Annotated in this window: 50 protein-coding genes and 1 rRNA gene (1 of these 51 only partly in view); 14 read left to right on the top strand and 37 right to left on the bottom strand. The window is 73.7% G+C overall.

What is annotated here, in order from left to right; all coding sequences use genetic code 11:
• The 3 genes from AB0K17_RS21880 to AB0K17_RS21870 form a co-directional block, all read right to left on the bottom strand.
• Nucleotides 1–211, bottom strand: the beginning of a protein-coding gene (locus tag AB0K17_RS21880) for an LLM class flavin-dependent oxidoreductase (protein WP_365983935.1). It extends 830 nt beyond the left edge of the window; the window shows 211 of its 1,041 coding nt (coding positions 1–211); its start codon is at nt 209–211; its stop codon lies beyond the left edge, outside the window.
• A gap of 43 nt (nt 212–254) precedes the next feature.
• Nucleotides 255–2,210 (bottom strand): FAD/NAD(P)-binding protein, encoded by a 1,956-nt coding sequence (locus AB0K17_RS21875; protein ID WP_365983934.1) that lies wholly within the window; start codon nt 2,208–2,210, stop codon nt 255–257.
• A gap of 356 nt (nt 2,211–2,566) precedes the next feature.
• Nucleotides 2,567–3,790: a DUF5685 family protein gene (locus tag AB0K17_RS21870; RefSeq protein WP_365983933.1), complete on the bottom strand. Its 1,224-nt coding sequence runs from the start codon at nt 3,788–3,790 to the stop codon at nt 2,567–2,569.
• A gap of 274 nt (nt 3,791–4,064) precedes the next feature.
• Here AB0K17_RS21870 and AB0K17_RS21865 point away from each other — a divergent pair, with 274 nt between their 5' ends.
• Complete coding sequence (locus AB0K17_RS21865) at nt 4,065–4,505, top strand: cell division protein SepF (protein ID WP_344438067.1); 441 nt, start codon at nt 4,065–4,067, stop codon at nt 4,503–4,505.
• A 111-nt stretch (nt 4,506–4,616) separates the two neighbouring features.
• On the opposite strand, the gene AB0K17_RS21860 is transcribed toward AB0K17_RS21865, so the two are convergent.
• Nucleotides 4,617–5,783 (bottom strand): acyl-CoA dehydrogenase family protein, encoded by a 1,167-nt coding sequence (locus AB0K17_RS21860; RefSeq protein WP_365983932.1) that lies wholly within the window; start codon nt 5,781–5,783, stop codon nt 4,617–4,619.
• Nucleotides 5,784–6,159: 376 nt separating this feature from the next.
• Nucleotides 6,160–7,773 (bottom strand): MFS transporter, encoded by a 1,614-nt coding sequence (locus AB0K17_RS21855; RefSeq protein ID WP_365968991.1) that lies wholly within the window; start codon nt 7,771–7,773, stop codon nt 6,160–6,162.
• A gap of 232 nt (nt 7,774–8,005) precedes the next feature.
• On the opposite strand from AB0K17_RS21855, the gene AB0K17_RS21850 reads away from it, so the two are divergent.
• Both AB0K17_RS21850 and AB0K17_RS21845 read left to right on the top strand, forming a co-directional pair.
• A complete protein-coding gene (locus tag AB0K17_RS21850; RefSeq protein WP_365983962.1) occupies nt 8,006–9,142 on the top strand; it encodes a glycosyltransferase family 39 protein in 1,137 nt (378 codons plus the stop codon).
• Nucleotides 9,143–9,405: 263 nt separating this feature from the next.
• Nucleotides 9,406–10,422, top strand: coding sequence for a phosphatase PAP2 family protein (locus tag AB0K17_RS21845; RefSeq protein WP_365983931.1), 1,017 nt, complete (start codon nt 9,406–9,408; stop codon nt 10,420–10,422).
• Nucleotides 10,423–10,502: 80 nt separating this feature from the next.
• Here the strand turns inward: AB0K17_RS21845 and AB0K17_RS21840 are convergent, their stop codons facing one another.
• A complete protein-coding gene (locus AB0K17_RS21840) occupies nt 10,503–10,718 on the bottom strand; it encodes an I78 family peptidase inhibitor (RefSeq protein WP_365968989.1) in 216 nt (71 codons plus the stop codon).
• Nucleotides 10,719–11,151: 433 nt separating this feature from the next.
• Here AB0K17_RS21840 and ctaD point away from each other — a divergent pair, with 433 nt between their 5' ends.
• Entirely contained in the window at nt 11,152–12,828 is a 1,677-nt protein-coding gene (ctaD, locus tag AB0K17_RS21835; protein WP_365983930.1) for a cytochrome c oxidase subunit I, read from the top strand.
• 13 nt (nt 12,829–12,841) lie between these two features.
• On the opposite strand, the gene AB0K17_RS21830 is transcribed toward ctaD, so the two are convergent.
• Together AB0K17_RS21830 and AB0K17_RS21825 are read right to left on the bottom strand one after the other, a co-directional pair.
• Entirely contained in the window at nt 12,842–13,753 is a 912-nt protein-coding gene (locus tag AB0K17_RS21830; RefSeq protein WP_365983929.1) for a hypothetical protein, read from the bottom strand.
• Nucleotides 13,750–15,000, bottom strand: coding sequence for a glycosyltransferase family 4 protein (locus tag AB0K17_RS21825; RefSeq protein WP_365968986.1), 1,251 nt, complete (start codon nt 14,998–15,000; stop codon nt 13,750–13,752). Before AB0K17_RS21825 ends, AB0K17_RS21830 begins: the two co-directional genes overlap by 4 nt.
• Before the next feature lie 265 nt (nt 15,001–15,265).
• On the opposite strand from AB0K17_RS21825, the gene AB0K17_RS21820 reads away from it, so the two are divergent.
• The gene (locus tag AB0K17_RS21820; protein WP_365968985.1) at nt 15,266–16,048 is read left to right on the top strand and encodes a hypothetical protein; all 783 of its coding nucleotides are present in this window, start codon (nt 15,266–15,268) and stop codon (nt 16,046–16,048) included.
• A gap of 161 nt (nt 16,049–16,209) precedes the next feature.
• Nucleotides 16,210–16,536: a hypothetical protein gene (locus AB0K17_RS21815; protein WP_365968984.1), complete on the top strand. Its 327-nt coding sequence runs from the start codon at nt 16,210–16,212 to the stop codon at nt 16,534–16,536.
• Between the two features lie 154 nt (nt 16,537–16,690).
• Here AB0K17_RS21815 and der read toward each other — a convergent pair whose 3' ends face one another.
• The 4 genes from der to AB0K17_RS21795 all read right to left on the bottom strand — a co-directional run bounded on the left by der (nt 16,691) and on the right by AB0K17_RS21795 (nt 20,738).
• Nucleotides 16,691–18,151, bottom strand: coding sequence for a ribosome biogenesis GTPase Der (der, locus tag AB0K17_RS21810; RefSeq protein WP_365968983.1), 1,461 nt, complete (start codon nt 18,149–18,151; stop codon nt 16,691–16,693).
• A 61-nt stretch (nt 18,152–18,212) separates the two neighbouring features.
• Nucleotides 18,213–18,800 (bottom strand): lysophospholipid acyltransferase family protein, encoded by a 588-nt coding sequence (locus tag AB0K17_RS21805; protein ID WP_365968999.1) that lies wholly within the window; start codon nt 18,798–18,800, stop codon nt 18,213–18,215.
• 44 nt (nt 18,801–18,844) lie between these two features.
• Nucleotides 18,845–19,558: a (d)CMP kinase gene (gene cmk / locus AB0K17_RS21800; RefSeq protein WP_365968982.1), complete on the bottom strand. Its 714-nt coding sequence runs from the start codon at nt 19,556–19,558 to the stop codon at nt 18,845–18,847.
• A gap of 94 nt (nt 19,559–19,652) precedes the next feature.
• Nucleotides 19,653–20,738, bottom strand: a complete 1,086-nt coding sequence (locus AB0K17_RS21795) for a prephenate dehydrogenase (RefSeq protein ID WP_365968981.1) — start codon at nt 20,736–20,738, stop codon at nt 19,653–19,655.
• A gap of 31 nt (nt 20,739–20,769) precedes the next feature.
• Between AB0K17_RS21795 and AB0K17_RS21790 the strand changes: the two genes are divergently transcribed.
• Both AB0K17_RS21790 and AB0K17_RS21785 read left to right on the top strand, forming a co-directional pair.
• A complete protein-coding gene (locus AB0K17_RS21790; RefSeq protein ID WP_365968980.1) occupies nt 20,770–21,132 on the top strand; it encodes a DUF952 domain-containing protein in 363 nt (120 codons plus the stop codon).
• A gap of 47 nt (nt 21,133–21,179) precedes the next feature.
• Entirely contained in the window at nt 21,180–21,797 is a 618-nt protein-coding gene (locus tag AB0K17_RS21785) for a nucleotidyltransferase domain-containing protein (RefSeq protein ID WP_365968998.1), read from the top strand.
• Between the two features lie 2 nt (nt 21,798–21,799).
• On the opposite strand, the gene AB0K17_RS21780 is transcribed toward AB0K17_RS21785, so the two are convergent.
• The 10 genes from AB0K17_RS21780 to AB0K17_RS21735 all read right to left on the bottom strand — a co-directional run bounded on the left by AB0K17_RS21780 (nt 21,800) and on the right by AB0K17_RS21735 (nt 33,731).
• Nucleotides 21,800–22,606, bottom strand: a complete 807-nt coding sequence (locus tag AB0K17_RS21780; RefSeq protein WP_365968979.1) for a nucleotidyltransferase domain-containing protein — start codon at nt 22,604–22,606, stop codon at nt 21,800–21,802.
• 74 nt (nt 22,607–22,680) lie between these two features.
• Complete coding sequence (locus AB0K17_RS21775; protein WP_365983928.1) at nt 22,681–23,994, bottom strand: pseudouridine synthase; 1,314 nt, start codon at nt 23,992–23,994, stop codon at nt 22,681–22,683.
• Nucleotides 23,994–24,623 carry an SMC-Scp complex subunit ScpB gene (scpB, locus tag AB0K17_RS21770; RefSeq protein ID WP_365983927.1) on the bottom strand — a complete coding sequence of 210 codons (630 nt, stop codon included), beginning with the start codon at nt 24,621–24,623 and terminating at the stop codon, nt 23,994–23,996. The genes AB0K17_RS21775 and scpB overlap by 1 nt, the downstream gene beginning before the upstream one ends.
• Nucleotides 24,620–25,792, bottom strand: coding sequence for a segregation/condensation protein A (locus AB0K17_RS21765; RefSeq protein ID WP_365983926.1), 1,173 nt, complete (start codon nt 25,790–25,792; stop codon nt 24,620–24,622). The genes scpB and AB0K17_RS21765 overlap by 4 nt, the downstream gene beginning before the upstream one ends.
• A gap of 60 nt (nt 25,793–25,852) precedes the next feature.
• Nucleotides 25,853–26,365, bottom strand: coding sequence for a hypothetical protein (locus AB0K17_RS21760; protein WP_365968975.1), 513 nt, complete (start codon nt 26,363–26,365; stop codon nt 25,853–25,855).
• Complete coding sequence (locus AB0K17_RS21755) at nt 26,350–27,519, bottom strand: ParA family protein (RefSeq protein WP_365968974.1); 1,170 nt, start codon at nt 27,517–27,519, stop codon at nt 26,350–26,352. The genes AB0K17_RS21760 and AB0K17_RS21755 overlap by 16 nt, the downstream gene beginning before the upstream one ends.
• Before the next feature lie 279 nt (nt 27,520–27,798).
• Nucleotides 27,799–28,914: an alanine dehydrogenase gene (gene ald / locus AB0K17_RS21750; protein WP_365968997.1), complete on the bottom strand. Its 1,116-nt coding sequence runs from the start codon at nt 28,912–28,914 to the stop codon at nt 27,799–27,801.
• Nucleotides 28,915–29,124: 210 nt separating this feature from the next.
• Nucleotides 29,125–31,188: a tetratricopeptide repeat protein gene (locus AB0K17_RS21745; protein ID WP_365983925.1), complete on the bottom strand. Its 2,064-nt coding sequence runs from the start codon at nt 31,186–31,188 to the stop codon at nt 29,125–29,127.
• Nucleotides 31,189–31,365: 177 nt separating this feature from the next.
• Entirely contained in the window at nt 31,366–31,992 is a 627-nt protein-coding gene (locus AB0K17_RS21740; protein WP_365983924.1) for an NUDIX hydrolase, read from the bottom strand.
• Between the two features lie 92 nt (nt 31,993–32,084).
• The gene (locus tag AB0K17_RS21735; RefSeq protein WP_365968996.1) at nt 32,085–33,731 is read right to left on the bottom strand and encodes a CTP synthase; all 1,647 of its coding nucleotides are present in this window, start codon (nt 33,729–33,731) and stop codon (nt 32,085–32,087) included.
• A gap of 455 nt (nt 33,732–34,186) precedes the next feature.
• On the opposite strand from AB0K17_RS21735, the gene AB0K17_RS21730 reads away from it, so the two are divergent.
• Nucleotides 34,187–35,989 (top strand): glycoside hydrolase family 15 protein, encoded by a 1,803-nt coding sequence (locus AB0K17_RS21730; RefSeq protein WP_365968971.1) that lies wholly within the window; start codon nt 34,187–34,189, stop codon nt 35,987–35,989.
• Between the two features lie 243 nt (nt 35,990–36,232).
• Here the strand turns inward: AB0K17_RS21730 and AB0K17_RS21725 are convergent, their stop codons facing one another.
• On the bottom strand, nt 36,233–37,510 hold the full coding sequence (locus AB0K17_RS21725; protein WP_365983923.1) for an MFS transporter: 1,278 nt from the start codon (nt 37,508–37,510) through the stop codon (nt 36,233–36,235).
• A gap of 44 nt (nt 37,511–37,554) precedes the next feature.
• On the opposite strand from AB0K17_RS21725, the gene AB0K17_RS21720 reads away from it, so the two are divergent.
• Nucleotides 37,555–39,132, top strand: coding sequence for a PucR family transcriptional regulator (locus AB0K17_RS21720; RefSeq protein ID WP_365983921.1), 1,578 nt, complete (start codon nt 37,555–37,557; stop codon nt 39,130–39,132).
• A 173-nt stretch (nt 39,133–39,305) separates the two neighbouring features.
• Here AB0K17_RS21720 and AB0K17_RS21715 read toward each other — a convergent pair whose 3' ends face one another.
• Together AB0K17_RS21715 and AB0K17_RS21710 are read right to left on the bottom strand one after the other, a co-directional pair.
• Nucleotides 39,306–40,421: a glycosyltransferase family 4 protein gene (locus AB0K17_RS21715; protein WP_365983920.1), complete on the bottom strand. Its 1,116-nt coding sequence runs from the start codon at nt 40,419–40,421 to the stop codon at nt 39,306–39,308.
• Between the two features lie 137 nt (nt 40,422–40,558).
• Nucleotides 40,559–41,146, bottom strand: a complete 588-nt coding sequence (locus AB0K17_RS21710; RefSeq protein ID WP_365983919.1) for a PadR family transcriptional regulator — start codon at nt 41,144–41,146, stop codon at nt 40,559–40,561.
• Nucleotides 41,147–41,240: 94 nt separating this feature from the next.
• Between AB0K17_RS21710 and AB0K17_RS21705 the strand changes: the two genes are divergently transcribed.
• A complete protein-coding gene (locus tag AB0K17_RS21705; RefSeq protein ID WP_365983918.1) occupies nt 41,241–41,669 on the top strand; it encodes a nuclear transport factor 2 family protein in 429 nt (142 codons plus the stop codon).
• 13 nt (nt 41,670–41,682) lie between these two features.
• Here AB0K17_RS21705 and AB0K17_RS21700 read toward each other — a convergent pair whose 3' ends face one another.
• The 6 genes from AB0K17_RS21700 to AB0K17_RS21675 all read right to left on the bottom strand — a co-directional run bounded on the left by AB0K17_RS21700 (nt 41,683) and on the right by AB0K17_RS21675 (nt 47,394).
• On the bottom strand, nt 41,683–42,390 hold the full coding sequence (locus AB0K17_RS21700) for a hypothetical protein (protein WP_365983917.1): 708 nt from the start codon (nt 42,388–42,390) through the stop codon (nt 41,683–41,685).
• On the bottom strand, nt 42,387–43,211 hold the full coding sequence (locus tag AB0K17_RS21695) for a hypothetical protein (protein WP_365983916.1): 825 nt from the start codon (nt 43,209–43,211) through the stop codon (nt 42,387–42,389). The genes AB0K17_RS21700 and AB0K17_RS21695 overlap by 4 nt, the downstream gene beginning before the upstream one ends.
• Nucleotides 43,212–43,253: 42 nt before the next feature.
• Nucleotides 43,254–45,005: a DNA repair protein RecN gene (gene recN, locus AB0K17_RS21690; protein ID WP_365983915.1), complete on the bottom strand. Its 1,752-nt coding sequence runs from the start codon at nt 45,003–45,005 to the stop codon at nt 43,254–43,256.
• A gap of 376 nt (nt 45,006–45,381) precedes the next feature.
• Nucleotides 45,382–46,332 (bottom strand): NAD kinase, encoded by a 951-nt coding sequence (locus AB0K17_RS21685; protein ID WP_365983914.1) that lies wholly within the window; start codon nt 46,330–46,332, stop codon nt 45,382–45,384.
• Entirely contained in the window at nt 46,329–47,135 is an 807-nt protein-coding gene (locus AB0K17_RS21680; protein ID WP_365968994.1) for a TlyA family RNA methyltransferase, read from the bottom strand. Before AB0K17_RS21680 ends, AB0K17_RS21685 begins: the two co-directional genes overlap by 4 nt.
• A gap of 13 nt (nt 47,136–47,148) precedes the next feature.
• Nucleotides 47,149–47,394 carry a hypothetical protein gene (locus AB0K17_RS21675; RefSeq protein WP_365968960.1) on the bottom strand — a complete coding sequence of 82 codons (246 nt, stop codon included), beginning with the start codon at nt 47,392–47,394 and terminating at the stop codon, nt 47,149–47,151.
• 69 nt (nt 47,395–47,463) lie between these two features.
• Here AB0K17_RS21675 and AB0K17_RS21670 point away from each other — a divergent pair, with 69 nt between their 5' ends.
• Entirely contained in the window at nt 47,464–47,811 is a 348-nt protein-coding gene (locus tag AB0K17_RS21670; RefSeq protein ID WP_365968959.1) for an alkyl sulfatase C-terminal domain-containing protein, read from the top strand.
• Here the strand turns inward: AB0K17_RS21670 and AB0K17_RS21665 are convergent.
• Genes AB0K17_RS21665 through AB0K17_RS21655 form a run of 3 tightly spaced genes read right to left on the bottom strand, consistent with a single transcriptional unit; the run spans nt 47,759 to nt 50,687 of the window.
• Nucleotides 47,759–48,640, bottom strand: a complete 882-nt coding sequence (locus AB0K17_RS21665) for an ABC transporter ATP-binding protein (RefSeq protein WP_365983913.1) — start codon at nt 48,638–48,640, stop codon at nt 47,759–47,761. The genes AB0K17_RS21670 and AB0K17_RS21665 overlap by 53 nt on opposite strands.
• Entirely contained in the window at nt 48,637–49,692 is a 1,056-nt protein-coding gene (locus tag AB0K17_RS21660; RefSeq protein ID WP_365983912.1) for an iron chelate uptake ABC transporter family permease subunit, read from the bottom strand. The genes AB0K17_RS21665 and AB0K17_RS21660 overlap by 4 nt, the downstream gene beginning before the upstream one ends.
• Entirely contained in the window at nt 49,689–50,687 is a 999-nt protein-coding gene (locus AB0K17_RS21655) for an iron chelate uptake ABC transporter family permease subunit (protein WP_365968993.1), read from the bottom strand. Before AB0K17_RS21655 ends, AB0K17_RS21660 begins: the two co-directional genes overlap by 4 nt.
• A gap of 135 nt (nt 50,688–50,822) precedes the next feature.
• Here AB0K17_RS21655 and AB0K17_RS21650 point away from each other — a divergent pair, with 135 nt between their 5' ends.
• Nucleotides 50,823–51,842, top strand: coding sequence for an ABC transporter substrate-binding protein (locus AB0K17_RS21650; protein WP_365983910.1), 1,020 nt, complete (start codon nt 50,823–50,825; stop codon nt 51,840–51,842).
• Nucleotides 51,843–51,887: 45 nt separating this feature from the next.
• Here AB0K17_RS21650 and AB0K17_RS21645 read toward each other — a convergent pair whose 3' ends face one another.
• Entirely contained in the window at nt 51,888–52,904 is a 1,017-nt protein-coding gene (locus AB0K17_RS21645; protein WP_365968955.1) for an HAD-IIA family hydrolase, read from the bottom strand.
• A 77-nt stretch (nt 52,905–52,981) separates the two neighbouring features.
• Here AB0K17_RS21645 and AB0K17_RS21640 point away from each other — a divergent pair, with 77 nt between their 5' ends.
• Nucleotides 52,982–54,283, top strand: a complete 1,302-nt coding sequence (locus AB0K17_RS21640) for a DUF1015 domain-containing protein (RefSeq protein ID WP_365968954.1) — start codon at nt 52,982–52,984, stop codon at nt 54,281–54,283.
• A 94-nt stretch (nt 54,284–54,377) separates the two neighbouring features.
• Here the strand turns inward: AB0K17_RS21640 and AB0K17_RS21635 are convergent, their stop codons facing one another.
• Together AB0K17_RS21635 and rrf are read right to left on the bottom strand one after the other, a co-directional pair.
• On the bottom strand, nt 54,378–55,175 hold the full coding sequence (locus tag AB0K17_RS21635; RefSeq protein ID WP_365983960.1) for a hypothetical protein: 798 nt from the start codon (nt 55,173–55,175) through the stop codon (nt 54,378–54,380).
• Nucleotides 55,176–56,478: 1,303 nt separating this feature from the next.
• Nucleotides 56,479–56,583 (bottom strand): 5S ribosomal RNA (gene rrf, locus AB0K17_RS21630); the annotation flags it as partial.

The following is a 56,583-nucleotide window of genomic DNA, read 5'->3' as shown; positions in this document are numbered from 1 at the left end:
GCTCGGTGGCGGGTGCGACGCGCGCCAGCACGGCGAGCGCATCGAGCCGGCCGCGGCCTCGGCCGGGGGCTGCGAAGGAGTCGTCGAGCGTGACGAAGTCGAACCGACCCCGCTCGGCGAGACGGGCGGCGCAGACGTACGGCTCCGCCGTGGGGGCGGTGATGTTGTCGAGGGCGACGGCGAGATGGAGGGGGCGGGTGGGCACTGACATGGGAGCTCCTCGGGGTGTACGGGGAAACCGGCGGGTGCCGGATTCAGCCCGTCCGGCGTTTGAGGACACCGGGCGAAGCCCGGTCCGGGGTCCGGGGCGCAGCCCCGGGGCGGGGGTGCGAGGAGGCGGCAGACTCCTCGGAAACGGGGAAAGGGCGGGGACGGGGAACAACTCCCCCGCCCACCAGCCGCAGCACCGCCCTCGCCGTCGCGTCGTTCTGACGGAACGCCACCGCGTTCGTCCGCGGCCGGGCGAACGCCGCACCCGTGCCGCCCGCGTCAGTGAAGGGGCCCAGCGCGTAGAGCCCCGCCCGCACCCGCCCGTCGGCGGGGTCGACGGCGAGCAGTCCGCGCCCGGTGGCCTTCGCCGCGAGCCCGCGCAGGAGCGGGTCCCGGGACCGTTCCACGGTCGGCTCCGGCAGTCGTGCCTCGACCAGTGCCCGCGCCCGCACCACGTGCCCGGGCACGCTCGCGGCGTGCGCGCGGAAGGTGCCGGCTTCCCGGTCCGTCGTGAAGACGGCGTCCGCCCCCAGGAAGCGGACGATCCCGGCGCGCGAGAGTGCCACGAGTTGCCGCAGCCGCGGCGCCGGCGGCCCGGAGGCCAGGTAGCTGAAGAAGCCGTGCCACGCGGGCCCGCCGGCGTTGCCGAGCTGTGCGTAGACGGACAGCAGGGCGAGGAAGACGGCGAAGTCGGCGCTGTGCCGCGGGTCGTCGCGGCGGGCGATGTCGGCCTCGATGTGGGTGCGCACCGCCTCCTGCAGGGCGGCGGTGCCGGGGAAGGTCCGCAGCCGGAGCGGCCGGTCGAGCGCGGCGAGGTCGAGGCGGTCGGCGGGGTCGGGCACCGACGCCGCCACCAGGGCGTCGAGTTCGGCGCTGCCGGGCGGGCTCGCGGCGTACGTCTCGGCGAAGTCGGTCCAGGCGGTGCGGGTGCGTTCGGGGTGGGCGGTGAACAGGCGGTGGTAGTGGGCGTACCCCAGGTCCTTGGCGACGAGCGGCAGCAGGTCGTGGTGGAGGTCGGGGTCCCGGGGCAGCCGGCGCAGTTGCTCGGCCTGGGCGGGGCCGAGGAAGCGGGGCGGTGTGAGCGGTTCGCCGTCCCAGGGGTAGCCGATCTTCGCCCGGTACGGCACGCCGCGCCGCGACCCGGCGTACAGGACGGGTTCGCGGCCGGAGGGATGGTAGGCGAGGCGGCCGGGGCCGTCGGGGGTGAAGCGGCCGCCGCGGCCCTCGGACAGCAGGACCATCAGGTCGGTGAAGGCGAGGCCGATGCCGCGCACGAGGACGGGTTCGCCGGGGCGCAGCGCGCGCAGGTCGCTGTCGGCGGTGAACTGCGGGGGGAGGTAGGTCAGGTCGTGGGCGGCGGCGAAGCGGGCGAGGTCCTGCTGGGCGGGGTCGGGTGCGGCGTCGAGGTGGCCGAGGCACAGGACGACGGCGTCGGCGAGCAGGGGTGCATCGGCGCCGTCCAGCCACAGGCGCTGCCGGCCGTCGGGCGCCCGGTCGAGGCGGACGGCGCGGCGGTGGTGCCGGTGGACGGTGACGCCGGGCGGCAGGGCGGCGACGGCGCGCTCGTACACCCAGGACAGGTAGGCGTTCTGCAGCCGGCGGCCGGCGAAGTCACGGGGGTGCAGGGCCCGTACGGCGGCGGCCGTGTCCGGATCGAGGCGGATCGTTTCCGCACCCGGCCCGCCGTCCCGGACCAGCGCCGCCCATTCGGCGAGCGAGGGGCCGGGCCGCACGGGTCCGGCGCAGGCAACGCTCTCGTCGGTGTACAGGGTGACGTCCTCGGCGTGGGAGTTCATCCACAGCAGCGGGGACTGCTCGCGCCGCCAGACCCGCCCGCCGCCGGGCGGGTAGGGGTCGACGAGGTGCAGGTCGAGCGGCGAACCACGCAGGAGGCCGGGTGCGTTGGCGGCGATGCGTTCGAGGAGGCCGGTGCCGCGGGGGCCCATGCCGACGAGGGCGAGGCGGGGGGCTGCGGCCGGGCGTAAGGGGTGCGCGGGCATGCGAAGGCTCCGTGGGTGCGGGACCGGACGGGTGGTCGGTCGCCTTCGCGCGGGCCGCGCCCCTCAGCACGGCCGGGTGCCGAGGCTACGGCGGGGCGCGGGTGGGCTGTCAACCGTGTCCCGCACTGTGAACGGTGCGTCTCACAGCGGCGGGACGGCGGTTGACGGCACAAGCGGATGCCTGCTCCACTTGCGCCATGCGCCCTCGGCTGCGGCTGGTCACCCGGGACCACATCGACTTCTGTCGGGTGTGGTCCGCCTCCTGTACGGGCTGACGCCGCCCCGCGCGGCGCCCCTTGCCGCCTTCGCGCCCGCGGCCCCTGGCCGCACCCCTCCCCTCGCTCTCCGCTGCACGGTCAGCAACCGTCGCAGCAACAGCCGTCGCAGCAATCGCACCCATCACAGCAGTTGCAGCAATCGCAGCAGCCGTCACAGCCGTTGCAGTCGCCTCCGTCGCAGTTGTCACAGCACTTGGCGCACCAGCCCTCGCGCGGCCGCCCCGTCCAGGGGTCCTCGTAGGGGTCCTTGCAGCACACCTGGCACGAGCAGAACATGAGCGTCCACACCGCGCAGCCGGCGATCAGCCCGCGCCTGCGGCGCGGCGGCCGCGGCGGCGCGGGCGGCGGCGGCATCACCGGCGGCGGCCCGAACGCGGCCTCGGGGGTCGCCCCCTCGTGCCGTACGGCACAGGCGCCGCCGGACGTCGTCCCGAACGCCCGGTCCACGGCACGGTCCAGCTCGTGCGCCAGCAGCAGGTGCGCGAGCCGGCCCTGGCTCCTGCTCGCGAACTCCACGTCGCGCAGCGCGAGCCGCACGCCGTGCACCGCGTCGTCGCACAACCGCCGCACGTCCTCAAGTGCGCTGCCGGTGGCGGCGATGGGGTTCCACGCCCCGGTGCGGGCGTCCTCGGACAGGTCCTCCACCGCGTCCAGCAGGTGCGCGAGCCGGCCGAAGAGCCGGCCCGCCTCCTCCAGCGGCGCCCGGTTGCCCGGCCTGCCGGCCAGTACGGCGGTGTGGCCGAACGCGGCGGCGGTGGCGGTCTCCGTGGGCTCGGTGACGGCCAGCAGCGAGGTGCCCGGTCCGGCCAGCGCCTCCAGGCCGGACTGCCGCTCCACCGCGCCCACCAGGACGGCGGTGTCGAAGCCGAGTTCCGCCCCCGTACGGGCGCCGGCCCGGTCCCAGCCGGCGGCGACGCGGCGCGCCGCCGCGGCGACGGGACGGCGCGCCAACACGCCGTCGCCGTCGGCGACATGGTCGCGCATCTTGGCCGAGGCCAGGACGAGCGAGACCGCGGCGGCCAGCCTGGCCCCCTCGCCCTGGGCGACCGGCGCCGAGCGCATGCCGCGCAGCGGGCAGGGTCCGGCCGTACGCCGCCAGGCCGCGGCGCCGCCGGGCGCGGGTGCCGCGGACTGGGCCTCGACGAGTACCGATATGACCAGACCGTCGTAGTTGGTTGCTATTCGAGCAAACTGACCGTGGTCGCCCCTGAGTGCCAGACACAACCCGCAAAGATGCGCCATCCACTCCGTCCGCATGCTCTCGGAGAGCCGGTGACGGCATGGCCTGATGATCCCGAACAAAACGTGCCCCCGTGTGTGGTGTCGATGCGCCCGGGCATCCTAGTCACCGGGGACAATCGTTCCGGGGCGGAGCCCGCTCGCCCGCACGATGCCGCATATGCCCAGGTCCAGCGCCTGCGGTCCACTCATAGGAGTTTCTGACGCACCGCCACCCGCTTTGCACCAGATGCGTCACGAAATCCCCGCATGGCCGCCATCCACTTGGCACATCATCCGCATCATGGACGACCATAGAGGAGCGGGCGGAACACACCGCGTGTGAGAGGAGGCGTCCATGGGATCGGTGCGCAAGGCGAGTGCCTGGCTTGGCCTCGTCGACGACAGCGATGACGAGGGCTACTACGGCGGCTACGAAGAGGATTCCGACGAGGGGCCCGGCGACTCCTGGGTGACCAACCCCAAGGTCCGGGTGGCCGACGAGGTGGCCCAGGAGCAGGGCACCCGCATCGCCACGGTCACCCCCGACGGATTCCGGGACGCCCGGGGCATCGGCGAGCTGTTCCGGGCCGGCGTACCGGTCATCGTCAACCTCACGAGCATGGAGCCCAGCGACGCCAAGCGGGTGGTGGACTTCGCCGCCGGATTGACCTTCGGCCTGCGCGGCTCGATCGAACGCGTGGCCAACCGGGTGTTCCTCCTCACCCCGGCCGACTACCAGGTCGTCAGCGGCGAGCCCGTGGGCCGCTCGAACGGCGGCTTCTTCAACCAGAGCTGAGGCGGGGGTGGAAAAGGCCGGGGGTCCGGGGGTGGCCCCCCGGGAAAGCACAGCGGCCACAGCCGAGGCGGCGGTGGAGCGGCACGGCGGAACCGACGACGGGCGAGGGTCTCACCGGAAGGCGTCCAGGCCGGTGAGCGCCTTGCCCAGCACCAGCTGGTGCATCTCCACGGTGCCCTCGTAGGTCAGCACCGACTCCAGGTTCGTCGCATGGCGCATGACGGGGTATTCGAGCGAGATCCCGTTGGCGCCGAGGATCGTCCGGGCGGTACGGCAGATCTCGATCGCCTCCCGCACGTTGTTGAGCTTGCCGAAGCTCACCTGCTCCGGCCGCAGCCGCCCCGCGTCCATCCGCCGTCCCAGGTGGTGGGCCAGCAGGATCCCCTTGTGCAGTTCCACCGCCATGTCGGCCAGCTTGGCCTGCGTCAGCTGGAAGCCGCCGATGGGCCGGCCGAACTGCTCGCGCGTGCGCGCGTACTCCAGCGCCGTCTCGAAACAGGTGCGCGCGGCGCCCATGGCGCCCCACACGATCCCGTACCGGGCGTGGTTCAGGCAGCCCAGCGGGGCGCGCAGGCCGGTGGCCTCCGGCAGCACCGCATCGGCCGGCAGCCGCACCTCGTCCAGCACCAGCTCGCTGGTGACGGAGGCACGCAGCGACCACTTGTGCCGGATCTCCGGCGCCGAGAGGCCGGGGGTGCCGGCGGGGACGAGGAAGCCGCGGACGCCCTCGTCCGTACGCGCCCAGACGACGGCCACGCCGGCCACCGAGCCGTTGGTGATCCACATCTTGCGGCCCGTCAGCACCCAGTCGCCGCCGGGGTCGCGCTTGGCGTACGTCCGCATGCCGCCCGGGTCCGAGCCGTGGTCCGGCTCGGTGAGCCCGAAGCAGCCGATCACCTCGCCGGTGGCCATGGCCGGCAGCCACTGCTGCTTGTGCTCCTCCGAGCCGAAGCGGTGGATCGCATACATCGCCAGGGAGCCCTGGACCGACAGCAGGGAGCGGATGCCGGAGTCGGCGGCCTCCACCTCCAGGCAGGCCAGGCCGTACTGCACCGCGCTCGCCCCCGCACAGCCGTAGCCGGTGAGCTGCATGCCGAGGGCGCCGAGGGCGCCGAGCTCACGGGCCAGTTCGCGGGCGGGGACCTCACCGCGCTCGTACCACTCGGCGACATGCGGCAGCACGCGCTCGCGGGCCCACTGCCGTACCGCGTCGCGGATGGCGCGGTCCTCGTCGCCGAGCAGGTCGTCGATCCCGAGGGGGTCGTGGGCGTCGAACACGAGGGCCTCCGGCGGATGCGGGCGTGATCTTCGGGTGCGCCGACGACGTTACGGCGCAGTAACCCACCCCGTCCAGTGGCCGAGGACGCCTGCGGCGGGCTGATCCCCCACCCCGCCCTTTCACCGTTTCCCGGGGCTCCGCTCCCGGACCCCCGGTCCGGGGGTGCTAGGCCGTGTCCGGCGGATCGTCGTCGCGGGCCACCACGGCGCCCCGTAGGGGCGCGGGGAACTGCGCGATCAGCCCGCGACGGCCCGCAGCCGACACGCCACCCCGGGGCCCGGACAATCTGCGGGCACGTCGTGGCTTGTCACGCAGTTCCCCGCGCCCCTGACGGGGCGCCGTGGTGGCGCGTGACGAAGATCCGCCGGACAGGCGCTAGCCCTCGCGGGCTGCCGGGACGGCCGCGGTAGCGGTGCCGCAGTCCATCGCCCGCGGCAGCCGCAGCGCCGCCAGCGCGCCGAGCAGCAGCAACCCCGCACTGACCGCCAGCGTCACATGCAGCCCGAAGACGAACGCATCGCGCGCCGCCGCGCGCAACGCGGGCCCCGCCGGTCCGCCCAGGCGGTCCGCGACGTCGTACGCCTCGCCGAGCGAGTGCCGTGCCGCCAGTCCGGCCGCCGACGGCACTCCCGGCACGGTGACGACGCCCGGCGCGTAGGCGGCGTTCATGACGCTGCCGAGCAGGGCGATGCCGATGCCGGCTCCGAGCTGGTAGGACGTCTCGCCGATGGCCGCCGCGCCGCCGGCGGATTCCGCGGGTGCCTCGCTGAGCATCGACTCGTACGCACCGAACAGCGTCGTCTCCAGCCCGAAGCCGAGGACGACGAAGGCGGCGACGAGGGTGAGGGGCCGGTCGGTGCGGCCCATGGCGGTCAGCGAGAGCACGGCCATGGCCGTGAGCACGAAGCCGGCGCAGACCATGGTGCGCGGTCCGAAGCGCTGCAGGACGCGGGAGCCGGCGAGGCCGGCGGCCATGGCGGCGAGGGTCAGGGGCAGCAGGCGCAGCCCGGTCTGCAGGGGTGTCAGGCCGAGGACGAGCTGCAGGTACTGGGCGGCGATGAGTTCGAGGCCGACGAGGGCCAGCATGGCGAGGACGATGCAGCCGACCGACGTGCCGAACGCGGGCCGGGCGAACATCGTGAGATCGACCAGGGGGTGGGTGCGCCGCCGCTGCCGCCGGACGAAGAGGACGAGGAGGGCGGCGCCGACGCCGGCCGGGACGACGGTGTCGAGCGAGAGGGCCTCGGGGCCGCCCACGTGCTTGACGCCGTAGACGACGCCGAAGAGGCCGAAGGCGGCCATGAGGGCGCCGAGGACGTCCCAGGGTCCGTCGCGTTCGCCGGTGGACTCCGGCAGGAGCCAGCGGCCGACGGGCAGGCTGACGATCATCAGCGGGACGTTGATGAGGAAGACCGAGCCCCACCAGAAGTGTTCGAGCAGGAAGCCGCCGAGCAGCGGTCCGACCGCGGCGCCGACGGCGGCGACGGCGCTCCACACGCCGATGGCCAGGGCGCGCTCGCGCCGGTCGGGGAAGATCTGGCGGAGGATCGACAGCGTCGCCGGCATGATCATGGCTCCGCCGGCGCCGAGGAGGGCGCGGGCGGCGATGAGCACTTCGGGCGCGGTGGCGAGGGCGGCGAGTGCGGAGGCGATGCCGAAGAGGGCGTAGCCGAGGAGCAGCACGCGCCGGCGTCCGACCCGGTCGCCGAGGGTGCCGAAGAGGATCAGCAGCGAGGCGCACACGAGCGGGTAGACGTCGACGATCCACAGCAGCTGGATCGCGCCGGGCCGCAGGTCCTCGGTGACGGCCGGCACCGCGACGTGCAGGACGGTGGCGTCGACGGCGACCAGGAGCAGGCTGACGCAGAGGACGACGAGCACGGTCCAGCGGCCGGCGAGGGCGCCGCCGTGTTCGTCCGCGCGGCGGGAGCGCCGCTGCCGGGGAACGCCGACCGGCCGTCGGGGGCCGGCGGTGGTCGTCCCGGACATCCACACACCTCCGTGTCCTGCGCTCGCGGCCGCCGTGGGCCTGGGGTCGGGAAGAGCCCCGGCGGATGAGAGGGGCGAGTGAGTCGACAGAGTACGCGAGGTCCTGCCGGATCCCACGTGGCGCCTCTCACGTCGTGGGGCACATCGCGCCGCCTGGGACAATCGATCGGTGAGTGATCTGCGTTTCCCGGTCGGACCGGCGGCCGGGCCGGCCGGGCCGGCTGTCCCTTCCCTGTCGCGCTCCGGCGCCGCGGCCGCCCTGCGCCGGGCGGCCGCGGCGCTGTGGCTGTACGCGGGGATCCGGGCGGTGGGCCTGGTGGCGCTGGCGCTGTGGGGGCTCGCGGACGACAAGGGTGCCCGCCATCTGCTCTCCGGGCGCTGGGACTCGATCTGGTACGCCCGAATAGCGGAGCAGGGATACGGCTTCACGCTGCAGCTGGCGGGCGGCAAGGTCCACTCCGACCTGGCGTTCTTCCCGCTGCTGCCGTGGTTGGAGCGGTTGGTCGCGCACCTTTCGCCGCTGTCGGTCGCGGACGCGGGCCTGGTGGTCTCGGCCGTGGCCGGTCTGCTGGCCGCCTGGGGGATCTTCGCGGTCGGCGAGCTGCGGTACGGGCGCCGGGCGGGCCTGGCGCTGGTGGGCCTGTGGGCCGCGCTGCCGGTGGGCGTGGTGCAGTCGATGGCGTACTCGGAGTCGCTGTTCACGGCGCTGGCGGCGTGGAGCCTGTACTGCGTGCTGACCGGCCGGTGGGCGGGTGCGGGCGCCTTGGCGGCGCTGGCCGGGCTGACCCGGCCGGTGGGCGCCGCGGTGGTCGCGGCCGTGTGGCTGGGGGCGGCGCTGGAGCTGGTGCGGGCCCGCCGCGGGGAGCGTCGTACGCCTGCGGCCCGCGTCCTGGCCGGGGCGGCCCTGGCCCCGTTGGGCTGGCTGGGATACGTCGCCTGGGTGGGGGCGCGCACCGGCAGCGTCACCGGCTACCTGGAGGTGCAGGGCGGTTGGGGCAACGGCTTCGACGGCGGCCTGGCCTTCGCCTCCTTCATCGGGAAGCGGCTGGCGGGGCCCGCCTTCCCCGCGGGGCTGGCGCTGCTGGCGGGGGTCGTGCTGGTGGTGCTGTTGTATCTGAAGGGGGTGCGGCAGGGGCAGCCGCTGCCGCTGCTGGCGTACACCGGCACGGTGGTGCTGCTGGCGCTCACCGCGAAGGGCTACTTCGGTTCCAAGCCACGCCTGATGCTGCCCGCCTTTCCGCTGCTGCTGCCACTGGCGGTGGCGCTGGCCCGGCTACGGACGGTGCGCGCGGTGGCGGTGGTGTCGGCCGTGACGCTGGTGTCGGCCGTCTACGGAGCGTTCTGGCTGCACGGTTCCGGCCCGCCATGATCGTAATTCGACGGGCGGCGCGGAGCGGTTCGGCAAACGTCGGGGAACCCCTCGGCCAATCACCGATAAACACCCCGCCAGGGAAAGCAATTCAAGATTTCCCGGCCTTTGCCGGGCACCGTCCGGCGTTTCTTTAACTTTTTCTTATGCGGCTGTTCCAAACATGCCGGGCCGCACGATTGAGACGCATTCCACATCACATCGTCATCACAAAGCGGCTCGATCGGCCGGACCCTCCTGTCACGCAATGTAACGTCCATTGAGTGCGTACCAACGACGAGCTCGTCCCAGCGGAGGAGCGCCCTACCGACGCCGTGCGGCCACGGATGACCCGGACCCGTCTGGGGATCTTCGTGGCGACCTCCGTGGTGTACGCGGCGATCGTGGTCGGTGTGCTCACCACGTCCTGGCCGGTGCGGTTCGACTGGCAGGTCATGCTCTTCCGGCCGTACAAGCAGTGGCCGGAGATCCACACCTTCCTGGACTACTTCGTGGTCCTGGGCCAGCGCGGACCGACCGCCGTGGCCGTGGCCGCCTGGCTGGGCTGGCGCACCTACAAGCTGCGCACGATGCGCCCGCTGCTGGTGCTGGGCACCTCGCTGCTGCTGCTGAACGCGACGGTGGGCGCGGCGAAGCTGGGCATGGGCCGGCTCGGCCCGCACTACGCCACCGCGGTCGGCTCGAACGAGATGTTCGCCGGCGGCGACATATTCCCCTCGGGCCACACCGCGAACGCCGTGGTCACCTGGGGTGTCCTGGCCTACCTGGCCACCACTCCCCGCGCGCGCCGCATCGCCTCGGTGAGCGCCGCGCTGCTCGCCCTCGGCGTGGGGATGACGACGGTCTACCTCGGTACGCACTGGATGAGCGACGTCACCCTGGGCTGGACGGCCGGCCTGCTGGTGCTGCTGGCCCTGCCCTGGTTCGAGCCGGCGATGGCGCGTGCGGACGTCTGGCTGCAGGAGGCCTGGCGCCGGCTGCGGTCCCGCCGCGTCGTGCCCGCGCTGCCGGTGGCACTGCCGGCGGCCGCCGGCGTGTCGCTGGGCGGTCCGCGCAACCCGGCCGACGACCTGCCGGTCCGCGAACCGGTGGGCGCCGGCAGCCGCACCGCGTCCCGGGGCGTCGACGGCCGGCCGCACCTGCTGCCCCGGCCGCACACGGCCCGCTCCGAGCGCACGCCGGTCACCCCGACCGGCAGCCGCCGGCCGCCGCACGCCGACCGCCTGCCGCGCACCGCGCCGCTGGGCCCGGCCGCCGGCCGGGGCCGCGCCGGCACCTGACGGCTCACCGGGCCGCACTCGTACGCACATACGCCGAAGGCGGCCCCGGACAGACGTTCCGGGGCCGCCTTCCGGCGTCCTCAGCCCTTCCAGGAGCGCAGGACGACGCCGTCCTCGACCTCGAAGTTCAGCCGGCCGGCCCGGTACTCCATGGTGATGATCGCGCCCGGTGGCAGCGTGCGCACGTCCGTCCAGCCGCGCTCGCGGGCCCGCTCGGCGGCCGGGCCGGCGGGCAGCCCGGTGTAGCCCTCGGGGTCGTCGTCGGGGTCCTTCGGAAGATTCGTCAGCGGTGCCATGACAGCCACCGTAGGTGGCGGCGGACGGGCGCGGTAGGCGGGGTCCGGCCCCGCCGGGCGCGCCACTGGTCACACTTCTGTCACAGACAACCCAGGGGAGTTTGCCCGGCCCGCATCACCCGTACGGGCCTTCCCTTTTCCTTCCCAGAGCCTCCACATAAACCCGCCGGGGAATTCACCGGGCCCTTCCGGAAGGGCGGTTGCCGACCGTCGGCGGGGCCCGCCCGAATTCCCGTTCCGGGGCCCGCTGCGGGTAATGATCGAATCGAATTCTGGGCTCCGGTCCGCCGAGGGCTCCACGACATTCGGAATTTGACGTTCCGACAGCCGTGCGGGGCGTCCCGCCATCGAGGCACTCTCGCGCCGCGCCCGCGACGCGAGCATCATGGCGGGTGCCGAGAGCCCAGTGGGAACGAGACAGCAGGGGGCACGGATGGGGACCGACACCGCGCAGGCCGCGGCCGGCCCGGCCCGGCCGGCCAGGCAGCGCACTCCCGGACGCATGGTGGTCGACTGGCTGACCACCACCGACCACAAGAAGATCGGCAATCTCTACCTGATCACGTCGTTCGGCTTCTTCCTCGTCGCGGGGCTGCTGGCGATGCTGATGCGCGCCGAGCTGGCCCGGCCGGGGCTGCAGCTGGTGACCAACGAGCAGTTCAACGAGGCCTTCACCGCGCACGGCACGATCATGCTGCTGCTGTTCGCCACCCCGGCCTTCGCGGGCTTCGCCAACGCGATCATGCCGCTGCAGATCGGCTCCCCGGACGTGGCCTTCCCCCGCCTGAACATGTTCGCCTACTGGCTCTACCTCTTCGGCGGGCTGATCGTGGTGGCCAGCCTGCTGATGCCCGAGGGCGGCGCCGCGTTCGGCTGGACCGCGTACGCGCCGCTGAGCAGCGACGCCCGCTCGCCGGGGCTGGGCAGCGACATGTGGATCATGGGCCTGGCGCTGTCCGGCTTCGGCACGATCCTCGGCGCGGTGAACTTCCTGACCACCATCATCGGCATGCGGGCGCCGGGCATGACGATGTTCCGGATGCCGATCTTCACCTGGAACGTGCTGTTCACCTCGGTGCTGATCCTGGTGGCCTTCCCCGTGCTGGCCGCGGCCCTGCTCGTGCTGGAGGCCGACCGGCGCTTCGGCGCGCAGGTCTTCGAGGCCCAGAACGGCGGGGCCCTGCTGTGGCAGCACCTCTTCTGGTTCTTCGGCCATCCCGAGGTCTACATCATCGCCCTGCCGTTCTTCGGCATCATCTCGGAGATCATCCCCGTCTTCAGCCGCAAACCGATCTTCGGCTACGGGTCGCTGATCGCGGCGACCATCTGCATCACGGGGCTGTCGCTGGTCGTCTGGGCCCACCACATGTTCGCCACCGGGGCGGTGCTGCTGCCCTTCTTCTCCTTCATGTCCTTCCTCATCGCCGTGCCGACAGGGGTGAAGTTCTTCAACTGGATCGGCACCATGTGGCACGGCTCCGTGTCCTTCGAGGGACCGATGCTGTGGGCCGTGGGCTTCCTCGTCAGCTTCCTCTTCGGCGGGCTGACGGGCGTGATCCTCGCCTCGCCTCCCCTGGACTTCCACGTCACCGACACCTACTTCGTCGTCGCCCACTTCCACTACGTGGTCTTCGGCACGGTGGTCTTCGCGACGTTCGCGGGCTTCTACTTCTGGTGGCCCAAGCTGACGGGGAAGATGCTCGACGACCGGCTGGCGAAGATGCACTTCTGGACGCTCTTCACGGGCTTCCACCTCACCTTCCTCGTGCAGCACTGGCTGGGCGCCGAGGGCATGCCGCGCCGCTACGCGGACTACCTGGCGGCCGACGGCTTCACGGCGCTGAACACCATCTCCTCCATCGGCGCCTTCCTGCTGGGGCTCTCGACGCTGCCGTTTTTGTACAACGTCTGGAAGACGGCGAAGTACGGCAGGAAGGTGGAGATCGACGACCCCTGGGGCTTCGGCCGTTCCCTGGAGTGGGCCACGTCCTGCCCACCGCCGCGGCACAACTTCGTGACCCTGCCGCGCATCCGGTCGGAGTCCCCGGCGTTCGACCTCCACCACCCCGAGACGGTACGCGCCACGGAGGCGCCGGCGCCGACGCCGTGAGGAGGGCGGCTGCTCACCCCACCGGGGGGCGTTCCTCCACCTTCACCGAAAGGTCGTTGTCACACGTGTAGTACGGGCTCGCCTGGGCAGGGGCACCAGTGGTGGAGAGGCTCCGCGCCGGATAGACGAAAACGTGGCGCTTGTCGGCGACGTCGTCCAGCAGCCGGGCTATGCGTACCTCCTCGCCCCCCTCCTGACACAGCCACAGATCCCACACCTCCGTCCCGCCCCGCCAGTGCTCCCCCAGGGCCGCCCACGGCAGCACCGCCGAGAAGTCCGCGCGATCCTGGGCCTCGCCCACGGTGACGGGGGCCCCGACGCGGACGGCGGGGTCGCGTCGCAGGCGGGCCTCGACGGCCGCGCCGGCGAGCCAGGCCGCCGCGTCCTCCACCCGGTACAACGTGCCGCACACCGTCAGCGCGCCCTCCCCCACGTGCACGTCGCCCGCCTCGGCATGCGGCCCCCGCAGCCAGCTGCGCAGCGAGAGGTTGCCGTGCTTGGTGGCGTACGGGATGCGCACCGCGAGCGGGGAGGTGCTGGGGCCGGGGCGGCGGTCGACGAGGGAGCGCAGGTCGGCAAGGCCCGGCAGCAGCCGGCGCGGTGGCTCCTCGCCGCTGGCCACGTGCACGTCCCAGCGGCCCTCGGGCAGGGCGACCGTGCTGGGCAGGACGGCCCGCAGCCGGCCGTCACCGGTGGGGGCGAGCGGCAGCAGGACGTCCGCCGACTCGTCCTCGGCGCCGCGTGGGCGCAGGACGAGCGCTCCCGACCAGTGTTCCGCGGCGTCGGTGCCGTGCGGCGCGTCGAGGTCGAAGGTCAGTCCGCCCGCGGAGTCCGCGATGCAGTCGGCGCTGGGGTTCCCCGCGTCGAAGGCCGGGGCAGGGGCAGACACGATGGTGAACTCCTCGGTCGTGGAGGTCGGTTTCATGCGGCACGCGCCTTCCGCAGGGCGGAGCGGCCCCGGTCCTTGGCCCGGAAGGCACCGCTGAGCAGGGCACCGCGGGTGCGGTGCAGGGAGCCGCGCAGGCCGCCGCGCGTGAGCAGGCCGGTGAAGAGGGCCTCGTAGCGCTCGGCGATGCGGCAGGGGTCGAAGCGGGCGGAGGCGGCGAGCGCCGCGGCGCCCATGGTGCGGCGCAGTTCGTCGTCGTCGATGAGCCGCAGCAGTCCGGCCGCGACGGCGTCGGGGCCGCCGACGGGCACGAGCAGGCCGTCGGTCCCGTCGTCGATGATCTCGCCGGGGCCGTGCGGGCAGTCGGTGGCCACGACCGGCAGCCCGCAGCGCATGGCCTCGACGATGGTCAGGCCGAAGGACTCCAGGCTGGAGGTGACGACGCCGATGGAGCCCTTGACCCACTCGGTCTCCAGCGGGGTGACCGCGCCCATGAGGTAGACGTGGTTGTACAGGCCGAGGTCCTCGATCAGGGCGCGCAGCCGGGCGCGTTCGGCGCCGGCGCCGTAGATGCGCAGCCGCCAGTCGGGGCGCCGGGCGACGACCTGGGCGAAGGCGCGGATCAGGACGTCGTAGCGCTTGGCGGGGGCGAGCCGGCCGGCGGCGACGACCCACTTGCCGCTGCCGTCGGCGGGGGCGAGCGCGGGGGCGGGCACGCCGTTGGGCACGGCCTCGACATGCACGCCGGGCAGCCGCATCAGCCGGCGGTAGGTGCGGGCGTCGGCCTCGGTGACGGTGGTGACGGCGTCCAGGCGCGGGTAGTGGGCGCGCAGGACGCGCTTGAGCGCCGCGGAGTGGGTGCCGAGCGTGAGGTGCTCCTGGCCGACGCGGACGGGCCCGCGGCGGGCCTGCCGGGCGATGTGCACGTTGAGGCCGGGCCGGGTGCCGACCACCACGTCGCAGTCCAGGTCCCGCAGGTGCTCGGCGATGCGCCGGTCGGTCAGCGTGCTGTACTGCCGGTAGCGGCCCTCGGCGCGGGGGAAGACCTCGGCGGGGCGCCCGTGTTCGGGGTGGTCGCCCTCGTAGGCGGGCCCGCCGCGGCGCAGGTCCACCAGGTGGCGCAGCCGTACCGCGGCGGCGGGGGCGAACAGGGGCTGCTCGCGGTGGCGGAAGACGGAGACGATCTCCACGTCGTGCTGCTCGGCGAGGACGCCCGCCAGCGTGTACGTGGTGCGGACCGTGCCGCCGATCGCGTACGCGTTGTGAATCAGGAAGGAGATGCGCATTCGTCCTCACGCAGCCGTGTGCGCGGACCGTCCCGTCCCGGTCCGCCTCTGCTGAGAGGTTAGACCGCGGGCCGCCGCCCGGGGTTGGCATTGATCGCCAAGTCGTGCCCCAAGCGATGACGAATCGGTAGGTGCAACGGGAACTTTTCCGGGGCGTGACCCAGGCCATGGATCTCCCGTTGTCTCCTTACGAGCCGGGATGCGCCCGGTTCGCCTGACGCGTTCGTTACATCGGATTTTCGATACCCAAGTTCGAGGAGCACCTGTGCCGCGCATGCTCGAAGTCAGCGACGAGGTACGCGCCGAGATCGGCGACGAGGAAGCGGAGCGACTGCTCGGCGGCAACAATGCCCCGGACGTCTACGACTGCACCTCCTGCCGCACCCCCGGCAATTCGGAGCACATGCCCACCAGCACCGTGCTCTTCGTGGGCGAGGAGACGGCGGTGCTGGCCTTCGCGCACGCCAGTTGCATCCCCTCGCAGGTGGTGCCCGTCTCCGAGGAGCAGTTGCAGGGCGCGGTCGCCTCCATCCAGGCCGGCAACGGCCCCGGCGGCGTCGAGGCCGATGCGCCCCTGCAGGCCGAACTCGGCGTGACCAGCGGCCTGGTGCTGATCGGCGGCGAGGTGCACCCGGCCCTGGTCGTCGAGCCCCTGACCCCCATCGCCCGCCCCGGCACCACCGGGCCCGTCGACGTCTTCCTGGACCTGCTCACCGAGCAGGGATTCCGGACCGTCACCGACGTCGAGCAGGTGCCGGCGCCGCTGCCGGGCTGGTCGGTGCTGCTGGCCATGGGCCGGCTGCACGCGGTGCTGCAGCCGCCGGCGGCCGGGTCCGCGCCGCAGGCGTGGTGGCAGGCGCACCAGGCGATGCAGGTGGCCGACGAGTGGCGGGCCGCGGTCAACAAGACCGGCCGGGTGGTGGTCTTCGCCGCCCCCGTGGGCTCGATCGGCGCGCAGCCGCGGGAGGACCTGCTGCGCGAGGCCCTGGACCGGGCGGCGGCGGCCGGGCGCCTGGTGGGTGCGACGATGCCGCTCGCGGGCACATGAGCGGCGACCACCGGCCCGTGCCGTACGTGCCGTACCCCGCCGGTATGGTCCCGGCCGCCCATTCGCGTCCCGGACCGCATCCGTCGGCCCTCGGGGTCGTTGGCAGGGATGTGTACTCATACGAACCAGCCCGGTCCTCGTACCCGCACCCCATCCCCGGCATGCGGCCACCCCGCGACGCCTACGGGGAGAGCCACACGGCATCGGTGACCCCGATCTACGACGCCCTCTGCGCCGAGTACCGCCGTTCGTTCCGGGCCCTGCCCGGGGACCGTTCGGGCGAGGAGGAGCTGGCGTTCAAGGCCTTCGGCCCGCACCGGGGCGGGTACGGCCCCGCCGGCCAGCTCACCGGCCCGGCCCCGTACCACGGACCGTCCGGCTACAACCCGGCCTGGGACTCGTACCACCACGGCCGGCCGCGGGCGGCCCTGCCGGCGCTGCCGCCGGGCGGCGGCCAGCGCGACGGCCGCCCCGGCGGCGGCTACTAGCGCCCCGGGCGCACAACGGCCCCGGACCCGCGGGCGGGGTCCAGGGCCGTCGGGAGATCCTCGCAGACGTTCACTTCTTGCGCCCGCGCTTCTCGCGGCAGTGCCACCCGGGGGACGCCCCCCGGACCCCCGGCCGCCCCGCGGTGCCCACCGCCTACTTCTTGCGCCCGCGCTTCTCGCGCACGCGCACCGAGATGTGGATCGGCGTGCCCTCGAAGCCGAACTCCTCGCGCAGGCGGCGCTCGACGAAGCGGCGGTAGCCCGCCTCCAGGAAGCCGGAGGCGAAGAGCACGAAGCGCGGGGGCTTGGTGCCCGCCTGGGTGCCGAAGAGGATGCGGGGCTGCTTGCCGCCGCGGATCGGGTGCGGGTGGGCCGCGACGAGCTCGCCGAGGAAGGCGTTCAGGCGCCCGGTCGGCACCCGCGTCTCCCAGCCCGCCAGCGCCGTCTCGATCGCCGGGACCAGCTTCTCCATGTGCCGGCCCGTCTGCGCCGAGACGTTCACCCGCGGGGCCCAGGAGATCTGCTGCAGCTCGGTCTCGATCTCGCGCTCGAGGTAGTAGCGGCGCTCCTCGTCGAGGGTGTCCCACTTGTTGTAGGCGATGACCATGGCGCGGCCGGCCTCGACGGCCATGGTGATGATGCGCTGGTCCTGGACGGAGATGCTCTCGCTGGCGTCGATGAGGACGACGGCGACCTCCGCCTTCTCCACCGCGGCCGCGGTGCGCAGGGAGGCGTAGTAGTCGGCGCCCTCCTGCAGGTGGACGCGCTTGCGGATGCCGGCGGTGTCGACGAACTTCCAGGTCTTGCCGCCGAGGTCGATCAGCTCGTCGACCGGGTCGCGGGTGGTGCCGGCGAGCTCGTTGACGACGACGCGCTCCTCGCCGGCGACCTTGTTCAGCAGGGAGGACTTGCCGACGTTGGGGCGGCCGATCAGCGCGACGCGGCGGGGGCCGCCGACGACGTTGCCGAAGGTCTGGGCGGGGGCCTCGGGCAGGGCCTTGAGGACCTCGTCGAGCATGTCACCGGTGCCGCGGCCGTGCAGCGCGGAGACCGGCATGGGCTCGCCCAGGCCCAGCGACCACAGCATGGCAGCGTCCGCCTCGGCGGAGGGGCCGTCGACCTTGTTGGCGCACAGCACGACGGGCTTGCCGGCCCGGCGCAGCAGCTTGACCACGGCCTCGTCGGTGTCGGTGGCGCCGACGGTGGCGTCCACGACGAAGACCACCGCGTCGGCGGCCTCGATGGCGTACTCGGCCTGGGCGGCGACGGAGGCGTCGATGCCGAGGACGTCCTGCTCCCAGCCGCCGGTGTCGACGACCTTGAAGCGGCGGCCGGCCCACTCGGCCTCGTAGGTGACGCGGTCGCGGGTGACGCCGGGGCGGTCCTCGACGACGGCCTCGCGGCGGCCGATGATGCGGTTCACCAGGGTCGACTTGCCCACGTTGGGGCGGCCGACGACGGCGAGCACCGGCAGCGGGCCGTGGCCGGCCTCGCCGAGCGCGCCCTCGACCTCCTCGGCGTCGAAGCCCTCCTGCGCCGCGAGCTCCATGAACTCCGCGTACTCGGCGTCGCCAAGCTCACCGTGCTCGTCGCCGGTGTGGATCTGGTCGTCCATGAAGTCCGTTCCTCGTTCTTCTTCATCGGCGGACCCTTACGGCCCGCTACTCAAGTCTCGTTCAGCGGCCGGTGAGCCGCTTGGCGTCCGCCAGGTGGGCGGCGAGGCGCTGCTGGATGCGGACAGTCGCCTCGTCCAGCGCCTTGCGGGTGCGGCGGCCGGTGCCGTCGCCGGCCTCGAAGGGGTCACCGAAGACCACGTCGACGCCGCTGCGCAGCGGCGGCAGCGCCGCTATGGCCCGGCCCCTGCGCTCGGTGCTGCCGAGGACCGCCACGGGCACGATCGGCGCCCCCGAGCGCAGCGCGAAGTACGCCAGGCCCCCGCGCAGGGCGGCGAAGTCGCCCTCGCCCCGGGTGCCCTCGGGGAAGATGCCCAGCACGCCGTCCTGCTCCAGGACCTCCAGGGCGCGGGTGACCGCGGTGCGGTCGGCGACCGAGCGGTCCACCTCCAGCTGACCGATGGCGCGCAGGAAGGCGCCCAGGGGGCCGACGAAGGCCTCCTTCTTGATCAGGAAGTGCACCGGCCGGGGCGCGGTGCCCATCAGCATCGGCCCGTCGATGTTGTGGGAGTGGTTGACGGCCAGGATGCAGGGGCCCGCGGCGGGCACCCGCCAGGCGCCCAGCACGCGCGGCTTCCACAGCCCGTACATCAGGCCGATGCCGATCCGCCGCCCGACGGCGGCACCGGTGCCGCTCACGCGGACCGCTTCTCCTCTACGAGCGTGACCACGCACTCGATGACCTGCTCGAGCGTGAGGTCGGTGGTGTCCACCTCGACGGCGTCGGCGGCCTTGGCCAGCGGGGAGGTCTTGCGGCCGGAGTCGGCGGCGTCCCGCTTGATCAGGGCGGCCTGCGTGGCGGCCAGGTCGGTGGCCTCCTTGCCCTTGAGCTCGCCGCTGCGGCGAGCCGCGCGGGCCTCGGGCGAGGCGGTGAGGAAGACCTTGAGGTCGGCGTCGGGCAGGACGGTGGTGCCGATGTCCCGGCCCTCGACGACGATGCCGTGCGGGGCCTCGGCGGCGATGGCGCGCTGCAGCTCGGTCAGCCGGGTGCGCACCTCCGGCACCGCGCTGACCGCGCTGACGGCGGCGGTGACGCGCTGGGTGCGGATGGGGCCGGCGGCGTCCTCGCCGTCGACGGTGATCGTCGGGGCGGACGGGTCCGTACCGGAGACGATCACGGGCTTGCCCGCGGCCTGGGCCACGGCGGCGGCGTCGTCGACGTCGATGCCGTTGGCCAGCATCCACCAGGTGATCGCCCGGTACTGGGCGCCGGTGTCCAGGTAGCGCAGGCCCAGCTTGGCGGCCACGGCCCTGGAAGTGCTGGACTTGCCCGTGCCGGAGGGGCCGTCGATGCCGACGACGACAGCGGCCGGGGCGGTCCGGGCGGCGGTTTCCACGGTGTCGGACACCTTCCTCGTGCACGGGGTGGTCGATGGTGAGCCCTTCGGTGGGCTCACACAAGGTTACTGGCTCGCCGGACCACCCCGCGCAGCCGCTGCCGCGCTACTGCCGCACCGACCAGCCGCGGTCCCGCAGGGTGGCCGACAGCGGGGCCACCGCGCCGGGCTCGACCATCAGCTGGATCAGACCCGACTGCTGGCCGGTGGCGTGCTCGATGCGGACGTCCTCGATGTTGATGCCCGCCCGGCCGGCGTCGGCGAAGATCCGTGCCAGCTCGCCCGGCTGGTCGCCGATGAGCACCGTGACGGTCTCGTACGTGGCCGGGGCCGCGCCGTGCTTGCCCGGCACCCGGGACCGCCCGTTGTTGCCGCGCCGCAGCACGCCCTCGATGCCGACGGCGCCGTCCAGGCGCTTGTCCTCGTCGGCGGAGTCCAGGGCGCGCAGGGCCCGTACGGCCTCGTCCAGGTCGCCGGCGACGGCGGCCAGCACATCGGCGACGGGGCCGGGGTTGGCGGAGAGGATGTCGACCCACATGCGCGGGTCGGAGGCGGCGATGCGGGTGACGTCCCGGATGCCCTGGCCGCACAGCCGCACCGCCGTCTCGTCGGCGTCCTCCAGCCGGGCCGCGACCAGGCTGGAGACCAGCTGCGGGGTGTGCGAGACCAGCGCGACGGCCCGGTCGTGGGCGTCGGCGTCCATCACCACGGGCACCGCGCGGCAGAAGGACACGAGCTCCAGGGCGACGTTGAGGACCTCGGTGTCGGTGTCGTGGGTGGGCGTGAGCACCCACGGCCGGCCCTCGAAGAGGTCGGCGCTCGCGGCCATCGGCCCCGAGCGCTCCCGGCCCGCCATCGGGTGGGTGCCCAGGTAGCGGCTCAGGTCGCAGCCCAGGTCCGTCAGCTCGCGGCGCGGGCCGCCCTTGACGCTCGCGACGTCGAGGTAGGCGCGGGCCGCCCCGTCGCGGATCGCCTCGGCCAGGGTCGCGGCGACGTGCGCCGGCGGCACGGCGACGATCGCGAGGTCCACCGGCCCCTCGGGCGCCTGGTCCGTGCCGGCGCCGCGCGCGGCCGCCGTTCGGGCCTGGGCGGGGTCGTGGTCCCTCAGATGCACCTGGACGCCCCGGGCGGCCAGGGCGAGGGCGGCGGAGGTGCCGATCAGTCCGGTTCCGATGACAAGCGCGGTTCTCACACCGCCCAGCCTAGTCGGGTAGAAACGAGCCATGATCTTTCACGTGGTCCCGCTGGACGACTGGCTGGCCGTGCCCGACCGCCCCTACTCCCCCGCCTCCCTGGCCGACGAGGGCTTCGTCCACTGCTCGCCGGACGAGGCGACCACACTGGCCGTGGCGACGGCGTTCTACCGCGAGGTGCCGGGCCCGCTGATGGTCCTGCTCATCGACGAGCACAAGCTCGGCGTCCTCGTCCGCTGGGAGGCCGCCGACCCCGCCCCACCCCCCGGCGTCGCCCCTGGCACCCTCTTCCCCCACGTCTACGGCCGCATCGCACGCGATGCGGTGGACGGCATGATGGAGATCCAGCGCGACGCGGAGGGCCGGGCGACGGGGCTGGCGGTGTGGTCGTGAACGCCGCGCACGCCCTGGTCACCGAGCACACGATCTACTCCTGCGTGATGGGCTCGCGCGCCTTCGGCCTGGCCACGGAGGCCAGCGACACCGACCGGCGCGGGGTGTTCGTACCCCCCACCCCGATGTTCTGGGGCCTGACCAAGCCGCCCCCGCACGTGGAGGGCCCGGAGGAGGAGCGCTTCTCCTGGGAGCTGGAACGCTTCTGCGAACTGGCCCTGAGGTCGAACCCCAACGCCCTGGAGACCCTCCACTCGCCTCTGGTCGAACACGCCGACGCGAGGGGCCACGAGCTGCTGGACCTGCGCGGGGCGTTCCTCAGCCGCAAGGCCCACCGGAGCTTCACGGGCTACGCACAGGCCCAGCACCGCAAACTCCGCACGGCGGCACCCCGCTGGAAGCCGGCCATGCACATGCTGCGCCTGCTCACCTCGTGCCGCGACCTGCTGCGCACCGGAACGCTGACGCTGGACGTGGGGGCGGAGCGGGAGCGCCTTTTGTCCGTACGCCGCGGCGAGGTCCCCTGGCCCCGCGTCGACGCGTGGGCGACGCGCCTGCTCGAGGAGTGCGAGGAAGCACTGACCGCCAGCCCACTGCCGGAGGAGCCGGACACGGCACGCGTCGAGGACTTCCTGATACGGGTGCGCCGCGCGTCGGCGGCCTGACGTCAGCAGACGGCGAGGCGGGCCCGTACGACGAGATCGTGCAGGGCGTCGTGCACTCCCGCCGCCGGAACCTGCGGCAGCGCCGAGGCCTCCTGCGCCGCGTCCAGCACACCGTGCAGCGCCTCGACGTCCGCGCGCAGCCGGGCTCCGTCGACCACGTCTCCGGCGGTCCCGTGCTCGGCCTCCGCCTTGGCGGCGATCAGCTCGGCCACGTACCCGGGGGCCTCGACGAGGCCGAGCAGCGTGGGCAGGTGGGCGACGACCTCGCCGCTGCGCATGAGGTGGATGCCGGTCAGCAGCACCCGCAGCGTGTAGAGCAGGGGCTTGAGCTCGTGCTGCTTGGCGAAGAGCCGCCACTGGGTGTTCGCGAAGCCGCGGTAGTGGTGGGCGTGGTGCGCGGTCAGCACGCCGGGGGCGAGGGCCACCAGCTCGGCGTGGACGTCCGTGGTGTGCACCACCAGCGGCGAGAGCAGCTGCTCGAGGACGTAGCCGTTGCGGCGCAGCATCAGCCGGACGAACTTGCGCAGGTCGTGCGTGACGAGATCCATCTCCGTCCCGTCACGGTCGCCCATCCGTGTGAGCGTCTCCTCGCCTTCCGTGAGGCCGATGAGGTCCTCCAGCGGCAGCAGGTGCACGCCGCGCAGGTCGACGTCGGAGTCGCGGGAAGGAAAGCCGTACAGGTGTGCGCCGGAGACGGTCGCGAAGAGCAAGGGGTGCGTCTGCTGCGCGAGGACGGGAGACAGGTCGGTCGTCGGCAGGCCGGCCTCCAAGAGCCGCAGGGTCCGGGAGGGTATCTCGTTGACGCTCATGACCTGCAGTGTTTCAGCCCGCGCCGGCGGCGGAACGGCTGGGGAGCCGTTCCGCCGCCGGCGCGGCGGGCCTGCTACAGGTCGACCTCGCGCATCAGCATGCCGACCTCCGTGTTCGTCAGGCGGCGCAGCCAGCCCGACTTCTGGTCGCCCAGGGCGATGGGGCCGAAGGAGGTGCGGACCAGCTTCTCGACCGGGAAGCCCGCCTCCGCCAGCATGCGGCGGACGATGTGCTTGCGGCCCTCGTGGAGGGTGACCTCCACCAGGTAGTTCTTGCCGGTCTGCTGGATGACGCGGAAGTTGTCCGCGCGGGCGTAGCCGTCCTCCAGCTGGATGCCGCTCTTGAGCTGCTTGCCGATGTCGCGCGGCAGCGGGCCGGTGATGGCGGCCAGGTAGGTCTTCTGGACGCCGTAGCGCGGGTGGGTGAGGCGGTGGGCCAGCTCGCCGTGGTTGGTGAGCAGGATGATGCCCTCGGTCTCCGTGTCGAGGCGGCCGACGTGGAAGAGCCGGGTCTCGCGGTTGGTGACGTAGTCGCCGAGGCACTGGCGGCCGTCGGGGTCCTCCATGGTGGAGACGACGCCGGCGGGCTTGTTCAGGGCGAAGAACAGGTACGACTGGGTGGCCACGGTCAGGCCGTCGACCTTGATCTCGTCCTTCTCCGGGTCGACGCGCAGGCCCTGCTCGGTGACGATCTGCCCGTTGACCTCGACGCGGGCCATCTCGATCAGCTCTTCGCAGGCGCGGCGCGAGCCCATGCCGGCACGGGCCAGCACCTTCTGCAGGCGCTCGCCCTCCTGCTCGGCGCCGGGGAAGGTCTTGGGCGTCTTCACCTGCGGCTTGTTGTGCCGCTCCCGGTTGCGCTCCTCGATCTTGGCGTCGAGCTCGCGCGGGCGGGCGGGGGCGTAGCCGTGGCCGCGGGCGGGCCCGCTGCTGCGGCCGCCGGAGCCGGCCGTGGAGCTCCGCCTGGGGCCGCCCTTGGCACCGCCGCGGGCCGCCTCGCCGCGGCCGCCGGTGCGCCCGCCGGTGCGGCCGCTGGTGGCACCGCCCCGGGTGCGCTCGGCGTCGGGACCCACGTCGTAGCGGCGCTCCTCGGGGCGCGGACGGCGCGGACGCTCCTGCTGCCGGTCGTCACGACGGTCGTCACGACGGTCGTCACGACGGTCGTCGCGGCGGTCGTCACGACGGTCCCCGCCGCGACCGCCGTCGTAACGCCCACCCTCGGAGCGGCCGCCGTAGCCGCCGCCGGAGCGGCCGCCGCTCTCGGGGCGTCCGCCGCCAGAACGGCCGCCGCCCGCGCGCCCGCCACCGGACCCCGGACGGGGGGACCCTCCTCGGGCACCCCGGTTGTCCCGGTCGCCGCTTCCGCTGTTCCTGCCGCTGCTTCGCATCAAAGTTCCGTCTTGTCGTCTGCGTCGTGGTCCGGGGCGTCCGGGTCGAAGGACGGGACTCCCTCCGGGGAGTCGCCCTCGACGGCTTCCGCCTCGGGGAGGAACGGGGCGAGCTCGGGAAGCTCTTCCAGGCCGCGCAGGCCCATCCGCTCCAGAAAGTAATTCGTCGTCCTGTACAGGATCGCACCTGTTTCGGGTTCCGTCCCCGCCTCCTCCACCAGACCGCGCTGCAGGAGGGTGCGCATCACGCCGTCGCAGTTGACTCCGCGCACGGCCGAGACCCTCGAACGGCTGACCGGCTGACGGTACGCGACGACGGCCAGGGTCTCCAGTGCGGCCTGGGTCAGCCGGGCCTGCTGGCCGTCCAGGACGAAGGCCTCCACGGCCGGTGCGTACGCGGCCCGGGTGAAGAAGCGCCAGCCCCCGGCGACCTGGCGCAGGTCGAAGCCGCGGCCCTGGGCCGCGTACTCGTCCGCCAGCTCGCCCAGTGCGTCGGCGACCTCGCGCCGCGTGCGGTCGAGGACCTTCGCGAGGTGCTCCTCGGTGGCCGGCTCGTCGACGACCATGAGCACGGCCTCCAGGGCCGGCTTGAGCGCCAGTGGTGGTGCCTCGTACGTCTGCTCGCTCATGCCTTCTCCTCCTCCGGCTGCGATTCCGGCTCCGAGTCCGGCTCCGGCTCGCGGTCGAACTCGTCCGTCACCACCGGTGCCGCGTCCTGCGCGCCCGTCCAGCGGACGGTCAGCGTCCCCAGGGCCTCGCCCTGGTCCAGGGCGACGGCGCGCTCGCGGTAGAGCTCCAGCAGGGCCAGGAAGCGCGCCACGACGGTCAGGGTGTCGGGGGCGTCCTCGGTGAGCGCGGCGAAGGTCGCCTCCCCGGCGACGCGCAGCCGGGTGACCACCACCTCGGCCTGCTCGCGGACGCTGACGAGCGGGGCGTGGATGTGGTCGACGTACACCTGCGGTGCGGGCTTGGGCTGCATGGCCTTGACGGCCAGCTCCGCCAGGCGCGCGGGGCCGATGCCGAGGACGACCTCGGGCAGCAGCTCGGCGTGCTGCGGCTCCAGGCCGACGGTACGGGGGTGGCGCAGGTCCTCGTGCGCCAGCCGCTCGCAGAAGATCTCGGCGATGCGCTTGTACGCGCGGTACTGCAGGAGCCGGGCGAACAGCAGGTCGCGGGCCTCCAGCAGGGCGAGGTCCGCCTCGTCCTCCACCTCCGCGGCCGGCAGCAGCCGGGCGGCCTTGAGGTCGAGCAGGGTGGCGGCGACGACCAGGAACTCGGTGATCTCGTCGAGGTCGAAGCCCTCGCCCATGGCCCTGACGTGCGCCATGAACTCGTCGGTGACCTTGGACAGCGCGACCTCGGTGACGTCCAGCTTGTGCTTGGAGATCAGCTGCAACAGCAGGTCGAAGGGCCCCTCGAAGTTCTCCAACCGCACCCTGAACCGACCGCCCTCGGCCTCCGCCCCGTCCGGACCGCCGGGCGCCTGCGGCTCCGCCGCGCTGCCGCCGTTGGCGGTCTCGACCGGGCCGTCGCCGTTGGGGGCGGAAACGCCCGCCGCACCGGGGGCCGCCGCCCGAGCGGGCTCCGTGCAGGGTGCCGCAGCGTGGACGAGAGCGCCGGGTGCCTCGGCGTCGTCCGCCCGGGCGGGTGCGGGCTGCGGTGGCAGGGGGTCCGTGCCCGGCGCCGGCCGTGAGGTGGCGAGGGCGTTGCCCTCGTCCTGGGGCGTGCCGGCAGGCGTCACGGCTCCGGGGCCGCGGCCCAGGTGGCGGCGGGCCGGGTGGGGGGCGGCTGCGGGCATGAAAGGGGTCCAAGGGGTGGGGCGCGGTGTACGGGCCCGAGGCTAGCGCGGCGGGGTGGGTCAGCGGCCGCGCAGGCGTCGTACGAGGATGCTCGCGTCGCCGCGCGACTCCAGGTCGGCCAGGACGACGGCGACGGCCTCCCGGACGATGCGGCCGCGGTCGACGGCGAGTCCGTGCTCACCGCGCAGCACCAGCCGGGCGTGTTCGAGGTCCATGAGCTCCTCGGCGGAGACATAGACGGTGATCTTCTCGTCGTGGCGTTCGCGGCCGCTGGGCCGGCGGCCGGCGGCGCGGCCGCGACGCTTGGCGGGGGCGGCAGCGGGCGTGCCGTCGTTGCGGGTGGGGGCGGGGCGCCGTTCGGTGTCCTGTTCCTGGCCGGTGCCGGCCGCTGCCGCGGCCGCGGCCGGCGCGGCGGGGGCCGGCCGGTCGCCGTCGGGCGCGTCGCCCGGTCCCGGCACCCGTGGCGGCGTCTCGCCGTTGGCCTTGCGGCGCGGGCTGGAGGACTGCAGTCCCATGCCGCCCGTGGTGCGGAACAGCTCGTCGGCGCCGGGCAGGCTCACTCGGCGTGACAACGGGCGAGCACCTCCCTGGCCAGCTGACGGTACGCGGCGGCGCCGACGGAGTTGGAGGCGTACGTGGTGATGGGCTCGCCGGCGACCGTGGTCTCGGGGAAGCGGACGGTGCGTCCGATGACCGTGTGGTAGACGTGGTCGTCGAACGCCTCGACGACGCGTGCAAGGACCTCGCGGCTGTGCACGGTGCGCGAGTCGTACATGGTGGCGAGGATGCCGTCGAGCTCCAGCTCGGGGTTGAGCCGCTCCTGGACCTTCTCGATGGTCTCGGTGAGCAGGGCCACGCCGCGCAGGGCGAAGAATTCGCACTCCAGCGGCACGATCACCTTGTGAGCGGCCGTCAGGGCGTTGACGGTGAGCAGGCCGAGCGAGGGCTGACAGTCGATCACGATGTAGTCGTAGTCGGCCATCAGGGGCTTGAGGGCGCGCTGCAGCGTGGACTCGCGGGCGACCTCGCTGACGAGCTGGACCTCGGCCGCTGACAAATCGATATTGCTGGGCAGCAGGTCCATGTTGGGCACGGCCGTCTTCAGCAGCACCTCGTCGGCCGACATGCCCCGCTCCATGAGCAGGTTGTAGACCGTCAGGTCGAGCTCCATGGGGTTGACCCCGAGGCCGACCGAGAGCGCGCCCTGCGGGTCGAAGTCGACGAGCAGGACCCGGCGGCCGTATTCGGCGAGCGCCGCGCCCAGGTTGATGGTCGAGGTGGTCTTGCCCACCCCGCCCTTCTGGTTGCACATGGCAATGATCTTGGCCGGGCCGTGGTCGGCCAGCGGTCCGGGGATCGGGAAGTAGGGCAGGGGCCGCCCGGTGGGGCCGATGCGCTCGCGGCGCTGGCGGGCCGCATCGGGGGCGAGGGTGGCCGCGTACTCGGGGTCGGGCTCGTACTCGGCGTCGGGGTCGTAGAAGTGACCGTCCGGCAGTTCCTCGTAGTCGGCGAGGCTGGTGGGCTCCATGGCGCCCGTGTCGCCGGCCATGGCGTTCACGTGTTGACCGTCCATGCTCTGGTGGGCTGTCGTCGTGCTCTGGATGTTCTGGTGCGCTGCGAAGGTGTGGACGGCGACGGAGCCGACAGCGTGGAGTCCCACGGGACTCGGGCCCTGCGCAAGCGTTCCTGGGTGACCACCCCCGGGAGCAAATGTCGACTCATTCACAAGTCGTCCTACCTCCTTGGTGACCAGGAAACATCTAGATAGGTCAGCGTGACACCATGCCGACGGTTGGCGACTCTATGGCGTGTCGGCGGTCCGCAGCAACACAATCCGCCGGAGACGGCACGATGTGTCGGCAATCGAACACCCTTCTGTCAAGGGTCTACGGCGGATAACCCGGAAGAATCACGGGCGGGTCAAAGCATGGCGAAACACCCCGGCCGGGCCTTGCGCGAACAAGGCCCGGCCGGGTAAGTGACTGCGTTCGGCGCGCGGTTGGCGTCAGCCCAGCAGGGTGTTCAGCTCGACGTGCGCAAGGCCGTGCGCCTCGGCGACCGGGCCGTAGACGACCTGGCCCTCGTGCACGTTGAGGCCCTTGGCCAGCGCGGCGTCACGACGCAGCGCCTCCTGCCAGCCGAGGTTCGCCAGCTGCACGATGTAGGGCAGCGTGGCGTTGGTCAGCGCGTAGGTGGAGGTGTTGGGCACCGCACCCGGCATGTTGGCGACGCAGTAGAAGACGGAGTCGTGGACCGTGAAGGTCGGCTCCGCGTGGGTGGTGGGACGGGAGTCCTCGAAGCAGCCGCCCTGGTCGATGGCAATGTCGACAAGGACACTTCCGGGCTTCATCTTGGCGACGAGCTCGTTGGTGACCAGCTTGGGGGCCTTGGCGCCCGGGATCAGGACGGCGCCGATGACGAGGTCGGCCTCGACGACGGCCTTCTCCAGCTCGTAGGCGTTGGAGACGATCGTCTGCACCTTGGTGCCGAAGACCTTGTCGGCCTCGCGGAGCTTGTTGATGTCCTTGTCCAGCAGGGTGACGTGGAAGCCCATGCCGACGGCGATCTGGGCGGCGTTCCAGCCCGAGACGCCACCGCCGATGACGACGGCCTTGCCGGCGTGGGTGCCCGGGACGCCGCCCGGCAGCACGCCGCGGCCGCCGGCCGAGCGCATCAGGTGGTAGGCGCCGACCTGCGGGGCCAGGCGGCCCGCGACCTCGGACATCGGGGCGAGCAGCGGCAGCGCGCGGTTGGCGAGCTCGACGGTCTCGTACGCGATGGCGGTGGTGCCGGACTCCATCAGGGCGTCGGTGCACTCACGGGAGGCGGCCAGGTGCAGGTAGGTGAAGAGGGTCTGGCCCTTGCGCATGCGGTGGTACTCCTCCGCAATGGGCTCCTTGACCTTCAGCAGCAGGTCCGCGGTGGCCCAGACCTCGTCGGCGCTGTCGAGGATCGTCGCACCGGCACCGACGTACTCGGCGTCGGTGATGGAGGAGCCGAGACCGGCACCCTTCTCGATGACGACCTGATGGCCGTTGCGCACCAGCTCGAGCACGCCCGCGGGGGTGATGGCCACGCGGTATTCGTTGTTCTTGACCTCGCGGGGGATGCCGACCTTCACGTCGATCACGGTCCTTGAATCAGAGAATGACAGGCTATTCCCGATATGCCGGGCATACCAGGGCAGACCGCGTCGGTCGCGGCCTTGCCAGTCTAATGAAGGATTGCGCGCTGTCTAGCCTTGCAAATCACCAATCTTTGTGGCCGAGACCACTGGTTTCGTAGGTCGAGGATTTGATACCGGCGGTACGGTGCGTTGTCCTGTCAGGGGCTACGGGCGCCGCCCCTCGTGCGCGCCGTCCGCCGGCGGCGGCACGGCCGGCCGCTCGGCCGGCAGCCGGGCCGCAAGGGCGCGCTGCTCCTCGGCGGCCTGCTGCTCGCCGAGCCGGTCGAGGGCCTCGGCCAGGCGCAGCCGCAGCGCCGCCTCCAGGGCCGTCTCGCCCGCAGCGCGGGCGGCCTCGGCCGCCTCCAGGAAGGCCCGCCGGGCCTGCACGGTACGGCCCGCGCCGTCGAGCACCCGGGCCACCTCGGCCAGCGCCCGGGCGTGCCCGGCGCGGTCGCGCAGCCTGCGGTAGGCCGCGGCGGCCGCCCGCCAGTCGCGCAGCGCCTCCGCCCACTGGCCGGCGTACTCGTGGACCGTGCCCAGCCGCCCGTACAGCCGGGCCTCGTCCGCCAGCTCGCCGCGGGTCAGCCGCAGCTCCAGCCCCCGGCCGTACCAGTCGGCGGCGCGCTGCCAGTCGCCGAGCTCCTGGTGGGCGGCGGCCACCGACTCCAGCGCCCGGCTGGTGACGTACGGGTCACCCGCCTCGCGCGCCGACTGCAGCGCCTGGCGGTAGCGTTCGAGCGCCTCGTGGGTGCGCCCGGCCCGGGCGTCGAGGTCGCCGAGGTTGAGCAGGGCCGCCGCCTTCTCCAGCGGCATCTCGCAGCGCCGGGCGACGTCCAGGACGAGCTGGTGCAGCCCGTACAGCTCCGGGGCGGCGGTCTCGGGGCCGAGGTGGGCGGTCAGCGCCCGGGTCAGGGCCGAGACCAGCCGGCGGGCGAGGGTGTCGAGCCGGCCGTCCTCCACGGCCAGCCGGGCGGCGGCCAGCAGGGCCGGCAGCCGGGCCAGCAGCCACTCCTCGGCGGCCTGCCGGGTGGGGAAGCGCAGGGCCCGGGGCAGCTGCTCGATCCTGCGCCGCACCGCCGGGTCGTCGCGCTCAGTGGCCGCCCGGCAGGAGTGCAGCTGGCGCACGGTGCGCTCCAGCATGCGCGCCCGGGCCAGCTCGATCTCGGCCGGCCGCTCCTGCGCATGCAGCAGCGAGTCGATCATTGCGGCGAGGCAGCCGGGCACCCGGTACTGCGGGGGCAGCGCCTCGCCCTCGCCGGCCGGACCCTCGGCGCGCAGCAGGCCCCGGGTGGCCAGGTCCTCCAGCACGGACTGGGCGGTCGACAGCGAGCAGCCGGCCAGGGCCGAGGCCACATGGGCGTCGGCCAGCCCGGCCGGGGCCAGGCCCAGCAGGTGCAGCATGCGGGCGGTGGGCGCGGGCAGCGCCTCGTAGGCGAGCCAGAAGGCGCGGGCCAGCGGACCGCCGGCGGCCTCTCCCCCGCCGGCCGGCGGCAGCTCGCGCAGCCGCCGGGCCGCGTCGACCACCGTGGTCTTGGGCAGGGCGGCCAGCCAGCCGCCGACGAGGACGAGGGCCGCGGGCTGCCCGCAGCACTCCTCGACGACCCGGGAGGCCGCCACCGGGTCGCAGGTGATGCGGGTGGGCCCGGCGTACCACTCCAGCAGTTCGACGGCCGCCGGCGCGTCCAGGCCGCCCAGGGTGCACGGGCGCACGTCGGGCACGCCGGTCAGCGGGCCGCGGGAGACGGCCACGACCAGGCACGCGGGCTCGTCGGGCAGCAGCGGCTCGACCTGCTCGGCGCCGGAGGCGTCGTCGAGGAGCAGCAGCACCCGCTTGCCGTTCAGGGCGGTGCGCAGCGCCTGGGTGAGCTCGTCCTCCTCGGCGCCCGCCGGTACGGGTGCGTCCAGGGCGGCCAGCAGGGCGCGGGCGGTGCGTTCGGTGGGCACCGGCTCGCCGTCGGCGCCCGTCAGCCGGGCGCGCAGTACTCCGTCCGGGTAGTCCGTGACGAGCTGCCGGGCGAGCTCCTCGGCCAGCGCGGTGCGGCCCGATCCGGGCCGGCCGGCGATGAGCAGCACCCGGCCGCGCGGCTGCTTGCGGCCGGAGAGGGTGTCGAGTCCGGCGCGGACGATGTCGGCGCGCAGCTCCTTGAGCTCGCGCAGCCGCCCGACGAACAGATCCCCGCGCTCCGCCGTGAAGGCCGCATGGGGCGCGAGTCGCTGACGGGTCGCCACGGGTCCACTCCCTGCACGCACGAGCCCGGCCGCGGCCGCGGCCGGGAACGCTTCGAGCCTAGTTCACCGTGTCGTGAGGTCCGGGTAACAGCCGGGGGCAACGCGGTCCGCCGGCAGCGAAGATCACCTATTCGGGTTGACCTATCGTCGCATCAAAAGGCCCCGGAGAGCGGGGCGTCACGCCTCGTAGGGGCGGGCCGGCCAGGGGGCGTCGGCCGGGCGCAGGGCCTCGGGGCCGTCGCCGGCCAGGGCGGCGGACAGCGCGAGCACGCCGACGACCAGGCAGGTGTTGTGCAGTTCGCCGACGAGGACGCCGCGCACCAGATCGGCCAGCGGCACCCGGTCCACCTGCATGTCGAGCTCCTCGTGCTCGACGGCGAAGCGCTCGCCCTCCACGGCGGAGATGCCGCGGGCGAGGAAGACGCGCACCGCCTCGTCGCAGCCGCCGGGCGAGGTGTAGACGTCGGTCAGCACCCGCCAGTCCTCGGCCTCGACGTGGGCCTCCTCGTACAGCTCGCGCTGGGCGGCGCGCAGCGGGTGCTCGCCGGGCACGTCGAGCAGGCCGGCGGGGATCTCCCACAGCCGCTGGCGGACGGGGTGGCGGTACTGGTTGACGACCAGGACGCGGCCTTCGTCGTCGAGGGCGAGGACGGCGACCGAGCCGGGGTGGGTCTGGTAGTCGCGGGTGGCGGTGGTGCCGTCGGGCATCACCACGGTGTCCGTGCGGACCCCGGTCTTGGCGCCCTGGAACGGCGTGCGCGTCGCGGTGACCTGCCACTCCTCGGCGGTGTCCTTGATGCCCATGTGCGGTCCTCCAACAAAAGTCCCCGGCGGATACGGAAAAGCCGGGGCGAGGGGCCCCGTAGGAGGCCCTCACCCCGGCTCAACCGTACCGATCAGCCCTGCTGGCGCTGCACGGCCGCCTTCACCAGGCCCGCGAAGAGCGGGTGCGGGCGGGTCGGGCGGGAGCGCAGCTCCGGGTGGGCCTGGGTGGCCACCAGGTAGGGGTGCACCTCGCGCGGGTACTCGACGTACTCCACGAGCTTGTTGTCCGGGGAGGTGCCGGAGAAGACGATGCCCGCCTTCTTCTCCAGCTCGCTGCGGTAGGCGTTGTTGACCTCGTAGCGGTGGCGGTGGCGCTCCTCGACGTACGGGGCGTCGCCGTAGACCTCGCGGACGATGGACCCCTCGGCCAGCTTGGCCGGGTACATGCCCAGGCGCATGGTGCCGCCCATGTCGCCCTCGCCGGCCACGATGTCCATCTGCTCGGCCATGGTGGAGATGACCGGGTGGGCGGTGGCGGGGTCGAACTCGGTGGAGTTGGCGCCCTCGATGCCGGCCAGGTTGCGGGCGGCCTCGATGACCACGCACTGCAGGCCCAGGCACAGGCCCAGCAGCGGGATCCTGTTCTCGCGGGCGTAGGTGATGGCGCCGACCTTGCCGTTGACACCGCGGTCGCCGAAGCCGCCGGGGATGCAGATCGCGTCGACGTCGGAGAGCTGCTGCTTGGCGCCCGCCGGGGTCTTGCACTCGTCGGAGGTGACCCACTTGATCTTCACGCGGGCCTTGTTGGCGAAGCCGCCGGCGCGGATGGCCTCGGTCACCGACAGGTAGGCGTCGGGCAGGTCGATGTACTTGCCGACCAGGGCGACGGTGACCTCGTGCTCGGGCTGGTGGACGCGCTCGAGCAGGTCGTCCCACTGCGCCCAGTCCACGTCGCGGAAGGGCAGGTCGAGCTTGCGCACGACGTAGGCGTCCAGGCCCTCGGCGTGCAGCACCTTGGGGATGTCGTAGATCGACTTGGCGTCGATGGCGGCGACCACCGCGTCCTCGTCGACGTCGCACATCAGCGAGATCTTGCGCTTGATGGCGGTGGGCACCTCGCGGTCGGCGCGCAGCACGATCGCGTCGGGCTGGATGCCGATGTTGCGCAGGGCGGCGACCGAGTGCTGGGTCGGCTTGGTCTTCAGCTCGCCGGAGGGGCCGATGTAGGGCAGCAGCGAGATGTGCACGACGAAGACGTTGTCGCGGCCGACCTCGTGGCGGACCTGGCGGACGGTCTCCAGGAACGGCAGCGACTCGATGTCGCCGACGGTGCCGCCGACCTCGGTGATGACGACGTCGACGTCGTCGGTGGCCATGCGGCGGATGCGGTGCTTGATCTCGTTGGTGATGTGCGGGATGACCTGGACGGTGTCGCCCAGGTACTCGCCGCGCCGCTCCTTGGCGATCACCGTGGAGTAGACCTGGCCGGTGGTGACGTTGGCGCTGCCGTCGAGGTCGACGTCGAGGAAGCGCTCGTAGTGGCCGATGTCCAGGTCGGTCTCGGCGCCGTCGTTGGTGACGAACACCTCACCGTGCTGGAACGGGTTCATCGTGCCCGGGTCGACGTTGAGGTACGGGTCGAGCTTCTGCATCGTCACCCGCAGACCCCGGGCCTTGAGCAGCGCGCCCAGGCTGGAGGCGGTCAGCCCCTTGCCGAGCGAGGAGGCGACACCCCCGGTGACGAAGAGGTGCTTGGTCGTCGTGGGCTTTGCGGCAATTGCCAAAGGGGGGCTCCCGTGGTCGCGAGGTGAAGGTGCGTACCGGCGATCACCCTGCCGTTCGTCGGGGGTGCCGTCGCTGCGGTCGGGGGGTCTTTGGCCCGCCGGTCCACGGGGTACCAGGGTATCAGCGCCGGGGGCCGGGCGCGTCCGGTGACGCGGCCCGAGCTGGGACGGAACCGTCCGTCACGGGGGCCTCACCGCTCGCGCACGGGGCGCGCTCCCGGCGCGCACCGGGCCACCCATTCGGCACATGTTCCCCCATCAAGCGTCGCGCGTCTCCCAACTGCGCGTCGTATCCTGCTCGGACACACGCAGCGAGCCGGCCGGCACGGCACTTCCCGCCCTTCCCCAGCTACCGCTGGGAGGGGCCCTTCCCGGAACAGAGCTCGTCGAAGATCGCTTGACCGTCAGAGGCCCTTTGGGGTCCTGGATGCCGTTCGACTGGAGATGACGTGGCCGGGCGTATCGAGGATTACGCACTGATCGGCGACATGCAGACCGCCGCACTGGTCTGCCGGGACGGTACGGCCGACTGGCTGTGCCTGCCCCGGTTCGATTCCCATGCGGCCTTCGCCGGACTGCTCGGCACAGAGGAACACGGCTACTGGCGGATCGGCCCGGCGCACCCCTCGGGGGCCGCGCCACCCAGGGCCGACCGCCGCCGGTACCGGGGCGACTCCCTCGTGCTGGAGTCCGAGTGGGACACCCCCCGCGGCACCGTCCGCATCATCGACTTCATGCCGCCGCGCGACGGAGCGCCGCAGCTGATCCGCATCGTCGAGGGCGTCAGCGGCCGGGTGCCCATGCGCTCGGCGCTGCGCATGCGCTTCTCCTACGGCCGCGTCGTGCCGTGGGTGCACAAGGTGGGCGAGCGCACGGTGGCCGTCGCCGGCCCCGACTCGGTGTGGCTGGACACCACTGTCGACACCTTCGGCAAGGACCTGACCACCTACTCCGACTTCACCGTCTCGCCCGGGGAGCGGATCGCCTTCACCATCAGCTGGCAGCCCTCGCACGGCGAGCCGCCCGCCCTGCCGGACCCGGAGGGCTCGCTGGAGGCCACGGAGGAGTTCTGGCGCGAGTGGGTGGGCCACTGCACGTACCACGGCCCCTACCGGGACGCCGTGGTCCGCTCGCTGATCACCCTCAAGGCCCTGACCTACGCCCCCACCGGCGGCATCGTGGCCGCGCCCACGACCTCGCTGCCGGAGGAGATCGGCGGCGTGCGCAACTGGGACTACCGCTACACCTGGCTGCGGGACGCGGCGATCACCCTGTCCTCGCTGCTGCGCACCGGCTACCGCGAGGAGGCCCGCGCCTGGCGCGAGTGGCTGCTGCGCGCGGTCGCCGGCGACCCGGAGAACCTGCAGATCATGTACGGCATCGCGGGCGAGCGCGAGCTGGGCGAGGCGGAGCTGCCCTGGCTGCCCGGCTACGAGAACTCCGCACCCGTGCGCGTCGGCAACGGCGCGGCCGGCCAGCTCCAGCTGGACGTCTACGGCGAGGTCACCGAGGCCCTGCACCTGGCCCACATGACGGGCCTGGCCCGCAACGACTACGCCTCGCTGCTGCAGCTGCGGCTCATCGGCTACCTGGAGGACCACTGGACCGAGCCCGACGAGGGCATCTGGGAGGTGCGCGGCCCGCGCCGGCACTTCGTGCACTCCAAGGTGATGGCCTGGGTGGCCGTCGACCGCACCATCAAGCTCATCGAGTCCGGCGACGTCGACGGGCCGCTGGAGCGCTGGCGCGAGCTGCGCGACGACATCCACCGGGACGTGTGCGAGAGGGGCTACGACAAGGAGCGCAACACCTTCACGCAGTCCTACGGCTCCAAGGAGCTGGACGCATCCTTGCTGCTGATCCCGCAGATGGGCTTCCTGCCGCCGGACGACAAGCGCGTCATCGGCACGATCGAGGCGATCCAGCGGGAGCTGTCCACGCCCGACGGCTTCGTCCTGCGCTACCCCACGGCCGGCCACGAGGCCGGCGTGGACGGTCTCGAGGGCGACGAAGGCGCCTTCCTCGCCTGCTCCTTCTGGCTGGCCGACGACCTGGCGATGATCGGCCGGGTGGACGAGGCGCGGCAGCTGTTCGAGAAGCTGCTGGGCCTGCGCAACGACCTGGGGCTGCTGGCGGAGGAGTGGGACCCGCGCCTGAAGCGGCAGGTGGGCAACTTCCCGCAGGCCTTCAGCCATGTGCCGCTGATCGACACCGCGCTGCGGCTGACGGCCTCCAGCGCCTTCGGCGGCTAGCGCCGCCGGCGAACCCGGGCAGAGCCCGGGTACGCCCCGAAGGGGCGCGGGGCAGCGTTCGATCTGCGGCTGCCGCCGCGTGGGCCCGACAAGCCACGACGCGCCCGCAGTCAGGATGCTGTGCTTCGCCCCGGCCTCGGGATGGCACGTCGACCGCGGGCCCTCGGTGGCCGATCGCGCAGTTCCCCGCGCCCCTTCGGGGCGCTGCGTGATCGGCCGGAGGCCCGGGACCGCCGCATGGCCTCACTTCCGCCGGAGCGGCAGTACGAGCAGTGCGGCCACCGGAACGACGAGGCTCGCTGCCGCCGCGTTGAGCCCGCCGTAGCCGTAGTCGGCCAGGACGGGGCCGGAGAGCGCGCCGCCCGCCGCGCCGACGAGATTCATCAGGGTGTCGGACAGCCCCTCGACCTCAGGGCGGTGCCCGGGGTCGACGGACTCGCTCAGCAGCGTCGAGCCGGCCACGGTCGCGCACGACCAGCCCAGGCCCAGCAGGAACAGCCCGGACGTCACCGGCCAGGGCCGGCTGCCCGCCGTACCCGCCAGCAGGGCCGCGACCACCAGCAGCGCCTGCCCCAGCAGGATCACCGGCACCCGGCCCAGCCGGTCGGCCGCCTTGCCGACCAGCGGCGAGAGGGCGTACATGCCCGCGATGTGCACGCTGATCGTGAAGCCGATGACGCTCAGCGACGCCCCGTGGTGGGCGAGGTGCACCGGTGTCATCGTCATGACCGCGACCATCACCGCATGGCCCAGGACCAGCGCGCCCAGCCCGGTCAGCGCGGCCGGCGAGCTGCGTACGTGCCGCAGGGCGCTGCCCATGCGGGCCGTGAAGCGGGGGGCGCCCGGGGTGTCCGCGGGCGCCGGTGCCGGCAGCATCAGCAGCGGGTCCGGGCGCAGCCGGGTGTGCACCACGGCCCAGCCGGCCACGAACGCCGCGACGGAGAAGACGAACGTGCCCGCCGGGGGCGGCAGGTGCAGCAGGCGGGCCGTGTGCTCGCCGGGGCCACTGAGGTTGGGGCCGAGCACGCTGCCCACCGTCGTCGCCCAGACCACCACCGACAGGGCGCCCGCCCGGGCGCCCGGTTCGGCGAGGTCGGTGGCCGCGTAGCGCGACTGCAGGTTGGCGGCGGAGGCCGCGCCGATCAGGAGCATGCCGGCCAGTGCGGGCGGGTACCAGCCCAGCCGGGCCGCGGCCAGGACGACGAGCGAGCCCGCCGCGGCCAGCAGCCAGCCGGTGCCCAGCCCGGCCCGGCGCCCTCGGGCCCGGGACAGCGCCGCCAGCGGCACGGCGGCCAGCGCCGCCCCGAGCGTGATCAGCGTCGTGGCGATGCCGGCCAGCGAGGCCGAGCCGGAGAGCCGCTCCACCAGCAGCCCGCCTGAGGAGAGCATCGAGCCCATGCCGAGACCGGCCACGGCCTGGGCCGTGACGAGGACCCGTACGGTGCGCCGCTGCACCGCGGCGCGGTCGGGGAGGGCGGGCGCGGACGGCTCGGCGCCGACGCCGGGTATGCCGGTTGTCATGCACAGAGAGTAAAGCTGCGGGGGCGATGGTCTAGGTTCACGGCATGGAGGAGACGATCACCGTCGCACGGGCCCTACAGCTGCCCGCCCTCAAGCGCGGCCTGCCCCAGGTGATGGCCGGCGGCGAGGCGCTGCACCGCGCCGTGCGCTGGGTGCACGCCTGCGAGGCGCCCCACATCGCCGCCCTGCTCAAGGGCGGTGAACTGCTGCTGACCACCGGCCTGGGCCTGGGCAGCCGGCCCGCCGAGCAACGGGCCTTCGTCAGGGGCCTGGTCGACCGGGACGTGGCGGCCCTCGTCGTCGAACTCGGCTCCCACTTCACCACGCTGCCCCCGGCCGTCGTGGACACCGCCCGCGCCCTCGGCCTGCCGCTCGTGCAGCTGCACCGCGAGGTGCCCTTCGTCGCCGTCACCGAGGAGATCCACACCGAGCTCGTCAACGCGCACTACACGCTGCTGCGCCGCGCCGACGAGGTGCACCGGCGCTGCACCGAGGTCCTGCTCGGCGGGGGCGGCGTCCCCGAAGTGCTGAGATTGTTCGCCGACTTCGCGGGCAACCCCGTCTTCCTCCAGGGCTCCGACGGACGGCTGCTGTACGCGGCGGGCCCGGCCGACGCCCTGCAGGTGTGGGACGGCCTGCGCGGTGCCGTGCCGGGCGGCGGCGTGGTGGTCGACGTCCCCGGCGGACAGCCGGAGGGCACGCCACGCGGACGGCTGACGGTGCTGCCGGTCGACGCGCCGCTCGCCCCCGTGCACCGGATCGCCGCCGAACGCACGGCGGGCCTGCTCGCGGTCGTCCTGCTGCAGGCCCGCCAGGAGGAGGAACTGGCCGCCCGCGGACGCGGCGACTTCCTCACCGACCTCGCCGAGGGCCGGCTCGATGCGTCGGAGGCCCCCGCACAGGCCCGCGTCCTCGGCTTCCGGCCCGGGCCGGGCCCGCTGCTGCCGGTGGTGATGCGGCTGGCCGCGGACGGCGTGCCGGCGGAGTCCTGGGCGTCGCTGGCCGGCGCGCTGCAGCGCGAACTCGCCGCGGTCGGCGCGCCGGTGCTCCTCGGCGTACGCCTCCCGGAGGGCCGGGTGCCGCTGCTCGTGGGGCTGCGCGAGGAGGACGAACGCCCGGTGGTCGCCGCGAAGGTCGCGGCCGCCCTGCGGGCCGGGGCGCAGCGGGCGCTCGGCCGCACCCCCGTGGTCGTCGCCGGCGCCCCCGCCACCTGGGCCACGGCCGGCGCCGGGCTGCGCCACGCCGCGCAGGCGGCGACGGCGGTGCGCGGCCTGCCGGACGCGGCGGAACGGCCCTGGCACGACGCGCGCCACCTCGACGTGGACGTCCTGCTGTGGCAGCTGCGCTCGCACGGCGACCTCGCGGCCTTCGTCGACCGCGTCCTCGGCCCCCTGCTCGCCCACGACGGCACGGCCCGCCCGGTGCTGCTGCCGACCCTGGAGGCGTACCTGGCGCACGCCGGCCGCAAGGCCGAGACGGCCCGGGAACTGCACGTCAACCGGCAGACGCTCTACGACCGGCTGGCCCGCATCGCGCGCCTGCTCGGCGCCGACCTCGACGCCCCGCACACGGTGCTCTCCCTCAGCCTCGCCCTGCGGGCGCGCCACCACTGCGCCCCGTAGGAGGCGCGGGGTGGTGCCGATCCGCGGCTGCCGCCGCGCGGGCGCGACACGGCGCCCCGTCTGCGGGCGCGTCGTGGCTTGTCGCGCAGTCCCCCGCGCCCCTACGGGGCACTGCACCAGCCCACGGCGCCCCGTAGACCCAGGCGAAGCCCTGCGCCCCGGCGGGGCGCCGCTCACGCCCGGACGAGCTCGTCGTACACGCTGAGGACGTGCGCCACCGTGTCGGTCTCCGTGGGCCAACTGGCCGTCAGCCGGCGTCCGGCCTCCACGAGCTCCGCGCACCGCACCGGATCGCCCAGCAGCCGTTCCACGGCCAGCGCGAGCGCCGCCGCGTCCCCGTAGGGGACGAGTTCGGCCGCGTCCCCCACGAGGTCGGGCACGCCGCCCACCGCCGTCGCCACCAGCGGCACGCCCGCGTACAGCGCCTCCTGGGCGAGCAGCGACCGGGCCTCCCAGCGGCTGGGCATGACGACCACGTCGGCCGCGGCCAGCAGCTCGGGCACGTCGTCGCGGCGGCCGAGGAGGAGGACGGGCAGCTGCTCGTCCTCGATCCGCCGCTGCAGGCGGGGGCGCTCGGCGCCCTCGCCCGCCACCACCAGCAGCGGCTCGGGGTCCATCTCCCGCCAGGCGCGGGCCGCGTCCAGCAGCGGCCCGTGGCCCTGGCCGGGCTCCAGGCGCCCGACGGTCATCACCAGGGGCCGCCCCGTCGCACCCAGTTCGGCGCGGGCCTTGAGCCGTAGGCACTCGTCCTCGTCCGGCACCGTCCGCGGCGCGGGCAGGGCCACCGGGGCGAGGCGGGCGTCGCGTGCACCGCGCAGCCGGGCCTGGTCGACCAGGTCGGGGGAGGCGCCCAGCACCACGGCGGCGGCACGGGCGGCCTGGCGCTCCATCAGCCGTACGACGTGCGTGCGCGCCCCGTGCGCCCGCACCCGCCTGTGCCAGGTGACGACCAGCGGCGTGCTGCGGCCGCGCAGCGCGAGGGCGGCGAGCATCCCGGAGCGCAGGCCGTGCGCGTGCACCACGTCGGCACCGGCGCTCGCGGCCCGGATCCCGCCGACGGCCAGGGCGTTGCCACCGGGCACGAGCGGGCTGAACTCCGCGCCGCCCTCGGTGAAGGCGTACCGCGCCTCGGCGACCTGCGGCCCGCACACGGTCACCCGCAGCCCGTGCGCCACGAGCCCGCCGGTCAGCGATCGCACGTGCGCGCCGCTGCCGCCGCTCCCGCTGCCCAGGACCTGTACGGCGTGCAGAGGCGGCCGCGCGTGGGCGGGGCCGGGTGTGCTGCTCACGCGGTGGGGGCTCCTGGCTCGACGTCGGGCGGGCGTACGGGGCGGGGTGCTGAAGGCCAGGATGCCAGGCGGGAGCGCGGCAGGAGTGCCATCCCCACGGGACCGGCCCGTCCCACCTCGCCCGCAGTTCTTCGGATTCACCCGCTTTGGGGATTCCCTGGCGGGAGCCCGGCCCCCGACCTCACCCGCAGGATCCCGATCGCCCGCTCGCACCAGTCGCGGTTGCCCTCCTCGAAGGCCAGGCCGCGGGCGCAGGTGAGGTAGGGGCCGATGCGGGCGCCGTGGCGCAGGAAGTCCTCCTCGGTGCGCTCGCCCCGCATGGTGCGCAGCAGGTCCGTGAACAGGTCGATCCGGGCCCGGGCCACGGCGGCCCGCTCGGCGAGCTGCGCGATGAGGGTCGCGGTGTCGACGTGGTCGGCGGCCTGGACCTTGACGAGCAGGTCGTCGCGGATGAAGGAGGGCTTCGCGGAGGCGGCCGTGAAGCGCTCCAGCTCCGCAAGGCCGGCGTCGGTGACGTGGAAGAGGCGTTTGGTGGGGCGGGTCTCCTGGAGGACCTCGCGGCCCGCGATGAAGCCGTCCTTCTCCAGCCGGTTCAGTTCGGCGTAGAGCTGCTGCGGCTGGGCGTGCCAGAAGTTGGCCATGCCCAGGTCGAAGGCCTTGGTGAGCTGGTAGCCGCTGAGTTCTCCGTCGAGCAGTGCCGCCAGTACGGCGTGGCGCAGCGCCATCGGATCGTCCCTTCCTCCCCCTGTTGCCCGCTCCGCACCCCATGATAGTCAGGAAAATGACTAATCTTCTTCATGACTACTTCAGGAGTGACGGATGACCACCGCAGACCGCTTCCGCTCCGCCGTCGACCACCGTGACCTCGCGGCGCTCGACGACCTGTTCACCGAGGACATCCGCTTCTACAGCCCGGTGAAGTTCACGCCGTTCGAGGGCAAGGCGATGGTGCTGGGTCTCTTCGGGGTGCTGCTGCGCACGTTCGAGGACTTCCGCTACGTCGGCCGGTACACCGGCACCGCGCACACCAGCAGCGACGACACCTCCGCCCCGTCGGCTGTCCTGGTCTTCCGCGCCCGGGTCGGCGGCAAGGAGATCCACGGCATCGACCAGCTGCACTTCGACGACGACGGGCGGATCAAGGAGTTCACGGTCATGGTCCGGCCTCGATCGGCCGTCCAGGCCCTCGGTGAGGCCGTGCTCGCTGGGCTGGTCGCGGACGGGCTCGCCCCCGCGCCGAACCGGTAGGCACGCCCCCGGCTCAGCCGTCCGCGGCGACGGCCGCCGCCGTCACCACCGCGGCGTGCACCGCGAGGCCGGCGCGGCCGTTGGCCGACACGGCCGCCAGGCCGAGGGCCGCGCCCAGCGCGTGGGCACCGGCATCGCCGAGCATCGTGCGCCGGGCGACGTCCTCGGGCAGCAGGGCCGCCGCCGCGCCCAGCGGCGCGCCCGCCATGGGCGCCCCGCGCAGCAGGCCGCCCGCGGCCAGCGCGAGGACCGCCCCGCCGGCGCGTCCCGGGCGCACGTCCAGCAGGTTGACGGCGTGCGCCGACCCGGCGACCACCACCCCGGCCAGGAACCGGTCGAGGGGCCGGCCCTTCAGCACGGCCCCCGCCGCCAGCCCGGCCGCGCCGATGCCGAAGAGCTTCACCGCACCGCTGGTGACCTCGCCCCGGCGCAGCGCGCCCAGGTGGGCGCGGAAACCCCGCCGATGATCGCCGGCCATGTCGTCGTACGCCCCGCAGGCCCCCGCCGCGAGCACGGCCAGCGCACCCGCCGCCCGGTGCCGGGCCGGGGCCCCCGGCACCGCAGCAACCGCGAGGGCCGTGCCCGCCACGGCCGCCGGCCCGGCGCACAGGTGGACCGTCCGCCCCTCGCGGTTGGTACGCGCACCGAGCCCGGGCCGGATCCGCCGCACGGTCTCGTACACCCCGCGCGTCGCCACCGCGGCCGTGATCAGCGCCCTCACGCCGCCACCAGCCGGTGCAGGGCCTGCTTGAACGCGACCACGAACTCCTCCCGCGCCGCCTCGTCGAGAAGGTCCAGCGACAGATAGGGGTTGAGGTCCTCCAGCTCGACCAGCAGCAGTTCGCCGTCCGGCGCCCGGCAGGCGTCGACGCGCTGGATGCCGTGCTCGATCGCATTCCAGTCGACGAAGCGGCGGGCGAAGTCCACGTCCTCCGGCGTGGGCTCGTAGCGTTCGAGCTCCCAGCGCCTGCCCGGGTCGGGGGCGTACAGCGCGTACTGGAAGGCGTCGTCGACGAAGTAGAACGACACCTCGTAGCGGAAGTCGATGCGGGGCTGCACGAGGACGTCCCCGTACTCCAGCCCCCGCAGCTCCTGCGCGCTCACGAAGCGCAGGCCTATGGAGTCCGCGCCGGCCTTCGGCTTGACCACGTACTGCGCGACCTGCGGCAGCCGCCCCAGGTCCTCGGCCCGGTCGACCGTGGGAATGACGGGCAGACCCGCCGCCGTGAGGTCGACCAGATACTGCTTGCCGGCCATGTCGGCCTTGCCGGTGAGCTGGTTGTACACCCGCACCCCCTCCCGCACCGCGCGGGCGCGGAAGTCCTCGTACGCGGCCTGGTAGTGCAGCACCGGCCCGCTGTTGCGCACGACCACGGCGTCGAAGCCCGCCATCAGCTCCGCGGCGTCCAGCGGGTGGCACAGCGCGAGGTCGAAGTCCTCGCGCAGCCGGGCGGTCAGGACGATGTCCTCGTCGCAGTACCTGCGGCCGCGGGCCGGGTAGGCGAGGTCCGTCACGTACAGGATGCGGGGCCGGGCGGACATGTCACTCCTCAAGATCACGTGCCCGCCCAGGCTACCCGGGTGTCAGCGCCCGGCCCGCGCCGCCTGCAGCAGCTCCTCGGCGTGGGCGCGGGCGAGCTGCGAGTCCTCCTGGCCCGCGAGCATCCGGGACAGCTCGCGGATGCGGTCCTCGCCCTCCATGATCTTGACGCCGCTGCGGGTCACGGAGCCGTCGTGGGTCTTCTCCACCACCAGATGGCGGTCGGCGAAGGCGGCCACCTGCGGCAGGTGCGTGACCACCACGACCTGCGCCGACTGCGCGAGCCGGGCCAGACGCCGGCCCACCTCGACGGCGGCCTTGCCGCCGACACCGGCGTCCACCTCGTCGAAGAGGTACGTCGGCACCGGGTCCGAACCGGCGAAGACGACCTCCACGGCCAGCATGACGCGCGAGAGCTCACCGCCCGAAGCACCCTTGGCGATGGGCCGGGGCTGCGCCCCGGGGTGCGGGGTGAGCAGAAGCTCGACGTCGTCGGCGCCGTGCGGACCGTACGCCACCGCACGGCCGCCCACCTCGATGCCGGCCGCCGGATCGGCGACCTCGTTCTGCCGGATGGCGAACGTCACCCGCGCATGCGGCATGGCCAGCGAGGCGAGCTCGGCGGTGACCGCGTCGGCGAATCGCTTCGCCGCCTCCGTACGGGCGTCGGTCAGCACCTGCGCGAGCTCGCCCAGTTCCGCGCGCAGAACATCGCGCTCGGCGGTCAGCTCACCGATGCGGTCGTCGTCGCCGTCCAACTCGGCCAGACGGGCGGCACCCGCCTCGGCCCAGGCCAGGACCTGACCGACGTCCTCGCCGTACTTGCGGGTCAGATGCGTCAGCGCCGCCCGGCGCTCCTCGACGGCGGCCAGCCGGCGCGGATCGGCATCGAGATCCGAGGCGTACCCCGCGAGCTCGCCCGAGACGTCGGCCAGCAGGATCCCGACCTCGGCCAGCCGATCGGCGAGCGCGGCCAGCGCGGGATCGTGCGACCGCACGGCCTCCAACGCCCGCTGCGCACCGGCGACAAGCGTGGTGGCGTCGACACCTTCAGGATCCTCCGGATCACCCGCCAACGCCGCGTGCGCGACAGTGGCGGCCGAGGCGAGCGACTCCGCGTGCCCGAGCCGCTCCGCCTCCGCGGCCAGCTCGGCGTCCTCGCCGACCCGCGGCTCGACGGCGGCGATCTCCTGCAGACCGAAGCGCAGCAGATCGGCCTCCTGAGCACGCTCACGCGCCCGCTCGGTGATCTCGCCCAGCTCGGCGGAGACGGCCCGCAGCCGCCGATAGGCGTCGGCGTACTTGGCCAGCGGGACGGCCACGGCATCACCCGCGTACCGGTCGAGTGCCTGCCGCTGCCGCGCCGGCCTCAGCAGACCCTGCTGGTCGGTCTGGCCGTGCACGGCCACCAGGTCGTCGGCCAGCTCCCCCAGCAACCCCACCGGCACGCTCCGCCCGCCGAGGTGGGCGCGCGAACGCCCCTCGGCGGAGAGGGTACGGCTGATGAGCAGCGTGCCGTCGTCCAGCTCCGCACCGGCCTCCTCGGCCCGCACGGCCACGGAGGAACCCCCGTCCACGGCGAGCCGCCCCTCCACCACGGCCGCCTTCGCACCCACCCGCACGAGCGCCGGGTCGGCACGCCCGCCCAGCAGCAGCCCGAGGCTGGTGACGACCATGGTCTTGCCGGCACCGGTCTCGCCGGTGACCGCCGTGAAACCGGGCGCCAGCTCGACGACCGCGTCATCGATGACGCCCAGGGACCGGATCCGCATCTCCTCCAACACGGGTACGACCATACGAGGTCGCGGGCCCGGCCCGCGACGGGCTCCCGTCTCATCACCCCGAACCGGGGGCACCGTGTCCGGGTGCAGGCCGGTGGTCCGGTTGTGCCCACCCGTTCCTCCCCCAGCTACCGCTGGGAGGTGCCCCCAGCGGAACGATTGCCCACAACCGGGCGCGCCTGCCCACAACCGGGCGGGGCGCACCGGGCCACCGGCGGGAGGGGGCGGGGTGGGGTGGGTGTCGGTGGGGGCGTGAGGCGCTCTTCGCTCCTGGCCGCCGGGTGCGGGGTAGGCAGCACCGCGACCAGGGACCGCGAAGAGCGCAGCCCCCACCGGCACCCACCCCACACCGCCCCCGGCACCCAGCACCCAGCCCCCGGCACCCACCCACTCAGTGCGGAGCGCCCCGCCACCCAGCCACCGGCAGCGCGAACTTCGCCACCAGCCGATCCGTGAACGACGCATGGTGCAGCCGCGCCAACCGCACCGGCACCGCCCCCCGCCGTACCTCCACCCGCGCCCCCGCCGGCAGCTCCACACTGCGCCGCCCGTCGCACCACAGCACCCCGTTCGGCGTCTGCGGCTGTACTTCCACCGCCAGCACCGAGTCCGGCGCGGTGACCAGCGGCTTGGCGAACAGGGCATGTGCGCTGATGGGGACCATCAGCAGCGCCTCCACCTCGGGCCACACCACCGGCCCGCCCGCGGAGAAGGCGTACGCCGTCGACCCGGTGGGCGTGGCGCACACCACTCCGTCCCCGCCGAAGCGCGAGACGGGCCGCCCGTCGACCTCGGTGACGACCTCCAGCAGCCGCTCGCGCGCCGCCTTCTCCACGGACGCCTCGTTCAGCGCCCAGTCGGTGTGCACGACGTGACCGTCGGTGCGCACGAGCACGTCGAGGGTCATACGCTCCTCGACCTCGTAGTCACGGGTGACGACCCGGTCGACGACCTTGTCGAGGTCGTCGCGCTCGGCCTCCGCGAGGAAGCCGACGCGCCCGAGGTTGACGCCCAGCATCGGCACCCCGGAGCTGCGGGCGAACTCGGCGCCGCGCAGCAGCGTGCCGTCGCCGCCGAGCACCACCAGCAGTTCGCAGCCCTCCAGGACGTCGGCGCAGCCGGGCCCGGCCTCGACGCGCTCGACCGCCGCCGGCAGCGGCAGGTCCGCGGCCTCCTCGGCGAGCACCCGCACGCCGATGCCGCAGCGAAGGAGGCCCTGCACGACGAGTTCGGCGCTGCGGATCGCGGCCGGGCGCCCGGTGTGGGCGAGCAGGAAGACAGTGCGTTCAGCCGATACTGCTGACGGTGCTGATGGTGCTGATGGTGCTTTTGAAGTGGTCAACGGGGCCCCTCCGCCACTGCACGGTCGACATCCGCCGGGTCCAGTTCAGGCGCACCGGCGCGCAGCCACAGAAAGTACTCGACATTGCCGGACGGCCCGGGCAGCGGGCTCGCGGTAACCCCCAGTACGCCGAGCCCGAGCTCGGCGGCGCGTGCGGCTACGCCGCGCACCGCCTCGGCGCGCAGTTCGGCGCTGCGTACGACGCCGCCGGTGCCGAGCCGCTCCTTGCCGACCTCGAACTGCGGCTTGACCATGAGGACGAGGTCGGCGTCGGGCGCCGAGCAGGCCACCAGGGCGGGCAGCACCAGCCCGAGCGGAATGAAGGACAGATCACCGACAACCAGGTCGACAGGCTCGCCGTCAATCTGCTCCAGCGTCAACTCGCGTACGTTGGTACGGTCCTTCACGGTGACGCGCTCGTCGCTCTGCAGGGACCAGGCGAGCTGCCCGTACCCGACGTCGACGGCGACGACGTGCGCGGCACCGGAGCGCAGCAGGACGTCGGTGAACCCGCCGGTGGAGGCGCCCGCGTCCAGCGCGCGGCGCCCCTCGACCTTCAGGCCGCGCGGTACGAAGGCCGCCAGCGCGCCGGCGAGCTTGTGCCCGCCGCGCGAGACGTAGTCCGGGTCGCTGTCGTCCTGGGCGACGACGATGGCGGCGGCGGTCTCGACCTGGGTGGCGGCCTTGGTCGCCGTCGTGCCGCCGACGGTCACCCGGCCCGCGGCGATCAGCTGGCTGGCGTGCTCGCGGGAACGGGCCAGCTTGCGGCGCACCAGCTCCGCGTCGAGTCGGCGGCGGGTCACTGCCACGTGCGGTTCAGCTCCTGTGATCGGCGTGTTTCGGCGTGGGGGCCTCGTCGAGCGCGGCGAGCGCCCGGCGCAGCCCCTCGTGTACATCCTCGTACACCTGCGGGTGACCGCTGACGTCGAGGTCGTCGGCGTCGGCCAGCCGCTCCAGCGCGGCGTCGACGCCGGGATGGCCGGTGGGGATCCGCTCCAGCCCGAGCGGACGCGGCTCGGGCCGCAGCTCTTCGCTCATGTCGTCACTGACGTCGTCGGTCATGGCTCCGACGCTACCCCGCGGCGGCGGCTTCTCCTGCGCGGCGCCGCTCGTGGGGTACCGTCCTTGGCGATGGCGACCATTGAGGAGTGCCTGGCGGCACTGGACCGGCTGGCGCAGAACCTCGCCGAGGCGAGCGACGGAGTGCGCCGCGCGGCGGCGCTGGACCGCTCGCTGAGCTGCCACGTCACCGACCTGGACGTGACCTTCACCGGTCACCTGCGCGAGGGCCACCTGCGGGAGGTCCGTACGCGCGAGGGCGCCCCGGAGGAGCGGGCGGAGATCCGTCTGGAGATGACGGGGGACGACCTGCTGGCCCTGGTGGACGGCAAGCTGAACTTCGCGAAGGCGTGGGCGAGCGGCCGGGTCAGGCTGAAGGCGTCGTTGAAGGACGTGCTGCGCCTGCGCTCGATTTTGTAGCCCCCTTCCGGCGGGCCGCCGGGACGACCAGCGGAGTCCCGCTCTGCGGGTCGTCGATGACCTGGCAGCGCACCCCGAAGACCTCCTCCACCAGTTCCTCGGTCACGATCTGCGCGGGCGGCCCGGCCGCCACGACCTTCCCGTCCCGCATCGCGATCAGGTGCGTCGCGTAGCGCGCCGCCTGGTTGAGGTCGTGCAGGACGGCGACCAGGGTGCGCCCCTCCTCCTCGTGCAGGTCGGCGAGCAGGTCGAGCAGGTCGATCTGGTGCTGGATGTCGAGGTAGGTGGTGGGCTCGTCCAGCAGGAGCAGGGGCGTGCACTGGGCGAGGGCCATGGCGATCCAGACCCGCTGCCGCTGTCCGCCGGAGAGTTCGTCGACGTGCCGGCCGGCCAGGGCGGACACGCCGGTGGCGGCCATGGCCTCGCCGACGATGCGCTCGTCCTCCTCGGACCACTGGCGCAGCAGTCCCTGGTGGGGGTGGCGGCCGCGGGCGACGAGGTCGGCGACGGTGATGCCGTCGGGGGCGACGGAGGACTGCGGCAGCAGTCCGAGGGTGCGGGCGACCGTGCGGGCGGGGTACGAGCCGATGGCGGCGCCGTCGAGCAGGACGGCCCCGGCGCGCGGCTTGAGCATGCGGGCCAGTGCGCGCAGCAGGGTCGACTTGCCGCAGGCGTTGGGGCCGACGACGACGGTGAAGGAGTGGTCGGGCACGGTGACCGACAGGTCCTCGGCGATGGTGCGCCCGTCGTAGGCGAGGGTGACGGATTCGGCCCGCAGTCGGCTCACGGTCTGGCTCCCGATCGGATGGTTCCTGTGCACGGCGTTCATATGCGTCCCGCCCGCCGCTCGGTGAACAGCAGCCACAGCAGGTAGCAGCCGCCGGCCGTTCCCGTGAACGCCCCCACCGGCAGCCGGTCGGCCCCGAAGAGCCGTTGCGCGGCCAGGTCGGCCCCGGTCAGCAGGGCCGCGCCGGTGCAGGTGGCGGCGAGGAGGTTGGGGCCGGGGGCGCGGGTGAGCCGCCGGGCGAGCTGGGGGGCGGCGAGGGCGACGAAGGCGATGGGGCCGGCGGCGGCGGTGGCCGCGGTGGTCAGCAGGACGGCGGTGCCGAGCGCGCCGATGCGTACGCGCTCGACGCGCACGCCCAGCGCGTACGCCGTGTCGTCGCCCATTTCGAGCATCCGCAGCGACCGGCCGTGGCCGAGGGCGAGCGGGACGAGGACGGTGCAGGCGCCCAGCAGCGACCAGACCTGTTCCCAGCCGCGCCCGGTGAGGGAGCCGACCATCCAGACGGTGGCGCGGGCGGCGTCGGTGAGTCCGGCCTTGGTCAGCAGGTAGCCGATGAGGGCGGTGAGGACGGCGGCCACGCCGACGCCGACGAGGACGAACCGGTAGCCGTGCACGCCCTTGCGCCAGGCCAGCGCGTAGATGGCGGCGCCCGCGGCGAGGCCGCCGGCCGCGGCCCCGGCGGCGACGGAGGCGGTGTCGCCGTGCCGGAGCACGATGACCAGCAGCGCGCCGGTCGTGGCGCCCTGGGCGAGGCCGAGGACATCGGGGCTGCCGAGGGGGTTGCGGGTGACGGACTGAAAGACGGCGCCGGCCAGTCCGAGGGCGGCGCCGGCCAGCAGGCCGACCACGACGCGCGGCAGGCGCAGTTCGCGGACGATGAACTCCTGGGCGCCGGTGCCGCCCCCGGTGAGGGTGCGCAGGACGTCGCCGGGCTCCATCGGGTAGTCGCCGCTGCCGATGAGGACCACGGAGGCGGCCAAGGCGCAGGCCAGGAGCAGCACGACGACGAGGGCCGAGCGCGGGTGCAGGCGTACGGACAGGCCGCCGGGGGCGCGCAGGACGCGCGGGGGGCGGGGGGTCTGGGTGGCGGTCACAGCTGGGCCGTCCTCCGGTGCCGGACGAGGTGGACGAACAGGGGGCCGCCGATGAGCGCGGTGACGATGCCGGCCTGTACCTCCGAGGGCCGGGCGACGACGCGGCCGACGACGTCGGAGGCGAGCATCAGGACGGGCGCCAGCAGGGCCGTGTACGGCAGCAGGCGGCCGAGGCCGGGTCCGGTGAAGGTGCGCACGAGGTGGGGGACCATCAGCCCGGCGAAGGCGATGGGCCCGCAGGCGGCGGTGGCGGCGCCGCACAGCAGGGTGACGGCGAGCAGGCCGGCGGCGCGGACGAGGGCGGGCCGGGTGCCCAGGGCCCTGGCGTGGTCCTCGCCGAGTGCGAGGGCGTCCAGGGGCCGGGCGAGGAGCAGGGCGAGCAGGGCGCCGGCCGCGGCGAAGGGGGCGACCCGGGCGACGGTGTCGCCGGTGGCGGCGGCGAACGAGCCGACGGTCCAAAAGCGCATCGTGTCCAGCGCGGCGGAGTCCGACAGCTCGACCATGAAGACGTAGCCGTTGAGGGCGGCGGTCACGGCGGTGCCGGCCAGGGCGAGGCGTACGGGCGTGGCGCTCCTGGTGCCGCCGAGGACGTGGACGACGACGGAGACCAGGGCGGCGCCGAGGAAGGCGAACCACACGTAGCCGCCCGGCGAGGTGACGCCGAGGAAGGTGACGGCGGAGACGACGGCCGCGGCGGCGCCGGCGTTGATGCCGAACAGTCCGGGGTCGGCGAGCGGGTTGCGGGTGAGGGCCTGCATCACCGCGCCGGCGAGCCCCAGTCCGGTGCCGGCGAGGACGCCGAGGAGCGTGCGGGGCACGCGCACGTCCCGTACGACGACGTCGGTGTCGCTGCCGGTGTAGTGGAACAGGCCGTGCCAGACCGCATCGAGCGGGACCGGCTTGGCTCCGACGGCCAGGGACGCGGCGACGGCCAGCAGGAGCAGACCCGTTGCGGCGACGAGGCCGGCGGCATGCGCGGCCCTGCGGCGCGGCACGGGCGCGGCGGCGGGCCCGGTGGGGCGCTCGGTGGAGGGAGGGGGACTGTCGACCAACACCACGTTAGGTTAGCCTAACCTTTCATCGACCCCCCTCCCGGGCCCCACCCGTCACGGAAGAGAAGCGCCACCGACATGAGCACCACCTCCCCCACCCTCACCCGTCGCGGTCTCCTCGCCACCGGCGGCGCCCTCGGCGTCGGCGCCCTGCTCGCCGCCTGCGGCGCGGCGAAGGACTCCGGCGGCGGGGCCGGCGGCAAGGGCGGCGGCCCGTGGAGCTTCAAGGACGACCGGGGTCAGACCGTACGGCTCGACCGCACCCCCAAGCGCATCGTCGCCTTCACCGGCACCGCCGCCGCCCTGCACGACTTCGGCGTCGAGTGCACCGGCGTCTTCGGCCCCACCCGCCTGTCCGACGGCAGGCCCGACCCGCAGGCCGGCGACCTCGACGTCGACAAGCTCACCGTGCTCGGCAACACCTGGGGCGAGTTCAACATCGAGAAGTACGCCGCCCTCGACCCCGAACTCCTCGTCAGCAACATGTTCGAGCCCGATGCGCTCTGGTACGTCCCCGAGGAGAGCAAGAAGAAGATCCTCGGCCTCGCGCCCAGCATCGGCCTGACCGCCGCCCGCGTGCCGATGCTCGACCCCATCAAGCGCAACGCCGAACTCGCCGCCGCCCTCGGCGCCGACCTGAACGCCAAGAAGGTCACCGACGCCAAGGCCCGCTTCGAGGCCGCCGCCGAGGCCGTGCGCAAGGCCGCCAAGGACAACCCCGTCAAGGTCATGGCCGCCTCCGGCAGCGCCGACCTGTTCTACGTCTCCAACCCGGCCGTCAACGCCGACCTCATGTACTTCCGTCAGCTCGGCGTCGACCTCGTCGTCCCGCAAAAGCTCGACAAGGGCGGCTACTTCGAGAGCCTGAGCTGGGAGAACGCCGACCGGTACGCCGCCGACCTCATCCTGCTCGACAGCCGCACCTCCGCCCTGCAGCCCAAGGACCTCGCGGCCAGGCCCACCTGGGCGAAGCTGCCCGCCGTCCGGGCCGGCCAGGTCTCCCCCTGGCTCAGCGAGCCCCGCTTCTCCTACGCCGGCTGCGCCCCGCTCCTGGAGAACCTCGCCGAGGCCCTCCGCAAGGCCAAGAAGACGACCTGACCGAACGCGGTGGGCCGCAGCACCCGGCCCACCGCCACCGGGCGGTCAGTACCCCAGGCGCGCCAGCGCCTTCGCCGCGTCCAGGGCACAGGCCTCCTCGCCCGCCGCCGTCCACGCCGCGGCGCACAGCGCCCGCAGCCCGTCGATCGGCGCGCCCTCGCCCTCCAGCACCAGCTCCCCGTCGCCGGCCGACGCCGACCAGCCGCCGCACCGTCCGTCCACCACCGCCGGGTGCGGCTCCAGCAGACCCCGCAGGTCCTCGGAGACGTACGTCGGCCGGTGCTCCGGCCGCGCCGCGAGCAGCTGCGCGGCCGTGGTGACCCCGGTCAGCACCAGCAGCGAGTCCACCCCGCCGACGTGCGCGCCCTCGATGTCCGTGTCCAGCCGGTCCCCCACCACCAGCGGCCGCTCGGCCCCGGTGCGCAGGATCGTCTCGCGGTGCATCGGCGGCCGCGGCTTGCCCGCCACCTGCGGCTCGGCACCCGTGGCTATCCGCACGGCCTGCACGGCCGCCCCGTTGCCCGGCGCGATGCCCCGGCCGGTGGGAATGGTCAGGTCGGTGTTGGACGCGAACCACGGCACGCCGCGCGCCACCGCGTACGACGCCTCCGCCAGCCGCGACCACGGCATGTCCGGCCCGCCGTAGCCCTGCACCACCGCCGCCGGGTCGTCGTCCGCCGAGTCCACCGGCACCAGCCCGCGCTCGGCCAGCGCCACCCGCAGCCCCTCGGCACCGATCACCAGCACCTTGGCACCGCCCGGCACCTGATCGGCGATCAGCCGGGCCACCGCCTGCGCCGAGGTGATCACGTCCTCCGGCGCGGCCGGCACCCCCAGCTCCGTCAGATGCCCCGCCACCGTCTGCGGCGTGCGCGCGGCATTGTTGGTCACGTACGCCAGGTGCATGCCGTCCTCGCGGGCCCGCTCCAGCGACTCCACCGCGTAGGCGATCGCCGCGCCGCCGGCGTAGACCACACCGTCCAGGTCCAGCAGGGCCGTGTCGTAGGCGGCGCCCAGCGGCCGCTCGCTGCCCTCGGGCCGCAGTCGCACGGTGTGGTTCATGGCTGTGATCGCTCCTTTGTGCTGCACGTCTCCTCCCGGATCATTGCTCATCCGGGCCGGAGACATAACATTTCACAATGAGCACTTCAGGCCACGGCAACGGCGAACCGGTAGCAGGGGGACTTCGTCTCGCCCCATTCCGAGGACTGCGCTACGTCCCCGAGAGGGTGGGCAGCCTCGCTGCCGTCACCTCCCCACCGTACGACGTCGTCGTCCGGCCCGACGGACTGCGCCACCTGGAGACCGCGGACCCGCACAACATCGTCCGGCTCATCCTCCCGCAGGCCGCCACCGCCGCCGACCGGCACCGCCAGGCCGCCGAGACCCTGCGCCGCTGGCAGGAGGAACGCATCCTCGCCGCCGACCCCGAACCCGCGCTGTACATCTACGAACAGCGCGGCGAAGGCATACTCCAGCGCGGTCTCATCGGCGCCCTGCGCCTGACCCCCCGCGAGGAGGGCATCGTCCTGCCCCACGAGGACGTCATGCCCCACATCATCGAGGACCGCGCCGCCCTGATGCGCAGCGCCGGCGCCAACCTCGAACCGCTGCTCTTCTCCTACCGCGGCAACGGCGACGGCACCGAGGGCGCCGCCGGTGTCATCGAGCGCGTCACCACCACCGAACCGCTGCTGTCCACCACCACCGAGGACGGCTACGCCCACCGCCTGTGGGCCGTCACCGACGCCGACGACCTCGCCGTCATCGACGCCGACCTCTCCCACCAGCACGCACTGATCGCCGACGGCCACCACCGCTGGGCCACCTACCTGCGCCTGCACGCCGAACAACCGGCACCCGGACCCTGGGACTTCGGCCTGGTCCTGCTCGTCGACACCGCCCGCTACCCGCTGCGCGTACGGGCCATCCACCGCCTGCTGCACCAGCTGCCCGCCTCCCGGGCGCTCGCCGCCCTCGGCGACGCCTTCCGGGTACGCACCCTGGAGGGCTCCCTGCAGGACGCCCTCGACGCCCTGGCCCGGGCCGCCACCGAACCGGGCAACAACGCCTTCGTCCTCGCCGGCGACGGCCGCTACCACCTCCTGGACCGCCCGGACCCGGCCCTGCTCGCCCGTACGGTGCCCGGCGACCGCCCCCGCGCCTGGCGCGAGCTGGACGCCACGGTGCTGCACTCGCTGCTGCTCGAACACGTCTGGCAGGTGCCGGACGACCCCGAGCACATCGGCTACATCCACGACACCGCCGCGGTCGTCGCCCAGGCCGAGCGCCACGACGCGACGGCCGTCCTCATGCACCCGGTCCACGAGGACGTCGTACGGGAGCTGGCGGAGCAGGGCGTGACGATGCCGCGCAAGTCGACCTCGTTCGGGCCGAAGCCGGCCACGGGCCTGGTGCTGCGGAGCCTGGCCCTGGACTGATCCGGTCCCGGTCCGGTTCCGGTCCGGATACGCCGAAGGGCGGAACCCCTGTGGGGGTTCCGCCCTTCGGCGTCATGAGCGACGGCTACCGGTCTCAGTCCTGCTGGGGCCGGTCCTCGGTGCCCTCGGACTCGATCTCCTCGGCCTCGGGCTTGTCGGCCTCGGGCTTGTCGGCCTCGGGCTTCTCCGCCACCGTCTCCTCGGGCGTCTCCTCGTCGAGGGCGTCCGTGAACTCGATGCCGTCCAGCTCCGCGAGCCGGTCCGAGGCGTTCGTGGTGCCGCCCTGGTCCGCCTCGAGGGCCTTCGCGAACCACTCACGGGCCTCGGCCTCACGGCCCACCGCCAGCAGCGCGTCCGCGTACGCGTAGCGCAGGCGGGCCGTCCACGGCTGGACGGAGTTCGACGCGAGCTCGGGGCTCTGCAGCGTCACGACCGCGGCCTCCGCCTGACCCAGGTCCTGGCGGGCACCGGCGGCGACGAGCCGCATCTCGACCTGACCGGCCTTGTCCAGCTTCTGCACCTCGGGCTCGCCGGCCATGGCCAGCGCCCGCTCGGGGCGGCCCATGCCGCGCTCGCAGTCCGCCATCACCGGCCACAGGTCGACCGAGCCGGTCATCCGGCGGGCGGCACGGAACTCGGCCAGCGCCTCGGAGTACTTGCCGGTGGCGTACGAGGCGAAGCCGGCGGCCTCGCGCACGGCCGCCACGCGGGAGGCCAGGCGCAGGGCGACGCGGGAGTAGGCGTAGGCCTGCTCGGCGTCCTCGTCCAGCAGACGGGCGACCATGACGAGGTTGCGGGCCACGTCCTCGGCGAGCGTCTTGGGCAGGCTCATCAGCTCCTGCCGGACGTCCTTGTCGATCTCCTCGCCGGTCACGTCCTCCGGGATGGGCAGACGCTTGACCGGCTCGCGGTCGCCGCGGTCGCGGTCACGGTCCCGGGCGTCACGGCGGCCGTAGCCGCCGGAACGGTCGTCACGGCGGTCGTCACGGCGGAAACCACCGCGGCCGCCGCCCTGGCGGTCGTCACGGAAGGAACGACGGGGACCGCGGTCGTCGTCGCGGCGCGGGCCGCGGTCGTCGCGACGGTCGTCACGACGGAAGCCGCCACGGTCGTCGTCACGGCGGGGACCCCGGTCGTCACGGCGGTCGTCGCGGCGGAAGCCGCCGCGGTCGTCGTCACGGCGGCCGAAGCCACCGGTGGGACGGCCACCGCGGTCGTCGCGGCGGAACCCGCCACGGTCGTCGTCACGGCGCGGGCCGCGGTCGTCACGACGCTCGTCGCGACGGAAACCACCGCGGTCGTCATCGCGGCGACCGAAGCCGCCACGGTCGCGGTCGTCACGACGGCCGAAACCACCGGCCGGACGGTCGTCGCGACGCTCGTCGCGGCGGAAACCACCACGGTCGTCGCGGCGCTCGTCACGACGGTCGTCACGGCGCTCGTCACGACGGAAGCCGCCGCGGTCGTCGTCACGGCGGAAGGACGGACGGTCCTCGCGACGGAAACCACCGGGACGCTCGTCGCGGCGGTCGTCGCGCCGGAAGCCGCCGCGGTCGTCGTCACGGCGGCCGAAGCCACCGGTGGGACGGCCACCGCGGTCGTCGCGGCGGAACCCGCCACGGTCGTCGTCACGGCGCGGGCCGCGGTCGTCACGACGGTCATCACGACGGAAACCACCGCGGTCGTCGTCACGGCGCGGGCCGCGGTCGTCACGACGCTCGTCGCGACGGAAACCACCGCGGTCGTCATCGCGGCGGCCGAAGCCGCCACGGTCGCGGTCATCGCGACGGAAACCACCGGTCGGACGGCCGCCACCGGGACGCTCGTCACGGCGGTCGTCGCGGCGGAAGCCGCCGCGGTCGTCGTCGCGGCGCGGGCCGCGGTCGTCACGGCGGTCGTCGCGACGCTCGTCACGGCGGAAACCACCACGGTCGTCGCGGCGGAAGCCGCCGGCGCGGTCGTCACGACGGCCGAAGCCGCCGTCACGCGGACCGCGGGCGCCTCCGCGGCGCGGCTCGCCGCCCGACCGGTCGTCGGGAGAGTTGGTGGACATCGACGTGACTCCTGTCTTCAGGTACCGCATTCATTCTCGCGCACCCTGGTGACAGGCGCGCTTCAAGCAAAACGCTTCAGGCAAAAAACAAAGGACCCCTGGTCCCAGCTGAACGCTGGGACCAGGGGTCCTTGTAAAGATTGTTCGGCGGCGTCCTACTCTCCCACAGGGTCCCCCCTGCAGTACCATCGGCGCTGAAAGGCTTAGCTTCCGGGTTCGGAATGTAACCGGGCGTTTCCCTAACGCT

It is taken from the genome of Streptomyces sp. NPDC049585 (assembly GCF_040675615.1).
GTDB classification, from domain to species: Bacteria; Actinomycetota; Actinomycetes; order Streptomycetales; family Streptomycetaceae; genus Streptomyces; species Streptomyces luteosporeus.
This window is presented reverse-complemented; position numbering and strand designations above follow the sequence as displayed.

Bases quoted from the DNA above. Each gene is read 5' to 3' on its own strand.
- AB0K17_RS21775 (WP_365983928.1), bottom strand. From the start codon at position 23,994: ATGCGAAGCAGCGGCAGGAACAGCGGAAGCGGCGACCGGGACAACCGG.
- der (WP_365968983.1), bottom strand. From the start codon at position 18,151: ATGGACGACCAGATCCACACCGGCGACGAGCACGGTGAGCTTGGCGAC.
- AB0K17_RS21695 (WP_365983916.1), bottom strand. From the start codon at position 43,211: ATGTCCGCCCGGCCCCGCATCCTGTACGTGACGGACCTCGCCTACCCG.
- AB0K17_RS21815 (WP_365968984.1), top strand. From the start codon at position 16,210: ATGCGGCCACCCCGCGACGCCTACGGGGAGAGCCACACGGCATCGGTG.
- AB0K17_RS21740 (WP_365983924.1), bottom strand. From the start codon at position 31,992: ATGGGCATCAAGGACACCGCCGAGGAGTGGCAGGTCACCGCGACGCGC.
- AB0K17_RS21765 (WP_365983926.1), bottom strand. From the start codon at position 25,792: ATGCCCGCAGCCGCCCCCCACCCGGCCCGCCGCCACCTGGGCCGCGGC.
- AB0K17_RS21640 (WP_365968954.1), top strand. From the start codon at position 52,982: ATGAGCACTTCAGGCCACGGCAACGGCGAACCGGTAGCAGGGGGACTT.
- AB0K17_RS21805 (WP_365968999.1), bottom strand. From the start codon at position 18,800: ATGTACGGGCTGTGGAAGCCGCGCGTGCTGGGCGCCTGGCGGGTGCCC.
- AB0K17_RS21855 (WP_365968991.1), bottom strand. From the start codon at position 7,773: ATGTCCGGGACGACCACCGCCGGCCCCCGACGGCCGGTCGGCGTTCCC.
- AB0K17_RS21825 (WP_365968986.1), bottom strand. From the start codon at position 15,000: ATGCGCATCTCCTTCCTGATTCACAACGCGTACGCGATCGGCGGCACG.
- AB0K17_RS21790 (WP_365968980.1), top strand. From the start codon at position 20,770: ATGATCTTTCACGTGGTCCCGCTGGACGACTGGCTGGCCGTGCCCGAC.
- AB0K17_RS21650 (WP_365983910.1), top strand. From the start codon at position 50,823: ATGAGCACCACCTCCCCCACCCTCACCCGTCGCGGTCTCCTCGCCACC.
- AB0K17_RS21785 (WP_365968998.1), top strand. From the start codon at position 21,180: ATGGGCTCGCGCGCCTTCGGCCTGGCCACGGAGGCCAGCGACACCGAC.
- recN (WP_365983915.1), bottom strand. From the start codon at position 45,005: ATGGTCGTACCCGTGTTGGAGGAGATGCGGATCCGGTCCCTGGGCGTC.
- AB0K17_RS21875 (WP_365983934.1), bottom strand. From the start codon at position 2,210: ATGCCCGCGCACCCCTTACGCCCGGCCGCAGCCCCCCGCCTCGCCCTC.
- AB0K17_RS21780 (WP_365968979.1), bottom strand. From the start codon at position 22,606: ATGAGCGTCAACGAGATACCCTCCCGGACCCTGCGGCTCTTGGAGGCC.
- AB0K17_RS21830 (WP_365983929.1), bottom strand. From the start codon at position 13,753: ATGAAACCGACCTCCACGACCGAGGAGTTCACCATCGTGTCTGCCCCT.
- AB0K17_RS21725 (WP_365983923.1), bottom strand. From the start codon at position 37,510: ATGACAACCGGCATACCCGGCGTCGGCGCCGAGCCGTCCGCGCCCGCC.
- AB0K17_RS21675 (WP_365968960.1), bottom strand. From the start codon at position 47,394: ATGACCGACGACGTCAGTGACGACATGAGCGAAGAGCTGCGGCCCGAG.
- ctaD (WP_365983930.1), top strand. From the start codon at position 11,152: ATGGGGACCGACACCGCGCAGGCCGCGGCCGGCCCGGCCCGGCCGGCC.
- AB0K17_RS21670 (WP_365968959.1), top strand. From the start codon at position 47,464: ATGGCGACCATTGAGGAGTGCCTGGCGGCACTGGACCGGCTGGCGCAG.
- AB0K17_RS21705 (WP_365983918.1), top strand. From the start codon at position 41,241: ATGACCACCGCAGACCGCTTCCGCTCCGCCGTCGACCACCGTGACCTC.
- AB0K17_RS21645 (WP_365968955.1), bottom strand. From the start codon at position 52,904: ATGAACCACACCGTGCGACTGCGGCCCGAGGGCAGCGAGCGGCCGCTG.
- AB0K17_RS21720 (WP_365983921.1), top strand. From the start codon at position 37,555: ATGGAGGAGACGATCACCGTCGCACGGGCCCTACAGCTGCCCGCCCTC.
- AB0K17_RS21665 (WP_365983913.1), bottom strand. From the start codon at position 48,640: ATGAACGCCGTGCACAGGAACCATCCGATCGGGAGCCAGACCGTGAGC.
- AB0K17_RS21865 (WP_344438067.1), top strand. From the start codon at position 4,065: ATGGGATCGGTGCGCAAGGCGAGTGCCTGGCTTGGCCTCGTCGACGAC.
- AB0K17_RS21840 (WP_365968989.1), bottom strand. From the start codon at position 10,718: ATGGCACCGCTGACGAATCTTCCGAAGGACCCCGACGACGACCCCGAG.
- AB0K17_RS21710 (WP_365983919.1), bottom strand. From the start codon at position 41,146: ATGGCGCTGCGCCACGCCGTACTGGCGGCACTGCTCGACGGAGAACTC.
- scpB (WP_365983927.1), bottom strand. From the start codon at position 24,623: ATGAGCGAGCAGACGTACGAGGCACCACCACTGGCGCTCAAGCCGGCC.